The sequence below is a fragment of the Bacillus sp. WMMC1349 genome (assembly GCF_013155385.1).
GTDB lineage: Bacteria > Bacillota > Bacilli > Bacillales > Bacillaceae > Bacillus.
In genome coordinates, this window is the sequence record NZ_JABJUQ010000007.1 from 3,945,001 (window position 1) to 4,002,671 (window position 57,671).

General features: G+C 38.3%; 65 protein-coding genes, 2 tRNA genes, 2 rRNA genes and 1 pseudogene (2 of these 70 only partly in view). 66 read left to right on the top strand and 4 right to left on the bottom strand.

Going from position 1 to position 57,671, the window contains the following annotated elements:
• The 16 genes from HOO54_RS22495 to rsmI form a co-directional block, all read left to right on the top strand.
• Positions 1-129 (top strand): 23S ribosomal RNA (locus HOO54_RS22495); it begins 2,803 nt to the left of the window's first position.
• A gap of 133 nt (positions 130-262) precedes the next feature.
• Positions 263-378 (top strand): 5S ribosomal RNA (gene rrf, locus HOO54_RS22500).
• Between the two features lie 211 nt (positions 379-589).
• Complete coding sequence (locus HOO54_RS22505; protein ID WP_172299183.1) at positions 590-883, top strand: hypothetical protein; 294 nt, start codon at positions 590-592, stop codon at positions 881-883.
• A 501-nt stretch (positions 884-1,384) separates the two neighbouring features.
• Entirely contained in the window at positions 1,385-1,576 is a 192-nt protein-coding gene (locus HOO54_RS22510; protein WP_172299185.1) for a sigma factor G inhibitor Gin, read from the top strand.
• A 175-nt stretch (positions 1,577-1,751) separates the two neighbouring features.
• Positions 1,752-2,384 (top strand): 5-bromo-4-chloroindolyl phosphate hydrolysis family protein, encoded by a 633-nt coding sequence (locus HOO54_RS22515; RefSeq protein WP_172299187.1) that lies wholly within the window; start codon positions 1,752-1,754, stop codon positions 2,382-2,384.
• Positions 2,381-3,313 (top strand): toxic anion resistance protein, encoded by a 933-nt coding sequence (locus HOO54_RS22520; RefSeq protein WP_172299189.1) that lies wholly within the window; start codon positions 2,381-2,383, stop codon positions 3,311-3,313. Before HOO54_RS22515 ends, HOO54_RS22520 begins: the two co-directional genes overlap by 4 nt.
• A 130-nt stretch (positions 3,314-3,443) precedes the next feature.
• Entirely contained in the window at positions 3,444-4,886 is a 1,443-nt protein-coding gene (locus tag HOO54_RS22525; protein ID WP_172299191.1) for an aminotransferase class I/II-fold pyridoxal phosphate-dependent enzyme, read from the top strand.
• Positions 4,883-5,518 carry a dTMP kinase gene (tmk, locus tag HOO54_RS22530; protein ID WP_172299193.1) on the top strand — a complete coding sequence of 212 codons (636 nt, stop codon included), beginning with the start codon at positions 4,883-4,885 and terminating at the stop codon, positions 5,516-5,518. Before HOO54_RS22525 ends, tmk begins: the two co-directional genes overlap by 4 nt.
• Positions 5,519-5,700: 182 nt before the next feature.
• The gene (locus HOO54_RS22535) at positions 5,701-6,030 is read left to right on the top strand and encodes a cyclic-di-AMP receptor (protein WP_172299195.1); all 330 of its coding nucleotides are present in this window, start codon (positions 5,701-5,703) and stop codon (positions 6,028-6,030) included.
• An 11-nt stretch (positions 6,031-6,041) separates the two neighbouring features.
• The gene (locus HOO54_RS22540) at positions 6,042-6,479 is read left to right on the top strand and encodes a YaaR family protein (RefSeq protein ID WP_172299197.1); all 438 of its coding nucleotides are present in this window, start codon (positions 6,042-6,044) and stop codon (positions 6,477-6,479) included.
• Between the two features lie 11 nt (positions 6,480-6,490).
• Complete coding sequence (gene holB, locus HOO54_RS22545; protein ID WP_172299199.1) at positions 6,491-7,480, top strand: DNA polymerase III subunit delta'; 990 nt, start codon at positions 6,491-6,493, stop codon at positions 7,478-7,480.
• 2 nt (positions 7,481-7,482) lie between these two features.
• Positions 7,483-8,310, top strand: coding sequence for a competence/sporulation regulator complex protein RicT (gene ricT / locus HOO54_RS22550; protein WP_172299201.1), 828 nt, complete (start codon positions 7,483-7,485; stop codon positions 8,308-8,310).
• Between the two features lie 14 nt (positions 8,311-8,324).
• Positions 8,325-8,687: a DNA replication initiation control protein YabA gene (yabA, locus tag HOO54_RS22555; protein WP_172299203.1), complete on the top strand. Its 363-nt coding sequence runs from the start codon at positions 8,325-8,327 to the stop codon at positions 8,685-8,687.
• A 244-nt stretch (positions 8,688-8,931) separates the two neighbouring features.
• Positions 8,932-9,675: a tRNA1(Val) (adenine(37)-N6)-methyltransferase gene (locus tag HOO54_RS22560; protein ID WP_172299776.1), complete on the top strand. Its 744-nt coding sequence runs from the start codon at positions 8,932-8,934 to the stop codon at positions 9,673-9,675.
• Positions 9,662-9,940 carry a GIY-YIG nuclease family protein gene (locus HOO54_RS22565; protein ID WP_172299205.1) on the top strand — a complete coding sequence of 93 codons (279 nt, stop codon included), beginning with the start codon at positions 9,662-9,664 and terminating at the stop codon, positions 9,938-9,940. Before HOO54_RS22560 ends, HOO54_RS22565 begins: the two co-directional genes overlap by 14 nt.
• The gene (gene rsmI / locus HOO54_RS22570) at positions 9,940-10,824 is read left to right on the top strand and encodes a 16S rRNA (cytidine(1402)-2'-O)-methyltransferase (RefSeq protein WP_172299778.1); all 885 of its coding nucleotides are present in this window, start codon (positions 9,940-9,942) and stop codon (positions 10,822-10,824) included. The genes HOO54_RS22565 and rsmI overlap by 1 nt, the downstream gene beginning before the upstream one ends.
• A gap of 148 nt (positions 10,825-10,972) precedes the next feature.
• On the opposite strand, the gene HOO54_RS22575 is transcribed toward rsmI, so the two are convergent.
• Positions 10,973-11,257, bottom strand: coding sequence for a transition state genes transcriptional regulator AbrB (locus HOO54_RS22575; protein ID WP_172299207.1), 285 nt, complete (start codon positions 11,255-11,257; stop codon positions 10,973-10,975).
• A gap of 492 nt (positions 11,258-11,749) precedes the next feature.
• Here HOO54_RS22575 and metG point away from each other — a divergent pair, with 492 nt between their 5' ends.
• From metG to cysK, 37 genes and pseudogenes are all read left to right on the top strand, one after another.
• A complete protein-coding gene (gene metG, locus HOO54_RS22580) occupies positions 11,750-13,723 on the top strand; it encodes a methionine--tRNA ligase (protein ID WP_172299209.1) in 1,974 nt (657 codons plus the stop codon).
• An 86-nt stretch (positions 13,724-13,809) separates the two neighbouring features.
• Entirely contained in the window at positions 13,810-14,577 is a 768-nt protein-coding gene (locus HOO54_RS22585; RefSeq protein ID WP_172299211.1) for a TatD family hydrolase, read from the top strand.
• A gap of 242 nt (positions 14,578-14,819) precedes the next feature.
• Positions 14,820-16,019, top strand: coding sequence for a G5 and 3D domain-containing protein (locus HOO54_RS22590; RefSeq protein WP_172299213.1), 1,200 nt, complete (start codon positions 14,820-14,822; stop codon positions 16,017-16,019).
• A 162-nt stretch (positions 16,020-16,181) separates the two neighbouring features.
• Positions 16,182-16,742, top strand: coding sequence for a ribonuclease M5 (gene rnmV, locus HOO54_RS22595; protein ID WP_172299215.1), 561 nt, complete (start codon positions 16,182-16,184; stop codon positions 16,740-16,742).
• Positions 16,735-17,613 carry a 16S rRNA (adenine(1518)-N(6)/adenine(1519)-N(6))-dimethyltransferase RsmA gene (gene rsmA, locus HOO54_RS22600; protein ID WP_172299217.1) on the top strand — a complete coding sequence of 293 codons (879 nt, stop codon included), beginning with the start codon at positions 16,735-16,737 and terminating at the stop codon, positions 17,611-17,613. Before rnmV ends, rsmA begins: the two co-directional genes overlap by 8 nt.
• Before the next feature lie 562 nt (positions 17,614-18,175).
• Positions 18,176-19,051 carry a sporulation peptidase YabG gene (gene yabG, locus HOO54_RS22605; RefSeq protein ID WP_172299219.1) on the top strand — a complete coding sequence of 292 codons (876 nt, stop codon included), beginning with the start codon at positions 18,176-18,178 and terminating at the stop codon, positions 19,049-19,051.
• A gap of 209 nt (positions 19,052-19,260) precedes the next feature.
• Positions 19,261-19,521, top strand: a complete 261-nt coding sequence (gene veg, locus HOO54_RS22610; protein WP_172299221.1) for a biofilm formation stimulator Veg — start codon at positions 19,261-19,263, stop codon at positions 19,519-19,521.
• 117 nt (positions 19,522-19,638) lie between these two features.
• Positions 19,639-19,824, top strand: coding sequence for a small, acid-soluble spore protein, alpha/beta type (locus HOO54_RS22615; protein WP_172299223.1), 186 nt, complete (start codon positions 19,639-19,641; stop codon positions 19,822-19,824).
• A 192-nt stretch (positions 19,825-20,016) separates the two neighbouring features.
• Positions 20,017-20,886 carry a 4-(cytidine 5'-diphospho)-2-C-methyl-D-erythritol kinase gene (gene ispE, locus HOO54_RS22620; RefSeq protein ID WP_172299780.1) on the top strand — a complete coding sequence of 290 codons (870 nt, stop codon included), beginning with the start codon at positions 20,017-20,019 and terminating at the stop codon, positions 20,884-20,886.
• A gap of 56 nt (positions 20,887-20,942) precedes the next feature.
• Positions 20,943-21,776 (top strand): pur operon repressor, encoded by an 834-nt coding sequence (gene purR / locus HOO54_RS22625; protein ID WP_172299225.1) that lies wholly within the window; start codon positions 20,943-20,945, stop codon positions 21,774-21,776.
• Between the two features lie 114 nt (positions 21,777-21,890).
• A complete protein-coding gene (gene ridA / locus HOO54_RS22630) occupies positions 21,891-22,268 on the top strand; it encodes a 2-iminobutanoate/2-iminopropanoate deaminase (RefSeq protein ID WP_172299227.1) in 378 nt (125 codons plus the stop codon).
• 181 nt (positions 22,269-22,449) lie between these two features.
• Positions 22,450-22,743, top strand: coding sequence for a septation regulator SpoVG (gene spoVG, locus HOO54_RS22635; protein ID WP_003178198.1), 294 nt, complete (start codon positions 22,450-22,452; stop codon positions 22,741-22,743).
• Positions 22,744-23,001: 258 nt separating this feature from the next.
• Positions 23,002-24,372, top strand: a complete 1,371-nt coding sequence (glmU, locus tag HOO54_RS22640) for a bifunctional UDP-N-acetylglucosamine diphosphorylase/glucosamine-1-phosphate N-acetyltransferase GlmU (protein ID WP_172299229.1) — start codon at positions 23,002-23,004, stop codon at positions 24,370-24,372.
• Between the two features lie 20 nt (positions 24,373-24,392).
• Positions 24,393-25,346 (top strand): ribose-phosphate diphosphokinase, encoded by a 954-nt coding sequence (locus HOO54_RS22645; RefSeq protein WP_172299231.1) that lies wholly within the window; start codon positions 24,393-24,395, stop codon positions 25,344-25,346.
• A gap of 81 nt (positions 25,347-25,427) precedes the next feature.
• Positions 25,428-26,054: a 50S ribosomal protein L25/general stress protein Ctc gene (locus HOO54_RS22650; RefSeq protein WP_172299233.1), complete on the top strand. Its 627-nt coding sequence runs from the start codon at positions 25,428-25,430 to the stop codon at positions 26,052-26,054.
• A gap of 110 nt (positions 26,055-26,164) precedes the next feature.
• Positions 26,165-26,731, top strand: coding sequence for an aminoacyl-tRNA hydrolase (gene pth, locus HOO54_RS22655; RefSeq protein WP_172299235.1), 567 nt, complete (start codon positions 26,165-26,167; stop codon positions 26,729-26,731).
• A 57-nt stretch (positions 26,732-26,788) separates the two neighbouring features.
• The gene (fin, locus tag HOO54_RS22660; RefSeq protein WP_172299237.1) at positions 26,789-27,019 is read left to right on the top strand and encodes an anti-sigma-F factor Fin; all 231 of its coding nucleotides are present in this window, start codon (positions 26,789-26,791) and stop codon (positions 27,017-27,019) included.
• Between the two features lie 63 nt (positions 27,020-27,082).
• The gene (gene mfd / locus HOO54_RS22665) at positions 27,083-30,616 is read left to right on the top strand and encodes a transcription-repair coupling factor (RefSeq protein WP_172299239.1); all 3,534 of its coding nucleotides are present in this window, start codon (positions 27,083-27,085) and stop codon (positions 30,614-30,616) included.
• A gap of 147 nt (positions 30,617-30,763) precedes the next feature.
• Complete coding sequence (spoVT, locus tag HOO54_RS22670; protein ID WP_172299782.1) at positions 30,764-31,297, top strand: stage V sporulation protein T; 534 nt, start codon at positions 30,764-30,766, stop codon at positions 31,295-31,297.
• A 161-nt stretch (positions 31,298-31,458) separates the two neighbouring features.
• Entirely contained in the window at positions 31,459-33,039 is a 1,581-nt protein-coding gene (locus HOO54_RS22675; RefSeq protein ID WP_172299241.1) for a putative polysaccharide biosynthesis protein, read from the top strand.
• Position 33,040: 1 nt separating this feature from the next.
• Positions 33,041-34,510, top strand: coding sequence for a bifunctional methyltransferase/pyrophosphohydrolase YabN (gene yabN / locus HOO54_RS22680; RefSeq protein ID WP_172299243.1), 1,470 nt, complete (start codon positions 33,041-33,043; stop codon positions 34,508-34,510).
• A gap of 6 nt (positions 34,511-34,516) precedes the next feature.
• Entirely contained in the window at positions 34,517-34,780 is a 264-nt protein-coding gene (locus HOO54_RS22685; protein WP_172299245.1) for an RNA-binding S4 domain-containing protein, read from the top strand.
• Between the two features lie 71 nt (positions 34,781-34,851).
• Positions 34,852-35,160: a sporulation protein YabP gene (yabP, locus tag HOO54_RS22690; protein ID WP_172299247.1), complete on the top strand. Its 309-nt coding sequence runs from the start codon at positions 34,852-34,854 to the stop codon at positions 35,158-35,160.
• On the top strand, positions 35,157-35,783 hold the full coding sequence (gene yabQ, locus HOO54_RS22695) for a spore cortex biosynthesis protein YabQ (RefSeq protein WP_172299249.1): 627 nt from the start codon (positions 35,157-35,159) through the stop codon (positions 35,781-35,783). The genes yabP and yabQ overlap by 4 nt, the downstream gene beginning before the upstream one ends.
• A gap of 17 nt (positions 35,784-35,800) precedes the next feature.
• A complete protein-coding gene (locus HOO54_RS22700; protein WP_172299784.1) occupies positions 35,801-36,178 on the top strand; it encodes an FtsB family cell division protein in 378 nt (125 codons plus the stop codon).
• 78 nt (positions 36,179-36,256) lie between these two features.
• The gene (locus tag HOO54_RS22705; protein WP_172299251.1) at positions 36,257-36,643 is read left to right on the top strand and encodes a S1 domain-containing RNA-binding protein; all 387 of its coding nucleotides are present in this window, start codon (positions 36,257-36,259) and stop codon (positions 36,641-36,643) included.
• A gap of 146 nt (positions 36,644-36,789) precedes the next feature.
• Positions 36,790-36,863: transfer RNA gene (locus HOO54_RS22710), tRNA-Met, on the top strand.
• A 13-nt stretch (positions 36,864-36,876) separates the two neighbouring features.
• Positions 36,877-36,948 (top strand) — tRNA-Glu (locus HOO54_RS22715).
• 203 nt (positions 36,949-37,151) lie between these two features.
• A complete protein-coding gene (gene spoIIE / locus HOO54_RS22720; protein WP_172299253.1) occupies positions 37,152-39,641 on the top strand; it encodes a stage II sporulation protein E in 2,490 nt (829 codons plus the stop codon).
• A 37-nt stretch (positions 39,642-39,678) separates the two neighbouring features.
• A complete protein-coding gene (locus tag HOO54_RS22725; RefSeq protein ID WP_375335847.1) occupies positions 39,679-40,452 on the top strand; it encodes a VWA domain-containing protein in 774 nt (257 codons plus the stop codon).
• Positions 40,418-41,416 (top strand): protein kinase domain-containing protein, encoded by a 999-nt coding sequence (locus HOO54_RS22730; protein WP_172299257.1) that lies wholly within the window; start codon positions 40,418-40,420, stop codon positions 41,414-41,416. The genes HOO54_RS22725 and HOO54_RS22730 overlap by 35 nt, the downstream gene beginning before the upstream one ends.
• Before the next feature lie 103 nt (positions 41,417-41,519).
• Positions 41,520-42,945: pseudogene (gene tilS / locus HOO54_RS22735) on the top strand (tRNA lysidine(34) synthetase TilS).
• The gene (gene hpt / locus HOO54_RS22740; RefSeq protein ID WP_172299261.1) at positions 42,935-43,474 is read left to right on the top strand and encodes a hypoxanthine phosphoribosyltransferase; all 540 of its coding nucleotides are present in this window, start codon (positions 42,935-42,937) and stop codon (positions 43,472-43,474) included. The pseudogene tilS and the gene hpt overlap by 11 nt, the downstream one beginning before the upstream one ends.
• Positions 43,475-43,571: 97 nt before the next feature.
• A complete protein-coding gene (gene ftsH / locus HOO54_RS22745; protein ID WP_172299263.1) occupies positions 43,572-45,488 on the top strand; it encodes an ATP-dependent zinc metalloprotease FtsH in 1,917 nt (638 codons plus the stop codon).
• Between the two features lie 449 nt (positions 45,489-45,937).
• Positions 45,938-46,714, top strand: a complete 777-nt coding sequence (locus HOO54_RS22750; protein ID WP_172299265.1) for a type III pantothenate kinase — start codon at positions 45,938-45,940, stop codon at positions 46,712-46,714.
• A gap of 11 nt (positions 46,715-46,725) precedes the next feature.
• On the top strand, positions 46,726-47,592 hold the full coding sequence (gene hslO / locus HOO54_RS22755) for an Hsp33 family molecular chaperone HslO (RefSeq protein WP_172299267.1): 867 nt from the start codon (positions 46,726-46,728) through the stop codon (positions 47,590-47,592).
• A gap of 101 nt (positions 47,593-47,693) precedes the next feature.
• On the top strand, positions 47,694-48,620 hold the full coding sequence (cysK, locus tag HOO54_RS22760) for a cysteine synthase A (protein ID WP_172299269.1): 927 nt from the start codon (positions 47,694-47,696) through the stop codon (positions 48,618-48,620).
• On the opposite strand, the gene HOO54_RS22765 is transcribed toward cysK, so the two are convergent.
• The gene (locus HOO54_RS22765; RefSeq protein WP_172292226.1) at positions 48,617-50,029 is read right to left on the bottom strand and encodes a recombinase family protein; all 1,413 of its coding nucleotides are present in this window, start codon (positions 50,027-50,029) and stop codon (positions 48,617-48,619) included. The genes cysK and HOO54_RS22765 overlap by 4 nt on opposite strands.
• Before the next feature lie 81 nt (positions 50,030-50,110).
• Positions 50,111-50,773 carry a LexA family protein gene (locus tag HOO54_RS22770; protein ID WP_172292228.1) on the bottom strand — a complete coding sequence of 221 codons (663 nt, stop codon included), beginning with the start codon at positions 50,771-50,773 and terminating at the stop codon, positions 50,111-50,113.
• 162 nt (positions 50,774-50,935) lie between these two features.
• Here HOO54_RS22770 and HOO54_RS22775 point away from each other — a divergent pair, with 162 nt between their 5' ends.
• The 5 genes from HOO54_RS22775 to HOO54_RS22790 all read left to right on the top strand — a co-directional run bounded on the left by HOO54_RS22775 (position 50,936) and on the right by HOO54_RS22790 (position 53,181).
• Positions 50,936-51,181, top strand: a complete 246-nt coding sequence (locus tag HOO54_RS22775) for a helix-turn-helix transcriptional regulator (RefSeq protein WP_172292230.1) — start codon at positions 50,936-50,938, stop codon at positions 51,179-51,181.
• Complete coding sequence (locus HOO54_RS24830) at positions 51,181-51,315, top strand: hypothetical protein (protein ID WP_301539265.1); 135 nt, start codon at positions 51,181-51,183, stop codon at positions 51,313-51,315. Before HOO54_RS22775 ends, HOO54_RS24830 begins: the two co-directional genes overlap by 1 nt.
• Positions 51,316-52,131 (top strand): phage antirepressor KilAC domain-containing protein, encoded by an 816-nt coding sequence (locus tag HOO54_RS22780; RefSeq protein ID WP_172292232.1) that lies wholly within the window; start codon positions 51,316-51,318, stop codon positions 52,129-52,131.
• Positions 52,131-52,787 (top strand): hypothetical protein, encoded by a 657-nt coding sequence (locus tag HOO54_RS22785; RefSeq protein ID WP_216664702.1) that lies wholly within the window; start codon positions 52,131-52,133, stop codon positions 52,785-52,787. The genes HOO54_RS22780 and HOO54_RS22785 overlap by 1 nt, the downstream gene beginning before the upstream one ends.
• Before the next feature lie 145 nt (positions 52,788-52,932).
• Complete coding sequence (locus HOO54_RS22790) at positions 52,933-53,181, top strand: hypothetical protein (protein ID WP_172292234.1); 249 nt, start codon at positions 52,933-52,935, stop codon at positions 53,179-53,181.
• Here the strand turns inward: HOO54_RS22790 and HOO54_RS22795 are convergent.
• Positions 53,178-53,558 carry a DUF2513 domain-containing protein gene (locus tag HOO54_RS22795; RefSeq protein ID WP_172292236.1) on the bottom strand — a complete coding sequence of 127 codons (381 nt, stop codon included), beginning with the start codon at positions 53,556-53,558 and terminating at the stop codon, positions 53,178-53,180. The two genes, HOO54_RS22790 and HOO54_RS22795, sit on opposite strands and share 4 nt — an antisense overlap.
• A 50-nt stretch (positions 53,559-53,608) precedes the next feature.
• Between HOO54_RS22795 and HOO54_RS22800 the strand changes: the two genes are divergently transcribed.
• The 8 genes from HOO54_RS22800 to HOO54_RS22835 form a co-directional block, all read left to right on the top strand.
• Entirely contained in the window at positions 53,609-53,878 is a 270-nt protein-coding gene (locus HOO54_RS22800) for a YqaH family protein (protein ID WP_172292238.1), read from the top strand.
• Positions 53,879-54,083: 205 nt separating this feature from the next.
• On the top strand, positions 54,084-54,665 hold the full coding sequence (locus tag HOO54_RS22805) for a host-nuclease inhibitor Gam family protein (RefSeq protein WP_172292240.1): 582 nt from the start codon (positions 54,084-54,086) through the stop codon (positions 54,663-54,665).
• A complete protein-coding gene (locus HOO54_RS22810) occupies positions 54,665-55,324 on the top strand; it encodes an ERF family protein (RefSeq protein ID WP_172292242.1) in 660 nt (219 codons plus the stop codon). Before HOO54_RS22805 ends, HOO54_RS22810 begins: the two co-directional genes overlap by 1 nt.
• Positions 55,325-55,339: 15 nt before the next feature.
• A complete protein-coding gene (locus tag HOO54_RS22815; protein ID WP_172292244.1) occupies positions 55,340-56,203 on the top strand; it encodes a hypothetical protein in 864 nt (287 codons plus the stop codon).
• The gene (locus tag HOO54_RS22820; RefSeq protein WP_172292278.1) at positions 56,121-56,909 is read left to right on the top strand and encodes an ATP-binding protein; all 789 of its coding nucleotides are present in this window, start codon (positions 56,121-56,123) and stop codon (positions 56,907-56,909) included. Before HOO54_RS22815 ends, HOO54_RS22820 begins: the two co-directional genes overlap by 83 nt.
• Complete coding sequence (locus HOO54_RS22825) at positions 56,906-57,055, top strand: hypothetical protein (RefSeq protein WP_172292246.1); 150 nt, start codon at positions 56,906-56,908, stop codon at positions 57,053-57,055. The genes HOO54_RS22820 and HOO54_RS22825 overlap by 4 nt, the downstream gene beginning before the upstream one ends.
• Positions 57,055-57,264, top strand: coding sequence for a hypothetical protein (locus tag HOO54_RS22830; RefSeq protein WP_172292248.1), 210 nt, complete (start codon positions 57,055-57,057; stop codon positions 57,262-57,264). Before HOO54_RS22825 ends, HOO54_RS22830 begins: the two co-directional genes overlap by 1 nt.
• A gap of 93 nt (positions 57,265-57,357) precedes the next feature.
• On the top strand, positions 57,358-57,671 hold the 5' portion of the coding sequence (locus tag HOO54_RS22835; RefSeq protein ID WP_172292250.1) for a YopX family protein. It continues 64 nt past the right edge of the window; only the first 314 of its 378 coding nucleotides appear in the window; it begins with the start codon at positions 57,358-57,360; its stop codon lies off the right edge, out of view.

Consider the following 57,671-nt stretch of genomic DNA (forward strand, 5'->3'; position numbering starts at 1 on the left):
CCTCAAGATGAGATTTCCCATTCCGCAAGGAAGTAAGATCCCTGAAAGATGATCAGGTTGATAGGTCTGAGGTGGAAGTGTGGTGACACATGGAGCTGACAGATACTAATCGATCGAGGACTTAACCTAAAATGATTTGTGAATGGTTTATAACGCGTTATCTAGTTTTGAGAGAATACTCTCAACAAGCCAAAGGCAAGGAAACTCGGCTAATGACTCACCTCTGTGAGGAACGCCCAGTACCTGTGTCCTGAAGGCATAGTTTGGTGGCGATAGCGAAGAGGTCACACCCGTTCCCATGCCGAACACGGAAGTTAAGCTCTTCAGCGCCGATGGTAGTTGGGGGTTTCCCCCTGTGAGAGTAGGACGCCGCCAAGCAACTCGTGATATCAAGCCCAGCTTAGATAAGCTGGGCTTTTTATATTGTTATAAAAATTGAAAGGCTGGCGGACTGTTCTGAGTCTGATTCCGCCAACTTTTTAGATTCATAAGGCGAAAACAAACATGGTTCTATTGATCACCATTAGTTTATCCAGTGCTGGTGTTAACATTTTCTTTACTAAAAAAACACAGGGATTGAGGGGATATAATGAAACTTAAAAATATCATGATATTATGTCTTGCCGCTTTATCATTAATATTTATATTGATACTTAGCTTTCATCAAAAAAGTACACAAGACATCATTTCAGAGCAGTTTTCTGAATATGTGGGAGACAACCATTTGACTGTATTAAGAGAAACTATTCCACAACAGCATGAAAAAGTGCTTTTATCAGTTTATAAAACACCTGAAAATCAATTCGGTATTATTGAATTTGGAGAAGAGCAGAAAGCTCAAGCAGAGAAGAACATAGATAATCGATTTACAGTCATCTGTTAGAAGGGAAATGTGCTGTTATACTAGTAAACAAGAAGTATCGTAAACTTGTTTACTCTGTTATTCACTATGATAAGCATTATAAAAAACTAGAGGAGATTCGCTTTTTGGAGGATGAGTTCGTGGTGATGGATATCTTTAAAGAGAATGTATCGACTGTTCATACTATTGAGTTTGTCAATCAAGCTGGTAAAGTCGTATCCATTGTAAAAGGCCCATTTTGAATCTCTTGATTGATTTGTTCAGAAAATCGATATTTAATTAACCTAATATAGAGAAAAAGTGTTTTTTGTTGTGCTCAATCACTTCGAATTCACCCCTTCCCCCATTGTTTTCTATATGTGTAAATCGATAATTCACCTTTGTATTGATTTAACAACCATCACCTGAAACAAACACGTTATGATGTTCGCCTACATATACTAATCTAACCTTCAAAAACATTCTTAATTTTGTATACAAGTATCAATAGTTGGAAATAATGAAATTTATGGAGGTGGAATGATGAAGAAGCGTGATTCAGGGGAAGCATGTATGATTTGTGAAGAAAAAAAAATGAAAGGTATTCACCTTTATACGAAATTTATATGTGAAGAATGTGAAAAAAAGATAATATCAACATCAACAACTGATCCTCAATACTCTGAATATGTTAAAAAATTAAAAGGTATTCGTACACCGCCTTTATATTCTTAGACCGATTTTCAGGTCTTTTTTTGTATTTAAAGGAGACAGGTCTTTAAGTTCTTGAAGAGGCAAGGTATAATAAAAATAGCACACTATAATTTACAAAGCAGTCAGGACATCCAGAGATAGATGTCTTTTTCTTATATCAATATGTGTTGTATTTTTTAAAAGGAGTAGATGATGTATGAAACGTTTTTTCTTAATTTTGCTTCTTCTATTAGCCGCTAATTCCATATCTGTGCTCCTTTGGTTGACCTGTTTTATTGTCTTTGATCAAACGTTTCTGTTGTCGTCTGTTTATGCAGCGGCAACTTGGATGTTAGTTTATTTTGGAGGAAAATGGTGTAGAACTTTTTTATTAAGAAAAGAAAATAAACTGACAAGACGGGATTATCGTTATATTAAGCAAAATTTAAAAGAAGCAAAAGGGAAAATAGCCCGTCTAAGAAAATTAATTTTTTCAGTTAAAAGCCTTCAAACGTTAAAGCAAAACTTTGAAATCTATCGAATGGTCAGAAAAATTTATTGGCTAACAAAAGAAGAACCTAACCGGTTTTATCAAGTAGAACGTTTTTATTATCAAAATTTAGATTTGGCTGTGGAACTAACCGAAAAATATGCTCTATTAGCATCACAACCGAAGCGAAATGTGAAGCTGGAAATGGTTTTGAGTGAAACACGGTTAACAATTGCTGAATTAACCAAACAACTAGAAAATGATCTGTACGATTTACTAAAAACAGACATTGCCCACTTACAATACGAACTTGATGTTGCAAAACATTCGTTCAATAACGCAGGAGAAAAGATAAAATGAATGGCTTTGCTGATTGGCTTTCTAACAATGTAAGTTCTTCAGATAGAATGGGAAAACAGGTTCATACATTGTCGGAGGAAAAGCAATTGCAAGTATTTCAGCTGGCTGAACAGATTGATCTAACACAACAGCTAACAATTGATTGCTACGGAAGTAACGTACAAAAAAACTTAGCTCATTTCACAGATATTATGTTTGAGTATGTTCGAAAAAACGATGGTGCCGGTATAGGGCTAATCGTAAATGATTTTGTTAAGATGCTCGAGGCAATTGACCCTGATATGTTATACCCGAAAAAAAGCCAGTTGTTTTTCCGATTGATCAGAAAATCATCTTGCTCTGTCCAAGAAACAATCTCCAGATACGAAAAAACACGCGCTCAAATGAACAGAGTCAGTGTTAGGCTAGAGCATTCAAAAAAAGCGTTGATCAAAGATCTTGAGATGCTTGAACAGCTTTTAGAAGAAAATAAAAAATACAATGAAAAGCTAAATCTATATATTGTAGCTGGACAATTGAAACTGGAGGAATTGTCTTCAAATACTGATCGTTTAAGAAGACGGCTGCATGATTTAATCATCAGCAGAGAAATCACCAAACAAAGTGCAGTGCAAATTCAAATGATTCAAAATACGAACCAAGTGCTGATCGAAAAAATCCACTCAGCGCTTATGACAGCAATTCCTCTTTGGAAGAACCAAGTAGTGATTGCTTTAACTTTTCTGAGGCAACAACATGCTACAATAGCTCAACAGCAAGTTTCTGAAGTATTGGTAAAAAATTCAGAAATTCTGAAAAACAATACAGTCCAAACAGCTAAAGGAAAAGATGTTGAGATTGAAACGTTGAAAAATTTGCAGAATCATTTAATTCGTGTACTTAAAGAGACATTAAATATTGAAGAAGCTGGCCGGACAAAACGCCTTTAGACAGAAGGAAAGGACACTTAAGGATAAAGATTTGCCAAAACATCTTCCCTGTCCCCCATCTTGAAGGTTATAATAAAAAAAGAAAATGCCGAAAGCCATACTCTAGGCATATTAAAGGGAATCGATCAAGATGAAAACACCTCTATATACAGCATTGGTCAACCATGCTGATGAACATATACAATCATTTCACGTCCCGGGACATCACAATGGAGATGTCTTTTTTGATGAAGCGAGAGCCTTTTTCCAAGCCATCCTAAAAATAGATGTGACTGAATTAACAGGACTTGATGATTTGCATGATCCTTCAGGTGTTATAAAAAAAGCCCAAGATTTAACCTCAACACTCTATGGAGCTAAAGAAACATTTTTTCTTGTTAATGGATCAACAGTTGGAAACCTTGCGATGATTCTGTCAGTTTGCCAGCCGGGAGATGTTATACTTGTTCAGCGTAACTGTCACAAATCGGTTTTTCATGCAATAGAGCTAAGTGGGGTACATCCGGTGTTTTTGACACCAGAAATCGATGAGAAAATGGCAGTAGCTACACACCTTTTACATCAGACTGTCAAAAATGCGATATTAAGATATCCTTCGGCCAAAGCATTAATGATCACATCCCCTAATTACTATGGACATGCAGTTGATTTAACGCCAATGATTGCAGAAGCACACCAACATCATATACCTGTTCTCGTAGATGAGGCTCATGGTGCACATTTTGTCTTAGGGGGTTCTTTTCCTCACTCATCTCTACAAGCTGGAGCTGATGTCGTTGTCCAATCTGCTCACAAGACACTTCCAGCAATGACAATGGGATCATACTTGCACTTAAACAGTGGAAGAATCGACAGGGACAAATTGGCGCACTATTTGACTGTCCTACAAAGCAGCAGCCCATCTTATCCAATCATGGCTTCATTGGACTTAGCAAGGGCCTATCTTGAAGACATCATCAAAGCGAACAAAGCTGAGCAGATTGAACAAGAGATACAAGACATGAAGCTATCGTTATTGCAGATGAAAGGGATAGAGCCCATTGTTCCAACAGACTCTCTTATTCAGCAAGATCCATTAAAATTATCGATCAGATCAAAATATGGCCACTCCGGTTATCAATTGAAAAATATTTTCGAGAAAAATGGTTGGCATCCTGAATTGGCTGATGAAAAGCAAGTATTGTTTGTTTTACCGCTAGGAGGTAAAAATAAGTTAACAAAAGAGCAGATTAGCAAGATTGAAAAGGAAATGAAACAAACATCAGCTGAACCTTCAAATGAAACGTGCAGCATGCAGCCGCTTGAAAAAGTGACCACATTGCCTTATTCAAGCAAGAAACAATCCGCTTTTAAAAAAGAATCAGTCTCATTCAGAGAAGCAGTCGGCAGGGTAAGTGCGGAACAAGTTATCCCATATCCACCTGGGATTCCCCTCATCATGGCAGGAGAAAGGGTGACCAAAGACGTCATTCACCAGTTAACAAAGCTGATTGATTTAAATGCCTATATTCAGGGAAGCAGCCTGCTGAAAAATAAACAATTAACGGTATATATAGAAGAGGAGAAATCATGAGCGGTTTATTTATTACATTGGAAGGTCCTGAAGGAGCTGGGAAAACAACGATCCTTCAGGCAGTGACACAACAATTGACGAAAAACGGATATCCTGTACTTGCAACCAGAGAGCCGGGCGGAATTGAAATAGCTGAACAAATTCGTGAGGTTATTTTAAATCCTAATAACACAGACATGGATCCTAAAACAGAAGCACTTCTATATGCAGCAGCAAGAAGCCAGCATTTAGTTGAAAAGGTGCAGCCAGCACTTAAAAAAGGAAAAATCGTCTTGTGTGACCGATTTATTGATAGTTCGCTCGCTTATCAGGGATATGCAAGAGGACTTGGGATTGATGAAGTCTTGTCCATTAATCAATTTGCAATTGGAGAGATGATGCCTCATATTACAATATATTTTGCTATTGATCCAGAAGAAGGAATGAAACGGATTCATGTCAATGATTCACGCGAGAAAAACCGTCTTGACCTTGAACAAATTGATTTTCATCATCGTGTTTTGCAAGGTTATCAAGAGGTAATGGACCGGTTCCCGAAGCGTTTTCGGACCGTGGATGCCAGCCAGCCTATTGATCATGTAGTAAAAGACGTTTATGAAATGATTGAACAGGAACTTCATTCATTTCTGTAATCTTCTCGGTTCTTGAGAAGGATCTTCATTAGAATACGTTATGATACACAGCATATACTAGCTGAAAAACCCCCCAATGATTTTAAGCTTTTTACAATTGTTGCTTACAAATCAATATTAATCACTGTTATAATGATAATAAGAACATCCTAAGTTGTTTTAAACAAATAGGGGGGTTTCAAATGAAATTAATTATAGCTGTTGTTCAAGATCAAGATAGTAATCGGCTGTTAAAGGCGTTAACTGATCATCATTTTCGCGTGACAAAGCTTGCAACAACTGGCGGTTTCCTTAGGTCTGGAAACACTACCTTTATGTTGGGTGTTGATGATATTCGAGTTGATAAAGCACTCAATCTGATTAAAGAAAACGGAAGTAAACGTGATCAATTGATTGCACCTGTTTCGCCAATGGGAGGAAATGCCGATTCTTATGTCCCTTACCCTGTTGAAGTGGAGGTAGGCGGAGCAACTGTTTTTGTATTGCCAATTGAACAATTCCATCAATTTTAAGGGTTGAAAATATGAAGATAAGTCAAGAATTACGTACAATTATAGAAAAACAGCAGACTCAGCCTGTTAGAGGAACTACGACCTCTTCATTTAAAGAAAAAATTAGTATTCAGGGAGAAAAGCTTAGGTTTGAACAGCTAACAATGCTTTTGACCGATATTGAAACGTTTGGGAAACGGCTGACTAAGTCGAGAAATTTTAAAGATTTGGCTAGATTTAAAGGGATGATCAAACGTTTTGTAAAAGAAGCTGTTGAAAATGGTTTAACCGTAGAAAATTCGAGAAGTTTTGATTTATATGGAAACAGCAGAACACTAAACATTGTAAAAGAACTTGATGAAAAGCTCGTCCAATTGACAGAGGAATTAATGGATCGAGAAAAACCTTCTATTGATTTATTGGAACGGATCGGGCAAATAAAGGGTTTGTTAATTAACCTTTACACATAGAGAGTGATGTTATGGCTATAACTTGGAAAGAAATGCAGGCACTTCAACCAAAAGTGATGCGGCTTTTGCAAAATAGTATAGAAAGAAATCGGCTGGCACATGCTTATTTGTTTGAAGGGCGTAAAGGGACAGGTAAATTAGATGCAGCTTTTTTGTTGGCGAAAAGTTTTTTTTGTCTTCATCAAAAGAGCGAGCCTTGTGAATCTTGTCGAAATTGTCAGCGAATTACTTCCGGCAATCATCCTGATGTCCATGCCGTCTTTCCTGATGGATTGTCGATTAAAAAAGGGCAAATTCAGTCACTGCAGGAAGAATTCGCAAAAACAGGTTTGGAATCGCAAAAGAAGCTATATATCATTTCCCATGCAGATAAAATGACAACAAATGCCGCCAATAGTTTGTTAAAATTTTTAGAAGAGCCAAGCAATGAAACAATTGCCATTCTGTTAACAGAACAGCCCCATAAATTGTTGGACACCATTAGATCAAGATGTCAGGTTCTATCATTCCAATCATTATTACCAGAATCAATTGAAAAAGAATTAATTAAACAAGAGATCTCTCCGAGCCTAGCATCCATTTTGTCGAATATGACTAGCAGTTTATCAGAAGCGCTCGAATTAAGTCGAAATGAACAGTTTGCAGAGACTAGAGCGAAAGTGATAAAATTGTATGAAGTCTTACACCAGAGAAAAGGACATGCTTTTTTTTATATTCAAGATCAATGGATGCCCTTTTTTAAGGAGAAAGACCATCAACAAATGGGTCTTGATATGCTTTTATTCATATATCGTGATGTGTTGTCCATTCAGATAGGACATGAAGATAAAATTATTTTTCAGGACTTATTCCAAATATTAAAACAGCATGCATTACAATCCACACAACAACGAGTGACAAACCAGATACTTGCTGTTTTAGAAGCAAAAAAACGGCTTTATTCCAATGTTAATGCTCATAGTTTAATGGAGCACTTGGTTTTAATGCTGCAGGAGGGATAAGCTTGTATCATGTAATTGGTGTTCGCTTTAAAAAAGCGGGCAAAATATATTATTTTGATCCAAACGGATATCAGATAGATAAAGACAGCTGTGTAATCGTTGAAACAGTAAGAGGGGTTGAGTATGGCCAGGTTGTTGTTGCCAATAAGCAAGTAGACGAGCACGATGTCGTCTTGCCCTTAAGAAAAGTGATCAGGGTGGCTGATGAACGTGATCGTCTAATTGTTGAAGAAAACAAAGATGTTGCTCTGTCAGCTTTTGAAATATGTCAGAAAAAAGTATATGAACATGGTCTTGAAATGAAACTGGTTGATGTCGAATTCACATTTGATCGAAACAAAGTGATTTTTTATTTTACGGCTGATGGAAGAGTCGATTTTAGAGAGCTTGTCAAAGATTTGGCAGCTATCTTTAAAACTAGAATTGAACTTAGACAGATCGGTGTAAGGGATGAAGCCAAAATGCTTGGCGGTATCGGACCGTGTGGAAGAATGCTTTGCTGCTCAACGTTTCTCGGCGATTTTGAACCTGTTTCTATCAAAATGGCCAAAGATCAAAATCTCTCACTCAACCCGACGAAGATCTCTGGTCTATGCGGACGGCTTATGTGCTGTTTAAAGTATGAAAATGATGAATATGAAACGGCTAAAGAACAGCTCCCTGATATTGGAGAAGTCATTGCAACATCCAACGGCCCAGCGAAAGTTGTTGGGTTGAATATTCTTGAACGCATCCTTCAAGTCGAATTGACAAATAACGAAAGAGTTGTGGAATACACTTGGGATGAACTGTTACAAGAAGGTGTCGTATCTGCCCAAACCACAGATTAACGAGGTGTGAAACCTTGGATAAAAAAGAATTGTTTGATACAGTTATAAATTTAGAAGAACAAATCGGTTCATTGTACCGTCAGCTTGGAGATCTTAAACAGCATATTGGGGAAATGATCGAAGAAAATAACCATTTGCACTTGGAAAATGAGCATTTGCGCAAGCGGTTAGAAGAGACAGATCAAAGGCTGAAAGTCACAAAATCGGGTACAAAAGAGTCAAAAACCGAGAAAACAGGGCTTATTGATATTGGAGAAGGCCACGATAATTTGGCGCGCCTTTATCAGGAAGGTTTCCACATTTGTAACATCCATTATGGAAGTGTCCGTAAAGAGGGAGATTGTTTGTTTTGTCTGTCATTTTTAAATAAAAAATAAAAGGAGGGCTTCCGGTCAAACGGAAGCCCTTTTAACGGGGTTGTCCTGAAAGAAGTGTGGATGGGAATTTGCTCGCTTTCCGCGAGCCTCCTCGGAGCTTGTTCCTTGCTCCTGCGGTCTCGTCTGGCTCGCTGCTCCCGCAGGAGTCTCGCAACCCCCTGATTTATATTGAAAAAGGACTTTTTAGACAGCTCTTTTAACGGGTAGTCACCAAGAATAGATTATAGTGGGAAAGGACAAAATGATGATTCAATTACGAGATGATGAACGACTTGATGATGTACTTGCAGAGGATTTGAAAATTGTACAGAGCCCGACAGTCTTTGCATTTTCATTAGATGCGGTATTGCTGTCAAAATTTACATATGTTCCTATTCAAAAAGGTAATATTATTGATCTGTGTACAGGAAATGGCATTGTTCCACTGCTTCTCAGTACCCGTTCTAAAGCAACGATCACTGGGGTTGAAATTCAAGAGAGGTTGTATGATATGGCACAGCGGAGTGTAGCATACAATTGTCTTGAGCAACAGATTCAGTTTATTAAAGATGATCTAAAGCATATGCCAAAAGTGCTGGGATATCATAAAGCCGATGTTGTAACATGTAATCCTCCTTATTTTAAAACACCCCAAAAAACGGAGCAAAATCTTAATGAACATCTTGCGATAGCCCGACATGAAATTTATTGCACATTGGAAGATGTAGTTCAGGTCAGCAGCCAACTTTTAAAGCAGGGTGGAAAAATGGCGCTTGTCCATAGACCGGGAAGGCTTCTTGAAATTTTTGAGTTGATGAGGGAATATCAGATTGAGCCGAAACGTGTACAATTTGTTTATCCAAAACATGATAAAGAGGCAAATACCATTTTAGTTGAAGGAATAAAAAATGGCCGACCTGATCTGAAAATCTTACCACCGCTGTTTGTATATGATAAAAACAGCCAATATACAAAAGAGATAAGGAAGATATTGTATGGAGACAGGTGATAACCATTATTTTTATGTACTGTTATGCCGGGACGGCAGTTTATATGCAGGGTATACGAATAACCTTGAAAAACGGTTAAAAACCCACAATGATGGCAAAGGAGCCAAATATACAAGAGCAAGGCTGCCAGTCACACTCCATTATTCCGAACGGTTTTCAACGAAAAGGGAGGCTATGCAGGCAGAGTATTATTTCAAAAAGTTATCGAGAAAAAATAAAGAACATTATCTAAAAACAAAAACGGCAGAGAAAAGAGGGTGTTGATCATCAATCGTCAGAAAAGCTTTGATCAAAAATCGGATATGGGAATCTTATATCTTGTTCCGACCCCAATCGGTAATTTAGAGGATATGACATTCAGGTCTATTCATGTATTAAAAGAGGCTGATGTAATCGCTGCAGAGGATACGAGACAGACAAAAAAACTATGCCATGTTTACCAAATTGAGACACAGCTTGTTAGCTATCATGAACATAATAAGGAAAGTAGCGGACATAAAATATTAGAATGGTTAAAGGAAGGAAAAACGATCGCGTTAGTCAGTGATGCCGGCATGCCGACAATCTCTGATCCAGGAGCGGAAATTGTTCGAGATTTCACGAATATTGGCGGTTATGTTGTACCTTTACCTGGTGCGAATGCAGCTTTAACAGCATTAATTGCCTCAGGTCTTGTTCCGCAACCGTTTTTCTTTTTCGGCTTTTTAGAACGAAACAAGCGCGAAAGAAAAAAACAACTGAACACGTTAAAAAACAGACAAGAAACAATCATTTTTTATGAAGCGCCACACCGTTTGAAAGAGACACTAACAGCAATGTATGACATATTTGGAAATCGAAAAATTGCAGTAACAAGAGAATTAACAAAAAAATTTGAAGAATTTATAAGAGGAACGATTGAAGAAGTGTTAGCCTTATTTGAGAAAGAACAAGTGAGGGGCGAGTTTTGTCTCGTTGTTGAAGGATGTGAAGAAGAAAATAATCTTGAAGAAGCGAGTTGGTGGGAACATCTTTCGGAAAAAGACCATGTTGAATATTATATTAATCAAGGAATTCATACAAAGGAAGCCATAAAAAAAACAGCCATTGATCGCAACGTCCCAAAACGTAAAATTTATGAAGCATATCATATTAAACATGAAAAATAAAAAACGAAAAAAGCGGTTTGGATAAGGGCAAACGCTACCCACGGGCGCTTGGTTTTTAGAAAAATCCGATCATCCAGATTAATAAATAAAGGCTGTCAAGAAAGACTTGACAGCCATTGATAAAGCAATTTTTATATATTTAAAAAACTTATTTTTGAGATTGAAGCTGTGCTTGAATTTCTTTAATGATTTGTTCAGCACCTTCAGGGCTAAGTACTAATTTACCGTTAGCAAGTTTAAGGTTGTCATCAGAAACCTCACCTGTTACTTGGCAAGTCATGTTTGGTTTATATTTCTTCAAAATGATTTTTTCATCATCAACATAGATTTCAAGAGCGTCTTTTTCAGCAATTCCTAGCGTACGGCGAAGTTCAATCGGAATCACCACGCGTCCTAGTTCGTCAACTTTACGTACAATACCTGTAGATTTCATATTTGTTCTCCTCCCTAAAAATAGTTATTTAATTTGTGTTATTATCTTCGTCATTATTCGACAAAATCCTTACAGTCCTAGCATATCAAGGTTTCCAATATACGTCAATCTTTTTCTTTCTATTGTTTGTAAAAATTAGCGCATATAGTTAAATAATCTTGAATTGAACTGATGGAAAAGGAATTGAAGATGATAAAACCATGGTATATGTCTTTAAATCAAGACTTTTGAACTAAGGTTTTTCCTCATATCGATTATATACGACATTATTCGACAATGGAAGCTTTTTTTGTCGAAGTATTATATTACCTCGTTATGAACAAAATGACAATAACAATAATCATTTGCTATTGATATGTATATTTTCTTGAACTTAAAGGTTAAGATGGTATCATATAAAGAGGATCATAAATAAGGCAATGACTGATTGAAGACACCGCTCTCGTCCTTTTTGGCGGGAGTTTTTTGACATTTTAATTGGGAGGTTCCATCATGTCGGAAAAAAAGAATACGTTTTATATTACAACACCGATTTATTACCCGAGTGGAAAACTACATATTGGACATGCTTATACAACCGTTGCAGGTGATGCCATGGCTCGGTATAAAAGACTAAGAGGCTATGATGTAAGATATTTAACGGGTACAGACGAACATGGCCAAAAAATTCAGCAAAAAGCAGACCAAGCCAATATAACACCACAAGAATTGGTGGATCAAGCTGCAAAAGACATTCAACAACTCTGGAGAAAACTTGATATCTCTAATGATGACTTTATTCGAACAACAGAAGTTCGTCACAAAACCGTCATTGAAAAGGTTTTTCAAAAGCTTCTTGATCAAGGCGATATTTATCTTGATGAATATGAAGGTTGGTACAGTATTCCTGATGAAACGTTCTATACAGAAACACAACTCGTTGATGTGGAGCGTAATGAAAAAGGGGAAGTTATTGGCGGAAAAAGTCCGGATAGCGGTCACCCTGTTGAACTGATTAAAGAAGAGTCTTACTTCTTCCGGATGGGAAAATATGCAGACCGTCTTCTTGCATTTTATGAGGATAACCCTGAATTTATTCAGCCTGAATCTCGTAAAAACGAAATGATTAATAATTTTATAAAACCAGGGCTAGAGGATTTAGCGGTCTCTCGGACAACATTCGACTGGGGGATAAAAGTTCCGGGTAATCCTAAGCATGTCGTATATGTATGGATAGACGCACTATTTAACTATGTAACGGCACTTGGATTTGATACTGAGCATGATGAAAATTATAAAAAATATTGGCCTGCCGCTGTTCACCTCGTTGGAAAAGAAATTGTCCGCTTCCATACCATTTATTGGCCTATTATGTTAATGGCATTAGATATGCCATTACCAAAAAAGGTATTTGCTCACGGCTGGTTATTGATGAAAGACGGAAAAATGTCTAAATCAAAAGGGAATGTGGTAAATCCGGTAACATTAATCGATAGATATGGTCTTGATGCTTTACGATACTATTTGCTTCGTGAAGTGCCATTCGGTTCTGATGGTGTATTCACACCAGAAGGATTTGTAGAGCGGATCAATTATGATTTGGCAAATGACTTAGGAAACCTTTTAAACAGAACAATTGCCATGATCAACAAATATTTTGATGGACACATTCAATCTTATCAAGGCCCGCTAACACCTTTTGATGAACCTTTATCAACGTTCGCTAAAGAAACCATTCAAGCTTATGAACAGGCAATTGAAAATATGGAATTCTCTGTTGCGCTAACATCTCTTTGGCAATTTGTTAGCCGGACAAATAAGTATATTGATGAAACAGCACCTTGGGTACTGGCGAAAGATCAGGAAAAAGAACAGGAGCTTCAGTCTGTGATGTATCATCTGGCAGAATCACTGCGAATGACTGCAGTCTTGCTCCAGCCATTTTTAACACAAACACCTGAAAAAATCTTCTCCCAGCTCGGTATAACAGATCCATCCTGCAAAACGTGGGAAAGTATTGCCTCCTTTGGACAGCTGAAATCGGTTCAGGTTCAAAAAGGAGAGCCGTTATTCCCAAGGCTTGAAGTAGAAGAAGAGGTCGCATATATTAAAGAAAAAATGCAAGGCACGGTATTAAAAGAGGAGCCGGCAAAAGAAGAAGTCTCGGAAATTACATTTGATGAGTTTATGAACACAGATCTTCGAGTTGCTGAAATCATTCAGGCAGATCCGATAAAAAAAGCAGACCGGCTGTTAAAATTACAGCTCGATTTAGGCTTTGAAAAAAGACAAGTTGTTTCAGGAATTGCTGAGCATTATAAACCTGAAGAATTAATCGGGCGTAAAGTCATTTGTGTCACTAATTTGAAACCAGTTAAGTTAAGAGGAGAATGGTCACAAGGAATGATTTTAGCAGGTGGAGATCAAGGGAACTTTTCACTGGCTTCAGTAGACAGTTCCTTGGCTAATGGAACACGAATAAAATAAATAAACAAAAGGTGTTTCACGTGTAACATTTCGTCGAACACCTTTTGTTTTTATTGACAATATATGATAAAAAGGGTGAACATTTGATGTTATTTGATACACATGCACATTTAAATGCGGAGCAGTATCATGAAGATTTAAAAGAAGTGATTGCCAGGGCGAGGGAAGAAAAAGTTGAACATATTGTGGTAGTCGGATTTGACCGTCCAACGATAAACCGTGCGATGGAACTCATTGAGGAATATGAGTTTATCTATGCTGCAATCGGTTGGCATCCGGTTGATGCCATTGATATGACAGATGAAGATTTATCATGGATAAAAGAACTTTCTTCTCATGAGAAAGTTGTGGCACTTGGAGAAATGGGTCTGGACTATCACTGGGATAAATCACCGAAAGATGTTCAAAAAGAAGTATTTAGAAAACAAATTGCTTTGGCAAAAGAAGTCAACCTTCCAATTGTCATTCATAACCGTGATGCAACAGAGGATGTGATCACCATTTTACGTGAAGAAGGGGCTGAACAAGTTGGAGGTATTATGCATTGTTTTACTGGAAGTGCAGAGATTGCCAGGGAATGCATAGATATGAACTTTTATATATCCTTCGGTGGACCCATCACCTTTAAAAATGCAAAAAAACCAAAAGAAGTTGCCAAGCAAATTCCTATAGACAGGGTTTTAATTGAGACAGACTGTCCTTATTTAACGCCTCATCCTTTTCGGGGAAAACGAAATGAACCGAGCTATGTAAAATTTGTCGCTGAACAGATAGCAGAGCTTAAGGGGTTAACTTATGAGGAAGTAGCGGCCAAAACGACCGAAAATGCAAAAAAACTTTTTAACATGAAGTGACAATATGTGATATCGAGTATTGGGAAAGCTTGTCTTTTCGGGAGATTGTTCTGAAAAGTTCTACAAGTCTGTTTACACTCATAGGATAGATGTCGACAAGTCTTTCTTCCTTTTGGGCAGTCAACTTTTCATAATAAAAGAGAAGGCGGGCTTGTGATGGAAACGAAAGGAGGGTTGACAGGCTTGAAGATACTCTATATAATCTCTCCGAGGAGAAGGAGGCGTTTTTCATCATACAAAAAATGAGAAGGCTATTTTCCGTGAAGCTTAGTAAAAGCAGATGGATGCTGCTTGCTGGCGGTTTGCTAGTAGCAGGAAGCGGAACTGCTTATGGAGCGCATGAGCTTACTAAAAAACCAATCTCGATATCTATTAACGGAAAAAAACAAAGTGTTCGCACACATGCAAAAACAGTGAGTGAGCTTTTGAAAAGTCTAGATATAGAGACGAGAAAAGAAGATCACATCTCTCCAGCGGAAGATACAAAAATTACTAGCGATATGAATGTCAAGTATGTCGCTTCAAAACGTGTTCAATTCACAATAGATGGGCAAGAAAAAACGATTTGGACAACAACGGGGACAGTCGGTCAGCTTCTTAAAAAACTAGATATAAAGTTTGGGAAACATGATCAAATCGAACCTGCAGTTGATCAAGAGATAAAGAAAGATATGAGGCTGACTTTACAAAGAGCTTTTAAGGTCACTGTAAAAGATGCCGGTAAAAATAAAGACCTTTGGACAACTTCGACTACGGTCGCTGACTTTTTAAAACACCATAAAATCAGCGTAAATGGCGATGATGAAGTCAAACCTGCGCTTGATAAAAAACTGACAAAAGATCAGGCAGACATTTACATTACTCGCATCAAAAAAGTCACCGATGTAGTGGAAGAGAAGATACCGTATGACGTTAAGAAAAAAGCGGATGCATCTCTTGACAAAGGTAAAGAAAAAGTAATTCAAGCTGGTAAACACGGTAAGCTTAAAAAGCATTATGCTGTTGTCATGCAAAACGGCAAAGAGCTTTCCAGGAAATTAATTAAAAAGGAAACGGCGAGCGAAAGTAAGACAAAAGTAATAGCTATTGGCACAAAAAACAAAACGGTTGCTAAAACACGCGCCAATGTATCGCGCAGCAATGAACCCTCAAAAAAAGAATTTTATGTTTCTTCCACAGCTTACACGGCAAGTTGTAATGGATGTTCAGGCAGCACAGCTACCGGTTTTAATTTAAAAGCCAACCCTGGTTCTAAAGTGATCGCAGTGGATCCAAGTGTTATTCCATTGGGTTCTAGAGTGCATGTAGAAGGTTATGGCTATGCAATTGCAGCTGATACCGGCTCAGCGATTAAAGGTCGTAAAATTGATGTGTTTTTCCCTAATAAACCATCGGCATATCGATGGGGAAATAAACGAGTTAAAATTAAGGTTTTGAACTAAATATACCATTTTATTTTTATAGAAGCAGAGGGATTTTGCCCCCTCTGTTTTTTTCGTTATAATAGATTCATCTTGTCATCAATATAATAGACGGTTTTATTACAAAAAGGTTTCAGTTATTTCGAAAACGTAATAAAACTTTTTTATCATTCGGAGGAAAACATGAAAATTAAAGAAATCATCGTTGTTGAAGGACGTGACGATACAGCAAAAATTAAGTCAGCTGTTGATGCTGATACAATCGAAACAAACGGGTCTGCGATCGGAGAAGATGTGATAAAGCAAATCCAACTCGCACAAAAAACACGGGGAGTCATTATTTTCACCGACCCTGATTATCCAGGGGAGAAGATTCGTAAAACAATTGCTGAAAAAGTACCAGGCTGCAAACATGCATTTTTACCTAAACATTTGGCCAAACCTAAAAACAACCGAGGAATCGGTGTCGAACATGCATCACTTGAAAGTATCCGTACATGTTTAAAAACTGTTCAAGAAGAAATGGAAGCAGTAGAACCCGAAATTGGAACCCGTGATTTGATCGAGGCCGGCTTGATCGGTGGCCCCTTAGCAAAAAAAAGACGAGAACGGCTGGGCGACATCTTAAATATTGGTTATACAAACGGTAAACAGTTGGAAAAACGGTTGCAAATGTTTCAAATTAAAAAGAGTGATTATTTAAGTGCACTAGAGACTGTGCTGCGGGAGGAAGAGAATGAATAAAGATATCGCCACCCCTATAAGAACAAGAGAAATCCTTGAAAAATACGGATTTTCATTTAAAAAAAGCTTAGGGCAAAATTTTTTAATTGATACAAATATATTGGATAGAATCGTTGATCATGCTGAAGTAACGAAGAAAACAGGTGTTATTGAAGTTGGGCCGGGAATCGGCGCTTTGACTGAACAGCTTGCTAAACGTGCTAAAAAAGTAGTCGCTTTTGAAATTGATCAAAGGCTTTTGCCAATCTTAAAAGATACACTGTCTCCTTATGATAATGTAACTGTTCTTCATCAGGATATATTGAAAGCAGACATTCAAACAGTGATGACTGAGCAGTTTCAAGACTGTGATGAGGTGATGGTGGTTGCCAACCTGCCTTACTATGTTACCACTCCAATTATTATGAAACTTTTAGAGGAAAACCTTCCGTTGAAAGGAATTGTGGTGATGTTACAAAAAGAAGTGGCGGACCGTATGGCTGCAAAACCTTCTTCAAAGGAATATGGTTCATTATCGATAGCAGTCCAATTTTATACAAATCCGAAAACGGTGATGACTGTTCCCAAGACTGTGTTTATTCCACAGCCAAATGTTGATTCTGCAGTAATACGTCTGCTGTTAAGAGATACCCCGGCTGTGACAGTGCGCAATGAGCCGTTTTTCTTTCAAGTTGTCAAAGCAAGCTTTGCTCAGCGTCGAAAAACGCTTTTAAATAACCTTGTCAACAATTTACCAAACGGAAAAGAAAAGAAATCATTGATTGAAACAGCGCTCCAAAACTCAGAAATCGATGGAAAGAGGCGAGGGGAGTCACTTAGTATTGAAGAATTCGCCGTGCTTTCTGATCACTTATCAAAGGCTTTTCTTTGAGACTCCCACCCGTAAACAGGCAAGCTGGCTAACGCCAGTGGGATTTCTTGAATGACTAAGCAATCGCAGTCCATTTCTGTTTTGAACAGCCTTCAAGATAAGGGTATCTCATTACCCTTCCCCTATCCAGTGCATATAGCAGATAAGGGCTACGCAACTATGACCATAGCGTACAGATGTTGTACGTACATGTTTTAGCGTCTTGTACTTGACGACACATATCGTTTTACGGACAACATGAATTGGGTCGTCGAACCGTATATGATATTCAATTTTCAACGATCGAGAATGTTTTAAAGAATTTTACTTGTCTATATGCCAAGAATATCATATTTTCAGGTAGTTAAGATGGTAGAAGCTCCCCCCTTGTCTGGACTTACTCTCATCCCGCATCTAAAGAAGTGGGCTTTCACGTTCGGAAAAGCTGTAGAAGAAGGGCTTTTTTTGCTCAATGTCACCACATGAGCATGAGGTACATAGGCTAAAGAAGCACCTTTAATTTTTTCGACGCTGCTTGATTTTAAAATGATGAGGGTCTTAGTTTATGTGTGGAGTGAAAAACATGCAATTTCAAATAGGCGACATGGTAGTCAGAAAATCGTATCAAAGAGATATTTTATTTCGAATTATTTCTATTGAACAATCAGCAAAAGGCGAGCCGATTGCTGTTTTGCACGGAGATGAAGTCAGGTTAATTGCTGATGCGTATTTAGGGGATCTAGAGATTGTTCGCGAAGCTGAACGGCTGGAAAGAAAACAGGAAGAAGAATCGAAAATGAAGGAATCTTTGGAGATGCTCCGGCATGATTATAAACTTCTTCGCGAAAAACACGAGTACCGAGCTACAAACCAGTATAATAATGAACAACAATATTTTCACATGCCTGGAAGGGTTCTTCACTTAGATGGGGATTCGACATATTTAAAAAAGTGTTTGACATTGTATGAAAAGATCGGTGTTCCAGTGTATGGTATTCATTGCCACGAAAAGAAAATGGCTTCTGTTATTGAGGAACTGCTAGACGAATATCGACCAGATCTTCTCGTGATTACTGGCCATGACGCTTATTCTAAGCACAAAGGCAATATTAACAACATAAATGCTTACAGACATTCAAAAGATTTTATTGAAACTGTTCAAAAAGCAAGAAAAAAAATTCCTCATCTTGATCAACTTGTGATTTTTGCGGGTGCTTGCCAATCTCATTTTGAATCATTAATTAAAGCTGGCGCCAATTTTGCTAGTTCACCTTCAAGAGTAAACATCCATGCGCTAGATCCAGTCTATATCGTCGCAAAAATCAGCTTTACTCCATTTATGGACAGAATTAACGTCTGGGAAGTGCTCAGGAATACTTTAACAAGGGAAAAAGGATTGGGGGGTATTGAAACACGAGGACTGTTGAGAATAGGAATGCCATATAAGACAACAAATTAATCCCGCTTCCGGCGGGATTTTTGTTGAAAATACAATTTTATTTAAAAATTATACATAAAAACACGTAAAACGAGGAAAATAAGGGAAAGATGAAGTAAAATTTGTCACAAATATTTTATTGACAATAGCTCACTAACGTTGATATAATTTAAATTTTATTTGACAAAAATGGGCTGTTGTTGTATAATGATTTTAGTGAGGTGGATGCAATGGCCAAAACGTTGTCCGATATAAAAAGATCGCTTGACGGGCATTTGGGAAAGAGACTTACGTTAAAAGCAAACGGAGGTCGCCGAAAAACGATTGAGCGTTCGGGCATTTTAGCTGAGACGTACCCTTCTGTTTTTGTGATACAATTAGATCAAGACGAGAATTCGTTCGAAAGAGTTTCATACAGTTATGCAGATATTCTTACTGAGACGGTTGAATTAAGATTTTCTGATGATACGACAAGCTCAGTAGCTCTTTAATTAGCAGTGGACAACATGTTTGCTGCTTTTTATTTTATCCAATATTTCTCGGGAAAGATTTGATTGACTTGAGAAAAACTATAAATGTCACTTGTTTTATGAAAGGGGCTGTTTCGTTTGAGCAGACGCAGGAGCATCATGTCAGAAGAATTGAAATATGAACTGGCAAAAGATCTTGGGTTTTACGATACAGTTAAAAATGAAGGCTGGGGAGCAATTCGTGCCAGAGATGCCGGGAATATGGTGAAAAGAGCAATCGAATTAGCAGAACAGCACATGGCTCAGGAGTCAAAAAAACAATAAAACAGTGACAAACGGAGGGCCTTAGATGTCCTCCGTTTTTTGATAACTACATTATATCTACTCTGCTAACCGGGATCAGCCTGCATGCTAAACGCGGTGTCCAGCCTCAGGCGCATGCATTTGTACGTCCTGTACTTCAAAATATGTTACAATGTGGATACTTATGTTTAGATGGAGAAGTAGGTGAATGGATTGCGTATTTTAGAGAAGGCGCCGGCTAAGATTAATTTATCGCTGGATGTTCACCATAAGCGTTTGGACGGATATCATGAAGTTGAGATGGTGATGACAACAATCGATCTGGCTGATCGGATTGAGTTGTCAGAGCTGGCAGAGGATAAAGTCGTTGTTTCTTCACATAACCGTTTTGTTCCTGATGACCAGAGAAATCTTGCTTATCAGGCAGCAGCGCTTATGAAAAAGCGATTTGGTATAAAAAAAGGTGTTTCTATATCGATTACGAAATTGATTCCTGTAGCAGCAGGATTGGCGGGAGGAAGCAGTGACGCTGCAGCCGTTTTTAGAGGACTGAATCGCCTTTGGAAAATGAATCTTTCCTTAAAAGAACTAGCCGAGCTTGGTGAAGAGATCGGATCTGATGTTTCATTTTGTGTATATGGCGGAACAGCTCTTGCAACTGGCAGAGGAGAAAAAATTTCTCTAATTGAAGCCCCGCCCCACTGCTGGGTTGTGCTTGCAAAACCGACTCTTGGTATTTCAACAGCAGAAGTATATAAGCAGTTGAAACTTGACCAAGTCGAACACCCTGATGTTAAAGGGATGGTTTCTGCTATTAAAGAGAAAAATTTTAATAAAATGTGCAATAAACTTGGTAATGTTCTTGAATCAGTTACACTGAAACATCACCCTGAAGTTGCAATGATTAAAAATCAGATGAAACGTTTTGGTGCAGATGCGGTTTTAATGAGTGGAAGCGGTCCGACAGTGTTTGGGCTTGTACAATATGAGTCAAAAGTACAAAGAATCTACAATGGGTTAAGAGGTTTTTGTGATCAGGTTTATGCTGTTCGAATGGTCGGTGAACAAAACAAACTTGTATAAAACCGTATGATTAGTTATAGTAAATTTAAAAATATTCGGATTTTGGAGGTAAGTGCATGAAGTTTCGTCGAAGCGGCAGATTGGTGGATTTAACAAACTATTTGTTGACCCATCCGCATGTCTTAGTGCCATTAACCTTCTTTTCAGAACGGTATCAATCTGCTAAATCATCAATCAGCGAGGATTTAACTATTATTAAGCAAACCTTTGAGCAGCAGGGAATAGGTACACTACAGACAGTTCCAGGAGCAGCAGGCGGTGTAAAATACATACCAAAGGTAAAACTTGATGAAGCAGAGGACTTTGTTCGTACACTTAGGCAGTCATTAAATGATTCCGAACGGATTTTGCCAGGCGGCTATTTATATTTAACAGATATTTTGGGGAAGCCATCAATTTTGTCAAAAGCAGGTAAACTGTTTGCGTCCGTTTTTGCTGAAAGAGAGATTGATGTTGTTATGACAGTGGCGACAAAAGGTATTCCCCTTGCTTACGCTGTAGCCAGCTATATGGACGTACCGACAGTGGTCGTTAGAAAAGACAATAAGGTTACGGAAGGGTCAACAGTTAGTATCAACTACGTTTCTGGATCGTCCAACCGTATTCAAACGATGTCACTTGCAAAACGTAATTTAGAAGCGGGTTCAAATGTTTTAATCATTGATGATTTTATGAAGGCAGGCGGAACCATCAACGGGATGATCAATTTATTGGATGAGTTTAATGCTCGTGTAGCAGGTATCGGAGTTCTTGTCGAGGCACAAGGAGTGAAAGAACGGCTTGTAGATGAGTATATGTCACTTCTTACTCTTTCAGAAATTGATATGAAGGAAAAAACTGTTGAAATAGAAAATGGAAATTTTCAGCGTTTCTTTCAAAAAACAGATTGAAGTTGGTCATACCTATTACGGAATGCAGATCACACTTGCACGTCAGCCTAAAAACTCATCATAGAGGGAAACAGACTTGGTGTTTTCAAATTTATAATAAGAGGAGAGTTTGAAATGACAAAGGTTGTACGGACAAAGAATGCGCCTCAAGCAATTGGTCCTTATTCACAAGGGATTATCGTCAATAACATGTTTTATAGTTCAGGACAAATCCCGTTAACACCATCAGGTGAAATGATACAAGGTGATATAAAGGAACAGACACATCAGGTTTTCCGTAACTTAAAGGCCGTTCTAAAGGAGGCTGGAGCTTCGCTTGAAACTGTTGTGAAAACGACTGTGTTTTTAGCTGACATGAGCCAATTTTCAGATGTGAATGAAGTGTATGGACAATATTTTGATCAATATCAACCAGCAAGGTCATGTGTTGAGGTTGCAAGACTGCCAAAAGATGCTATGGTTGAAATTGAAGTGATTGCGCTTGTAAAATAACTGACTAGTTATAAAAAAGGTGATTTTCATGATGAAATCACTTTTTTTATTGGAATTTTTGACAATTGAGTGTTTTTTAATCCCAATATTACAAAAATATTTTTAATTATGCAGGAAAATAAAAAAACCCGTTGAATTAGTAATTTAATGTTTTTATATTGGGAAAAGGTGGTGAACTACTGTGGAAGTTACCGACGTAAGATTACGCCGCGTGAATACCGATGGTCGCATGAGAGCGATTGCATCCATCACGCTGGATCACGAATTTGTCGTTCATGACATTCGTGTAATTGATGGAAACAATGGTCTTTTCGTTGCGATGCCAAGTAAGCGTACACCTGATGGAGAGTTTCGTGATATTGCTCATCCGATTAACTCAAGTACCCGAGGGAAAATTCAGGATGCAGTGCTAAATGAATACCATCGTTTGGGTGATGTTGAGGAAATAGAATATGAAGAAGCTGGTGCTTCTTAAAAAGGGCTTAATCAAATAGCCCTTTTTTTGTGTGATAAAATAACAATTTATGGTTTTAGCTGGTGGGTAATGATGACAATTGAATACAAGGAAATCCTTAATAGGATGATAATTTAAAAAAGTTTTAAAAAACGAGGACACCACAATAACCTTAAAATAATTAGATGATATGAGAATTTCTATTTTGAGCTTGCTTGAAATCAACTCATATTTAGGATATATTTTTTTATGGATAATAGGGATAATGGAGGCCAATAAATGGATAAGCGGTTTGCAGTTGTATTAGCAGCTGGTCAAGGAACAAGAATGAAATCAAAGCTATATAAAGTTCTTCATCCTGTCTGCGGAAAGCCGATGGTTGAGCATGTTGTTGATGAAGTTCTTAAACTATCATTGGCTAAACTTGTCACAATTGTCGGACACGGTGCAGATGATGTTCAAAACCAGCTGGGAAGCAAAAGTGAGTATGCTCTTCAAGCAGAACAATTAGGTACTGCCCATGCTGTTAAGCAGGCAAAATCAATTCTTGCAAATGAAGCTGGTACGACAATTGTCGTTTGCGGTGATACACCATTGTTAACTGCTGAGACAATGGAAGCCATGCTTAAAGAGCATCGAGAACAAAAGGCAAAGGTTACAATTTTAACCGCAATGGCAAAGAATCCAACAGGTTACGGACGAATCATTCGCAATGAGACCGGCATTGTAGAGAAGATTGTCGAACATAAGGATGCAACAGAAGCAGAGCGGCTTGTAAAAGAAATTAATACAGGAACATATTGTTTTGATAATGAAATGCTTTTTGAGGCGATAGAGCAAGTGTCTAATGATAATGTTCAAGGAGAATATTATCTGCCTGATGTAATTGAGATTTTGAAACAACAAGGTGAAACTGTTGCCGCTTATCAAACGGATAACTTTCAAGAAACACTCGGCGTCAATGACAGAGTTGCTCTTTCTCAAGCAGAAACCTACATGAAACAGCGCATTAATAACCGTCACATGTTAAACGGGGTCAGCTTAATTGATCCAAACAACACGTATATTTCAGCGGAAGCTGTTATTGGCAGAGACACTGTTATTTATCCTGGAACTATGATCAAAGGTCGGGTTGAAATCGGTGAGCATTCGGTTATCGGTCAAAACAGTGAGCTGGAAAGTAGTAAAATTGGTAGCAGAACCGTGATTAAACAGTCTGTGATTATGAATAGTGAGATCGGTGATGATGTTATGATTGGTCCGTTTGCTCATATCAGACCTGACTCAAAGATCGGCAATGAAGTAAGGATCGGCAATTTCGTAGAAGTGAAGAAAACGGAATTTGGAAATCGTAGCAAAGCTTCTCATCTCAGTTACATTGGTGATGCGGAAATTGGTGAAGATGTGAATCTCGGATGTGGCTCAATCACCGTGAATTATGATGGCAAACATAAATATTTAACAAAAGTTGAAGACGGTGCTTTTGTCGGCTGCAATTCAAATTTAATTGCACCTATAACAATTGGAAAAGGTGCTTATGTTGCCGCGGGATCTACAGTAACGGACGATGTGCCTGGTGCGGCTTTGTCAATTGCGAGAGCAAAACAAATCAACAAAGAAGACTACGCGAAAAAGCTACACAAAAAATAATCCTAAATCGGAGGTTTAACATGTGTAATCATTATGAAGACGACAATTTAAAGATTTTTTCTTTAAACTCGAACCCGGATCTTGCAAAGGAAATTGCAGAAGTGGTTGGAGTTGAGCTGGGTCAGTGTTCCGTTAAGCGCTTTAGTGATGGTGAGGTTCAGATCAATATCGAAGAAAGTATCCGTGGCTGTGACTGCTATGTCATTCAATCGACTAGTGCTCCGGTTAACGAACACATTATGGAACTTTTAATTATGGTTGATGCATTAAAGCGAGCTTCAGCTAGAACGATCAATATTGTTATGCCTTACTATGGCTATGCTCGACAAGACAGAAAAGCTCGAGCTCGTGAACCGATCACGGCCAAACTGGTGGCTAACTTGCTTGAAACAGCTGGAGCTACCCGCGTGATTGCACTTGATTTGCATGCACCACAAATTCAAGGATTCTTTGATATACCGATTGATCACTTAATGGGTGTTCCGATTTTAGCGAATTATTTTGAAGAGAAGGGTTTTGACGATATTGTGATTGTATCACCTGATCATGGTGGGGTCACACGCGCTCGCAAGATGGCGGATCGATTAAAAGCACCAATTGCCATTATTGATAAACGCCGTCCGAAACCAAATGTAGCTGAAGTAATGAACATCATTGGTCATATAGAAGGCAAAACAGCGATTTTAATCGATGATATTATTGATACAGCAGGAACGATCACACTGGCAGCAAATGCGCTTGTCGAAAGTGGCGCATCTGAAGTTTATGCATGTTGTACACACCCTGTTCTTTCAGGACCGGCAATTGAAAGAATCGAGCATTCTAAAATTAAAGAACTTGTTGTAACAAACAGCATTGAGCTTCCAGAAGAAAAAAAAGTGGATAAATTTAAACAGCTTTCCGTTGCACCGCTAATGGCAGAAGCGATCATTCGCGTTCATGAAAGACAATCTGTCAGCTTATTGTTCGATTAATTTTTCCATTCAGGTTTAAAGATTTGTCGTTATGGGTATGGTTTTAAGAAAACCAATCTAACGATAGGATGGTGCTTTAACATGGCAATTTTAAAAGCGGAAGAAAGAATGGACCATAAACATTCCTCCTTGAGAAAAATCCGGTCATTAGGACATGTACCGGGTATCATATACGGAAAGAACATGGAGAACAAGTCCGTTTCACTCGATAGTATTGAGCTTTTTAAAATATTGCGTGCTGAAGGGAAAAACACGATTATTCATTTAGATGTAAATGGTAATCAACATGCTGTTATGGTTACGGAGTTACAAACAGATCCATTAAAAGATACAATTGTTCATGCTGATTTCAAAGTGGTTGATATGGAAACGGAGATGGAAGCAGCAGTCCCTGTTAATTTGACAGGAGAAGCTGAGGGAGTGAAGCAAGGCGGTGTTATTCAGCAACCGCTTTATGAGTTATCTATCACATCGAAGCCGAATAACATCCCGCAAACGATTGACGTAGACATTTCTCAGCTTCAGGTCAATGATGTTTTAACGGTTGGAGATATTCAACCAGAGGGTGAGTTTACATTCAATCATGAAAGAGATGAAGTCATTGCTTCCATTTTACCTCCACAAAAACAAGTGGAAACTGAAGCTGAGTCAGCTGCTCAAAACGTAAAAGAACCAGAAGAGAGCAATGGAGAGGAAAAAGGTGAATAAAGACTTAAGACGTAACCCTCCCGAGGTTACGTCTTTTGTGCTAGAATGAGGAGAATTACGATTCTTCCCCTCATCTAGAGGCACGGGGTCATTAAGGGAGGAGAAAAATCATGCTTGTGTTTGCAGGTTTAGGAAACCCAGGGAAAACATACGAAAAAACAAGACATAATGTAGGGTTTATGCTTATTGATGAACTTTCGAAGGAATGGAATATAACGCTTAATAAAGCAAAGTTCAATGGACAATATGGGGTTGGAGTTGTTTGCGGGGAAAAGGTTCTACTTGTTAAACCACTTACATATATGAATTTATCGGGTGAATGTTTAAGACCGCTTCTAGATTATTATGAAGTCCCAACTGACAATTTGAAAGTGATCTATGATGATCTGGATCTCCCTGCTGGAAAAATTCGTTTAAGAACAAAGGGTAGCGCAGGGGGGCACAATGGAATTAAATCCATTATTCAGCATATTGGAACATCAGAATTTAACCGCTTCAGAATCGGAATTGGTCGTCCGATAAATGGTATGAAAATAACGGACTATGTTCTAGGTGCTTTTTCTGCTGAAGAAGTGCCCGCCATTGAGAAAGCTATTCAAAAAACGATTGAAGCCTGTTCGTCCTCATTGGAAAAATCTTTTTTAGAAGTGATGAACGAATTTAATGTAAAGGTATAAGATGATTAAGACCGGTTCATACTAGTCATAAAAAGACTGGCTATTGGAGGTTTCCTTATGGCTTTACATTATTACTGCCGTCACTGTGGTGTTAAAGTGGGCAGTCTAGACCATATTTATGCAAATAGTGAACAATTAGGTTTTCACCATTTAACAGCTGAAGAAAGAAATGATATGATTTCTTATAAGGATAATGGGGATTTACATGTGATGACGATATGTGAAGATTGTCAGGAAGCGCTGGAACGAAACCCGGATTTTCATCAATATCAGTCATTTATTCAATAAAAGCTTTGGTGTAGGGACTAGACCAAAGCATTTTTCTATTTGAGGAAGAGAGGAGGGGCACATTTGAAAAATATTCAATTCTATGTTGCGGAAAGCGATGACTTTAAATCCATTGTTAGTGGTCTGAATGAAGGGCTGAAAGAACAATTATTGGCGGGACTTTCTGGATCTGCCCGATCAGTATTCACTTCGGCTTTATCAATGGAAACGAAGCGACCATTATTAATTATTACGCATAACCTTTATCAAGCTCAAAAGATTACAGATGATTTAACAGGACTGATAAAAGATAAGTCTGTTCTTTTATATCCGGTTAACGAATTGATTTCGTCCGAAATCGCGGTTGCAAGCCCTGAACTGCGTTCACAAAGGCTGGACGTTTTAAATCGGCTTGCAAGCGGTGAAACTCCGGTTGTAGTTGCTCCGGCAGCCGCTGTCAGAAGAATGTTACCTCCTAAGGAGTTATGGGAAAACAGTCAGATACCTATTGAAATTGGTCATGAAATTGATCAGCAAAAACTGATTGAAAGCCTCGTTCAATTAGGCTATGAACGAACCGATATGGTTGCCGCTCCAGGTGATTTTAGTATTCGCGGTGGGATTATTGATATTTATTCATTAACTGAAGAGAATCCGGTCAGAATTGAACTATTTGATACTGAAATTGATTCAATCCGCATATTTAATACGGATGATCAACGCTCCTTAGAAACCCGCCAACGAGTGGTAATCGGTCCTGCCAAGGAATTGATTGTCCGCGAAGAAAACCGGAAAAGAGTGCTTGAACAAATTGATCAAGGCCTTGCCAGCAGTCTTAAAAAACTGAAAGAAGATAAACGAAAAGAGATTCTTCAGCAACATATAGCTGAAGACAGAGAGCGGCTTACTGAAGGAAACGTTAGTCAAGAAATGGTGAAGTATCTTTCCTATTTTTACGAAAAACCTGCTAGTTTACTAGACTACTTTCCAAACGATACATTGCTAATTTTAGATGAAATTAGCCGGATACATGAAATGGAAGAACAGCTGCAAAAAGAAGAAGCGGAATGGATGGTAAGTCTTCTTGAAGAAGGTAAAATCCTTCAAGACATATCCATGTCATTTCCGTTTCACGAACTGATGTCAAAACAGTCGCGGCCGATTTTATACTATTCGTTGTTTTTAAGACATGTACAGCATACGAGTCCGCAAAATATCGTAAATGTTTCCAGTAAGCAAATGCAAAGTTTTCACGGTCAAATGAATGTCCTGAAAAGCGAGCTTGAGCGATTTAAAAAATCAAAATATACAACTGTATTTCTTGGAGATCGCAAGGAGCGTGTCGAAAAACTAGCATCTGTTTTGTCAGACTATGAAATAGAGGCAGCCCAGGCTAGCCCAGATGCAGTGCTTGCCCAAGGTCAAACATACATTATGGAGGGTAATCTTCAAACAGGCTTTGAACTCCCATTATTAAAGTTGGCTGTGATTACAGAAGAAGAACTCTTTAAAAAACGGGTCAAAAAGCAACCTAGAAAGCAAAAATTGACAAATGCAGAAAGAATTAAAAGCTACTCCGAACTTCAGGTTGGTGATTATGTTGTACACGTCAACCATGGGATTGGAAAGTATTTAGGGATTGAAACTCTTGAAATAAATGGAATTCATAAAGATTACCTTAATATTCATTACCAAGGTAGTGATAAGCTTTATGTACCTGTTGATCAAATTGACCAAGTTCAAAAGTATGTAGGCTCTGAGGGAAAAGAACCGAAACTGTACAAACTAGGAGGAAGCGAATGGAAGAGGGTCAAGAAAAAGGTTGAATCCTCCGTCCAAGATATCGCTGATGATTTGATCAAGCTATATGCCGAAAGGGAAGCGAGCAAGGGATATGCGTTTTCGCCGGACCATGAAATGCAACGTGAATTTGAAGCGGCTTTTCCATACCAAGAAACAGAAGATCAACTGAGGTCTATACAGGAAATTAAAAAGGATATGGAGAAAGAGCGGCCGATGGACCGATTGCTTTGTGGTGATGTCGGCTACGGCAAGACAGAGGTGGCGATTCGTGCAGCCTTCAAAGCAATTGCAGACGGTAAACAAGTTGCGCTCCTTGTCCCCACAACAATATTGGCACAGCAGCATTATGAAACGATTTTGGAGCGTTTTCAGGACTACCCGGTTACTCTTGGGCTACTAAGTCGTTTTCGTACAAGAAAAGAAGCTACAGAGACGATTAAAGGTTTGAAAAATGGTACGGTTGATATTGTGATTGGAACACATCGGTTACTATCAAAAGATGTCGTCTATAAAGATCTCGGTTTATTAATTATTGATGAAGAACAAAGGTTCGGTGTTACGCACAAGGAAAAGATTAAAAGAATTAAGGCAAATGTAGATGTTCTGACTTTAACAGCAACACCAATTCCGCGAACTCTTCATATGTCCATGCTTGGCGTTCGAGATTTATCAGTTATTGAAACCCCGCCGGAAAACCGTTTTCCGGTTCAGACGTATGTTGTTGAATATAACGGTGCACTCGTGAGGGAGGCAATTGAACGGGAACTTGCCAGAGGCGGCCAGGTCTACTTCCTGTACAACAGAGTGGAAGATATTGAAAGAAAGACTGAAGAAATCTCAATGCTTGTACCTGATGCGAAAGTCGCTTATGCTCATGGCAAAATGACAGAAAATGAACTCGAATCTGTTATGCTCAACTTTTTAGAGGGTGAGTCAGATGTGCTTGTGAGTACGACTATCATTGAAACAGGTGTTGATATTCCGAACGTCAATACATTAATCGTCTATGACGGTGATAAAATGGGACTTTCTCAGCTTTATCAGTTAAGAGGTCGTGTCGGACGTTCAAATCGGGTTGCATATGCATATTTCACTTATCGGAAAGACAAGGTCTTAACAGAAGTGGCAGAAAAAAGACTCCAAGCCATTAAAGAATTTACTGAGCTAGGTTCCGGTTTTAAAATTGCGATGCGCGATTTGACAATTCGCGGAGCGGGAAATCTTCTCGGGGCACAACAGCATGGTTTTATAGATTCTGTCGGTTTTGACTTGTATTCACAGATGCTCAAGGAAGCCATTGAAGCCCGCAAAGGAGATACACAACAAATTGAACGGTTTGAATCAGAAATTGATTTAGAACTTGATGCATATATTCCGCAAACCTATGTAACAGATGGCAAACAAAAAATAGATATGTATAAACGATTTAGATCGATTGTCACACTAGAAGAAAAAAGTGAGCTTCAGGATGAGATGATTGATCGTTTTGGCGAATACCCGAAAGAAGTCGAATATTTATTTGCCATTGCCGAAATGAAAGTGTACGCCATTAAAGAGCGTGTCAAACTTATTAAACAGGACAAAGAAGCCGTTAGACTGACAATTGATGAAAAGGCCAGCTCTGAAATTGACGGGCAGAAATTGTTTGAATTAGGCAGTAAGTATGGCAGACAGATCGGTCTTGGGATGGACGGCAACAAATTAAAAATATCAATTCAAATCAAAAATCGTAAACCAGAAGAATGGCTTGAGACATTGCTGTATATCTTAAAAGGTTTACAAAATGTTAAAAAGCAAACAATTGCATCATCGTAAAATTTTCTTGTTTCTCATGTATATTACATCTGATGTGACGGATACTAAAATCAAATCAATGAGAGCGGAGGGAGAGTGTTAGTTGTAAGGACACTGCTCTATTATTATCCTCCAGATATATCTTCAAAAGAAAGAGAGGCAGCACAGATGAAAGCAACTGGTATCGTACGTCGGATTGATGATTTAGGACGGGTCGTAATCCCTAAAGAAATACGAAGAACATTACGTATTCGAGAGGGAGACCCTTTAGAAATATTTGTTGACCGGGATGGGGAGGTCATTTTAAAAAAGTACTCTCCAATCAGTGAACTTGGTGACTTTGCAAAGGAATATGCAGACGCTCTTTATGATAGCATGGGACATTCTGTTTTGATTTGTGACCGGGATGTGTTTATCGCAGTATCTGGAAGCTCAAAAAAAGATTATATGAACAAATCAATTGGTGATATCGTCGAAAAAGCGATGGAACAGCGTAACTCTGTATTAGAGGAAAACAAGACGATTCAGCTAATAGATGGGATTGAAGAGGAAGTGAATTCCTATACGATTGGCCCAATTGTTGCCAATGGAGATCCAATTGGAGCTGTTGTGATTTTCTCAAAAGATCAAACGATTGGTGAGGTTGAACATAAAGCAGTCGAAACAGCTGCTGGTTTTTTGGCACGACAAATGGAACAATAGGTCTTATACCTTTTTTTGGCAATCCCTTTGTAAAAGGAGATTGCCAAATCTTTTTTATGGACAGCAGAATCAGGCTGTTCTTTTTTTATTGTCGCAGGACCCGTATGGTATAATAAGCACGGTTCATGTGTTGTTTTTGCGCATAGGAAGGAGCTTACGATATGCGTGCTTTGAGTGAACAAAAACGCCAACTTTGGCAAGGTGCTTTTGTGTTATCACTAGCGGGAATTTTTTCAAAGGTATTAAGCGCAGGGTACAGAGTGCCTTTTCAAAATATAGTAGGAGATGTCGGTTTTTACATATATCAGCAAGTATATCCGTTGTTGGGAATATCAGTCGTGTTAGTGACAGTCGGGTTTCCTGTGACAATCTCAAAAATCATGAATGATTATGAAGCTGAAAACCAAGCAAAGATTCTTCGCATCTCGATGATGTTTTTGTCCGCTATTGGTTTAAGTTGTTTTTTGATTCTTTTCGCTGGAGCAAAAGGTATAGCTGGGCTAATGGGTGATCCAGATCTTGAGCAGGTGATTCGCGCTGTTTCGTTCTCTTATTTACCCCTTCCGTTTATATCCTTTTTCAGAGGTTATTTCCAAGGAAGGCAGTCCATGTTGCCAACGGCTTTTTCACAAATGGGAGAGCAGATTGTTCGTGTTACTGTTATTCTCTTGCTAACATGGTGGTTGGTTAAACAAGGTTTTTCTCTATACGATACTGGAGCGGGGGCAGCCTTTGCCTCGTTTGTCGGAGGTCTTGCAGCATTTATCATATTGGCTAAATTTTGGGTGACGAGAGACAGTAGACAACGATCAGGGGTGTCTACTCTGAATACGAAAACAGTCATTAAGCAGTTATCATTATATACGATGACAATTTGTGTCAGCAGTCTCATGCTCATTCTCATTCAGCTTGTAGATGCATTCAATTTATATTCACTACTGCTCGATCATGGTTTGGACAAACTAGAGGCAAAACATATAAAAGGTGTTTATGACAGGGGGCAGCCGCTACTTCAACTTGGAACTGTTTTTGCAGTAAGTGTGGCGACGGCCCTTGTCCCAACGCTCACAAAGGCAAGGAAGCAGCAAGAAACCAAACTTGTGCAAATAAAAGTGCAATATGCAATGAAAACGAGTTTAATGCTTGGAATCGGGGCAGCAGTCGGTCTTATTTGCATTTTGGACCCTGTAAATATGATGCTGTTTAAAAATAGTGAAGGAACGGCAGCGCTGCAAATTTTCAGTTTATCGATCTTTTTTGCGTCATTTGCCATGACAATAACTGCTGTTTTACAAGGATTTGGACATCCATTTTTCCCAGCTGTCTCCGTTTTATTAGGAACAGTCATGAAAACAGTTTTGAATGTGATGTTGATTCCATCGTTCGGAATAGAAGGAGCGGCATTAGCAACAGCATTATCATTTGCTTTCGTTGCTTTGCTAAACTTTTCAAAACTGAAAAGGCAAAGTTTGACTAAGCTTTCTGACTACAAAATAAGCGGGGTATTGATTTCAGCTTTCATGATGTTAATGGTTTTGTTAGCTTGGCTTTATATATTTGACATGGTGGTAGATGCTGAAAGCAGGTGGACAGCAGCATTTGAAAGTCTTACAGCCGTAGTGCTCGGTGGCGCTACTTATTTGTATAGTATCATCAAATTAAAAGTGTATTCAGATGAGGAACTCGAACTTTTGCCGTTTGCAATCCATCTGTTTACATTTAAACGAAAAGGTGGCGAATAGTATGGCTGGTAAAATTACTGTCATCGGTCTTGGTGCAGGTGATATCAATCAATTAACACTAGGTATATATAAACGTCTTACACAGGCTGATGCTGTTTATTGCAGAACACAAGATCATCCTCTAGTGAAGGAACTAACAAAAGAAATTCCTAATATGTATTTTTTCGATGATATTTATGAGAAACATGATCAATTTGAAGCGGTTTACGAAGAGATTGTTGAAAAGCTTTTTCAGAAAGCCATGCATCAAGATATTCTTTATGCAGTGCCCGGGCATCCGAGTGTTGCTGAAAAAACAGTTCAGCTATTGCTTGAACGACATAAAGACCATCAAGTGACCGTGAAAGTGGAAGGAGGTCAAAGCTTTCTAGATGCGACATTTAACGCTCTAAAAATCGATCCCATTGAAGGTTTCCAGTTAGTTGATGCTGTCCGGTTTTTAGAAGACGAAATTGAGCTTCGTCACCATGTGATCATTTGTCAAGTATATGACCAAATGACAGCTTCAGAAGTGAAATTGACATTAATGGAAAAGCTTCCAGATGATTATGAAATTGTCATTGTAACGGCAGCTGGAAGCAGTGAAGAGGAGATCAGGAAAGTACCTCTTTACGAATTGGACAGAAGTGTCGATATCAGCAATTTAACGAGTGTTTATGTACCTCCGGTTAAAGATGAAACCTTGCTTTACCATGAATTTTCGACGTTTCGTCGTGTTATTCAAAAATTGCGTGGACCTGAGGGGTGTCCTTGGGATCAAAAGCAAACCCATCAGTCATTAAAAAAGTACTTAATTGAAGAATGCTATGAAGTGCTAGAAGCGATTGATGAAGAAGAGCCGGACCATATTGTAGAAGAGCTAGGGGATGTCCTGTTGCAAGTCTTACTGCATGCACAAATCGGTGATGATGAAGGATTGTTTACGATTCATGATGTTATTCGCGAAATTACCGCGAAAATGATGAGAAGGCATCCGCATGTTTTTGGCGATGTCATCGTTCATGATGAGACTGACGTTATCGTAAACTGGGAAGAGATTAAAAACTTAGAAAAGCAAACGATTGAAAAATCTCTGCTTGATGATATCCCTAAACCGTTGCCGTCTCTCTCAAAAGCGAACCAATTGCAGAAAAAGGCAGCCAAAGTCGGTTTTGACTGGTCAGATGTAAATGACATTTGGAACAAAGTCAATGAAGAAATGAAAGAATTTTCCTTAGAAATTTCTAATTCTCAAGCCCAAAGCAAAAAAATAAAAGAAGAATTTGGTGATATTTTATTTGCTTTAGTTAATATTGGTCGTTTTTATAAAATTGACCCTGAAGAAGCGCTCACCATGACGAATGCTAAGTTTTACAGACGATTCAACTATATTGAGCAAGCAGCGAACCATTCAGGGAAGAACATAGCGAGCATGACATTAGAGGAAATGGATGAGCTATGGGATGAAGCTAAAAAAATGGAAAGGAGCTAACAGACGATGAGGTTAGATAAGTTTCTGAAAGTTTCAAGATTGATTAAAAGACGAACACTTGCTAAGGAGGTAGCTGATCAGGGGAGAATTTTAATTAATGGTCAAAAGGCGAAAGCGAGTTCTGATGTTAAGGCAGGAGACGAACTGGTCGTGCGTTTCGGACAAAAACTCGTTACTGTTACAGTCAATGAGTTAAAAGATACGACAAAAAAAGACGAAGCAACCAGTATGTATACGATTCTCAAGGAAGAGAAGCTCAACCAAGAATAGGCTTGTTCTAAAAAAATACCCTAACTCATACAATGCAGTATTAATAGTATGAGAATATGGGGGATGAGTCGATGAGTGCATATTTTGATCAACCCAACTCTTCTAGCGGTTCTTCTGCTCCTGAACATGATGTCATGATGAAGGGGCGCAAGTTGTTGGATATTTCCGGCGTCAAACAGGTAGAGAGTTTTGATAATGAGGAATTTTTACTGGAAACAGTGATGGGTATGCTGTCAGTCAGAGGCGAAAACTTACAAATGAAAAATCTGGATTTAGAGAAAGGTGTTGTCTCAATTAAGGGAAGAGTGCTCGATCTCATCTATTTGGATGAGCAGCAGGGGGAGAAAGCTAAAGGTTTTTTTAGCAAGTTGTTTAAATGACACTGACTACACAGTTCTATACCATGCTGACCATGACCGGAATGGGGGCGTGGCTAGGTGCGTCCCTTGATACCTATACACGCTTTGTGGTTCGTTCTAAGACAACGAGATGGATCCTATTTATTCATGACCTTTTGTTTTGGGCGGTACAAGGTCTTCTTTTTTTCTATGTGTTACTTAGTGTGAATGAAGGTGAATTCAGGCTTTATATTTTCTTGGCAGTGTTGTTGGGGGTTGCTGTCTACCAGAGTCTTTTTAAACAAATTTATATCAAGGCTTTAGATTTGATGATTTCTTTTTTTGTATTTATATATCGGATCTTGGCAAAAATGACGAAAATAATGGTATTTCAGCCGATTTTATGGACATTTCACATCATTTTGCTCGTGATCTCGTTTACAATAAAAAATATCTATGGTCTTTTTTGCTTTTTTGGGGTATGTTTATATAAAATTGTTAAAATAGCAACATACCCGCTCTATTCCATTGTATATAGTTGTTTCAAACTTCTCCCTGCAGTCATTCAGCTAAAGGTGAAACATTTTTTTCAAAAAGGAGCAGGATTTTTAACAAAAGTACAGAAACTATTCATCATCTTAATTAATAAATTTTTAAAAAGATGAAGGGAGGCCGTCTGGTGTTGAATAATTCTAGAAAATATAATATTTCTCAAATTGAAAATGAGTATAAAGATCAAATAGAGCGAAAACAGCAGCATTTGAAAAGAAAAAAACGCGGTCTATACAGACGGTTAATGGTATTTGGGGCAGTAGCATTGCTCTTTACCATTGTATTGGGCGGCACAATCTGGTCACAAGCTTCGACTATTGAAAGTCAGGAAGCAAAAAAAGCGGAACTTTTGAAAAAAATTCATAAAGTGGAAGCGAAAAAAACAGACTTGAAGGAAGAGATCACAAAACTTAAAGATAAAGACTATGTCGCAGAGCTTGCCAGAAAGGAGTATTACTTGTCAAAAAAAGGCGAAATTATTTTCAAGTTTAACGAGAAGAGTAAATAGCCTTATTGAACTTCATTTTTTCTTTATGTATAATTAAAGAAATGATTTTTTTTAAGTCTAAGGAGGAGCACTTTTTTTATGTCGATTGAAGTTGGCAGCAAGTTGCAAGGGAAAGTAACAGGTATTACAAATTTTGGAGCGTTTGTTGAGTTGCCCGGAGGATCCACAGGTCTTGTTCATATCAGTGAAGTCGCAGATAATTATGTGAAGGATATCAATGATCATCTAAAAGTTGGAGATCAAGTTGAAGTTAAAGTCATTAATGTTGAAAAAGATGGCAAGATCGGCTTGTCCATCAAAAAGGCTGTAGACCGTCCACAACCAAGACCAAGAAATGATTTCCGCTCTAAAGAAACGTTTGAACAAAAAATGAATAAGTTTTTGAAAGATAGTGAAGATCGCTTATCGTCTCTAAAACGCAACACGGAATCAAAACGTGGAGGGCGCGGAGCAAGAAGAGGTTAACTTGCTGCTTTCTATATAATAAAAAAGAAAGGCATTCGTCTTATCCCAGCGGATGCCTTTTTATTATAGAAAAAATTTTATAAATTTCTATTGACGGACCGGATAAAACTTTGTATTATAGAACTTGTGCGTTAAAAGAAATACATGGCGGTGTAGCTCAGCTGGCTAGAGCGTACGGTTCATACCCGTGAGGTCGGGGGTTCGATCCCCTCCGCCGCTACTTTATTTTATAAGGCCCGTTGGTCAAGCGGTTAAGACACCGCCCTTTCACGGCGGTAACACGGGTTCGAATCCCGTACGGGTCATTCGAAAAACCGATTTCTATTGAAATCGGTTTTTTTGTTGTCTCGCAAAATAACAAGAATGAACTCGACATATCAAGAGAGATTGGAACATACTGCATAAACCGTCGAGAATTTCTTTGAAATTGTTACCTTCTTTTGACAAAATCCTATTTCATCTTTCGTTATAATGGCAAGCAATGAATAAATGAGTGGGAGATGAAAGCATGGAAAAAGCGGAAAGAAGAGTTAATAACCCCTTTATAGGACCTGTCATTCAAAAAATGAATTTATGGTTCAATAAAATAACGATGTCTATTATACAACGGCTGTATTCGCTCTTTTTGTATAAAGGGCTCATCTACATGGTAATCGGTTTTTTATTGGGACGAGCTTTCATTCTGTCAGAAGTTATTCCGTTTGCTTTGCCATTTTTCGGAGTCATGCTTTTTATAAAGAAGGATAAAGCGTTTTTAGCGTGTTTGGCTCTGCTTGCAGGGGCTTTAAGTGTTTCTTTACAGCACTCTCTGTTCGTACTCTTAGCTCTTGTGTCGTTTGCAATATGCTCAAAAATGACCTCACTTATTATAAAAGACGGATTCAGAACATTACCGGTTGTGATCTTTTTATCTATGGCATTGGCAAGGTGTACATTTGTCTATGCACAATTTGGGAAAGTCACAAGTTATTATTATGTAATGGCATTTGTAGAAGCAGGCTTAGCTTTTATTTTAACACTAATATTTTTGCAAAGTTTACCGATTGTAACTTCAAAAAGAGCAAAACAATCATTAAGAATTGAGGAAATTATTTGTTTTATGATTTTAATTGCTTCTGTTCTGACTGGATTAACAGGAGTTTCCTTTCAAGGTTTACAGGCTGAACTCATATTAGCCCGATATACGGTTCTTGTGTTTGCATTTATCGGTGGTGCTAGTATCGGGTGTACAGTTGGAGTTGTCACTGGATTGATTTTAAGTCTTGCAAATATCGGTAATCTCTACCAGATGAGCCTGCTGGCTTTTTCAGGTCTGCTTGGCGGGCTGTTAAAAGAAGGAAAAAAAGTTGGAGCTGCCGTTGGTCTGCTGATTGGATCATTGCTCATTTCTTTATATGGAGAGGGTTCAGCAGAGCTGATACCGACACTTTATGAATCTTTGATCGCAATTGGTCTCTTTTTATTAACACCACAGTCGATCACAAAGAAGGTCGCCAAGTATATTCCTGGAACGATTGAACACTCCCAAGAACAGCAGCAATATGCAAGAAAAATTCGCGATGTTACAGCTCAGAAAGTAGATCAGTTTTCAAACATTTTTTATGCTTTATCCGAAAGTTTTGCCACCTTTTATCATTCTGTTTCCAACAAAGACAGCAAAGAAAAAGAAATCGACTTGTTATTAAGTTCTGTTACCGAATACTCATGTCAATCTTGTTATAAAAAAAACAAATGCTGGGTAGAGAACTTTGATAAAACATATGAGATGATGAAACAGGTTATGCAGGAAACAGAAGAAAAAAATTACTACAAAAACCGCAAGCTAAAGAAAGAGCTTCAACAACATTGTTCAAAATCGAAGCAGGTTGAAGCATTGATTGAAGACGAACTCTCACACTTTAGAGCCAATCAAACATTGAAACAAAAAATTCATGACAGCAGGCGGCTTGTTGCTGAACAACTTCTCGGTGTTTCTCAGGTCATGACCGATTTTTCTCGGGAAATCAAAAGGGAGCGAGAACAGCACTTTGTTCAAGAAGAACAGGTCACAGAGGCACTTCAGCATTTTGGTATTGAAATCCAACAGGTTGAAATCTATAGTCTTGATCAAGGTAATATTGACATAGAAATGAGTATCCCATATTGCAATGGTCATGGTGAATGCGAAAAACTAATTGCCCCAATGCTTTCCGATATTTTAGAAGAACAAATTATAGTAAAGGCTGAGCAGTGTGCTGGCCATCCGAACGGCTATTGTCATGTGGCGTTTGGTTCAGCAAAATCTTATCGGGTGAAAACAGGAGTGGCGCATGCGGCCAAAGGCGGAGGGCTTGTCTCAGGGGACAGCTATAATATGATGGAACTTGGTCTAGGAAAATATGCTGCTGCTATCAGTGATGGAATGGGAAATGGTGCGAGGGCACACCTTGAAAGTAATGAAACGATAAAGCTACTTGAGAAAATTCTTCAGTCAGGAATTGATGAAAAAGTGGCGATTAAAACGATTAATAGTATTCTTTCGTTAAGAACAACAGATGAGATTTACTCCACACTTGATTTAGCCATTCTCGATTTGCAAAATGCAAACTGCAAGTTTTTAAAAATTGGGTCAACACCGAGTTTTATTAAAAGAAGTGAGCAGATCATTAAAGTGCAGGCCAGCAACTTACCAATTGGTATTATAACCGAATTTGATGTTGATGTTGTCAGTGAACAATTAAAGGCAGGGGACATTTTAATCATGATGAGCGATGGGATCTTTGAAGGACCGCGTCATGTGGAAAATTATGATTTATGGATGAAAAGAAAATTAAAGTCACTTAAAACCGAAAACCCGCAAGAAATCGCCGATTTGATTATGGAAGAGGTGATTCGGACAAGATCCGGACGAATAGATGATGACATGACAGTACTTGTCATCAAAATAGATCATAATACACCGAAATGGGCATCGATTCCAACACCGGGTCTTTTTAAAAAGAATCAAGAGATTTCTTAGCATTCGTATAAATCAATTTTCTTCTGGCGAAGATGGAATTGAAAAAAGATATCTTTGTTCAGGAGGAATAAATATGAAAAAGGGCCATTTAAATCAAATTTTACTTATTACGGATGGCTGTTCAAATCGCGGTGAAGATCCTCAGGCTATAGCAGCCTTCGCAAAGGAACAGGGAATAACTGTTAATGTGATTGGGATTATGGAAGAAGGTTCTATGGATCAATCTGCAATGAGTGAAGTTGAAGGGATCGCTCTTGCTGGAGGCGGTATTCATCAGGTTGTTTACGCTTCACAGCTGTCACAAACTGTTCAGATGGTGACGAAAAAAGCGATGACACAAACCCTTCAGGGTGTAGTTAATCAAGAACTTAAACAAATTCTTGGTAAACAGACAGAAATGGATGAGCTACCTCCTGATCAACGTGGGGAAGTGATGGAAGTTGTTGATGAACTTGGAGAAACTGTTCATTTACATGTCTTAGTGCTTGTTGATACGAGCGCAAGCATGAATCCAAAGCTTCCAACTGTAAAAGAAGCATTAATTGATTTGTCCATTAGTCTTCATTCAAGAATAGGTGATAATGAATTTGCGATGTTTATATTTCCCGGGAAAAAACAAGAAGCGGAGATTGTGCAGGATTGGACACCAAAGTTTGAATCTCTTTCCTCTCTATTTTCTAGACTTGCTGCAGGAGGTATTACACCAACAGGACCAGCTATCCGAGCAGCGATTAACTATTTTAATAAAAATCGCTCAAGAAGGAGTATGTTAGAAGATGATGAAAAACGCTTCGACAAGTTTAGCAGCTAGCTTAAAGCCTGGTTCATCAGTTGTTGGAAAGTGGAACAATCACTCATATCAGATTATCAAACAGCTTGGGAAAGGGGCTAATGGTGTTGTTTACTTGGCAAACTCAAAACAAAGCCAGGTGGCATTAAAAGTAAGTGATGACAGTTTATCCATTACCTCAGAAGTGAATGTGCTTAAATCTTTTTCAAGGGCCCAAGCAAGTGCAATGGGTCCTTCTTTTTTTGATGTGGATGATATGCTACTTTCAGGAACTCATCAAAAACTATCATTTTATGTCATGGAATATATTGAAGGACCACTTCTTTTGCAATATATAGAAGAAAAAGGAGATGAATGGATACCGGTTTTAATTAGTCAACTACTGTCAAATTTATCAATTATTCATCAAAAAGGATGGATATTTGGAGATTTAAAGCCTGACAATTTGATTGTGACAGAGTCTCCTGCAAGAATTCGTTGTATTGATGTTGGAGGAACGACAAAAGAAGGTCGCTCGATTAAGGAATATACAGAGTTCTTTGATAGGGGGTACTGGGAATGTGGAACTAGACGAGCAGAACCATCATATGATCTATTTTCAGTTGCTATGATTATGGTGAACTGTGTAACAAAGAAGGAATTTAAGAAGACTGGGAATCCAAGGACCCAGCTTTTATCAGTCATTAACAATCATCCATTTTTAACAACATATCAAACAGTTTTAGCGACTGCTTTTAAGGGAAACTACAAAACGGCTGATGAAATGAAATTCGATTTACTTGAGACAGGTCGTTCAGCTATTAAACAAAGACATGTTCGTCATTCCCAACCCTCTCCATCACGGCTTGCAAAACATAAGCGAAAGACAGTGCCGCTGCAGCGGTCGAAAACACATCAAAAATCAGGCGGAGTATTTGAAACAGTCATCATTGTCGTCAGTGTTCTTGCCCTTTATTTTGCCTATATTGTTTTATTTTTTATTTAACAATTTGTCTTGAGTGGATAGCTCTTCTTTGCAGGGACTGAGTGAAAGTGTTAGGATATTTATATCTTTTGAAATATAGCCTGCGATTAGGTGGAGGACCATTGTGAAGAGTATAGAAGATTTTATGAAAAGAAATAATCTGTCATTTAATGGAACAACGGTCATTGTTGGTGTTTCCGGGGGGTCTGACTCCATGGCTCTGCTCCATATTCTCAAGAGCATGATGCCAAGCACTGCAACATTGATAGCTGTGCATGTGGATCATATGTTCAGAGGCAGGGAATCTGAGGAAGATATGCGCTTTGTTCAAACATATTGTGATCAAAAGGGAGTGCTTTGTGAAACACGGCAAATCAATGTTCAAAATTATGCTGATGAAAAAAAACTGAATAAACAGGCAGCTGCAAGAGAATGCCGCTTTCAGTTTTTTAAAGAGCAAATGGAAAAACATCAAGCGCAATATTTGGCATTGGCCCACCATGGCGATGATCAAATCGAGACGATGTTGATGAGGTTGATAAAAGGAACGATCGGTTTAGGGCTTGCCGGCATTCAACCAAAACGCCGATTTGGAGGAGGGTGGCTCATAAGGCCGTTTTTGGGGCTTGAAAAAAAAGACATTTTACACTATTGCAAAGTGAATCAAATCCCATTTAGGATAGATCCAAGTAACAACAAAGATGCCTATACACGAAACAGATTGAGACATCATGTACTCCCGCTATTAAAAAAAGAGTCAGAAGATGTACATAAACGTTTTCAGTCCGTCAGTGAAGCGTTGGCCGAAGATGAATTGTTCTTACAGGAATTAACGAAAGAGAAGATGAATACAGTCATCACAAAAAAGTCGAGTTCTACTGTTGAAATCAAGATAGAAAACCTTCTAAACCTTCCAATGCCTTTACAAAGGAGAGGAGTTCAACTAATATTAAACTATCTTTATGAAAACGTTCCATCCGTGTTTTCTGCCCATCATATTGAAGTGTTTCTGGAATGGGTTTCAAAAACAGAACCATCCGGTTCACTTGACTTTCCAGATGGGTTAAAGATAGCCAAATCTTATCATACATGTTTGTTTACATTTCTTCCAATGCAAAGCGAAAATATCTCCTATCATTATGAAATAAGTGGAACAGATAAAACAGAGCTGATGCTTCCTAATGGATCTTCAATTCATGTGAGCAGGCAAGCTTCAGAAGGTGCCTCAACAGGGAATGATATGTTTGCAACTAGTCCAAGGCAGGTTCAATTCCCCCTTTATGTACGAACAAGGAAAAAAGGGGACAGAATGAAACTTAAAGGGATGAATGGTTCAAAAAAGGTAAAAGATATATTTATTAATGAAAAAGTGCCTCTCGAAAAAAGAGATAGTTGGCCTATTGTGACAGACGCGGTTGGAATGATCGTTTGGATACCTGGTCTGAAAAAAACCATTTTTGAAGAACATGATGATACAAACAATGAGCGCATTGTATTACAATATAGACAGCATGAAAAAGTGTAGGGGGCAAACAGAGAATGAAACATGACATTGAGAAGATTTTGATTTCTGAAGAAGAAATCAAAAATAAAGTCAAAGAACTTGGTGCGACTTTGACAGAAGAATACAGCGATAAGTTTCCGTTGGCTATTGGTGTTTTAAAAGGAGCAATGCCGTTTATGGCAGATCTCCTAAAGCGTATTGATACATATTTGGAAATGGATTTCATGGATGTATCAAGCTATGGAAATTCTACAGTTTCCTCTGGCGAAGTAAAAATCCTTAAAGATTTGGATACATCTGTAGAGGGTCGGGATATTTTAATTATTGAAGACATTATTGACAGTGGGCTAACGTTAAGTTACCTTGTAGAGCTTTTCCGATACCGCAAAGCAAAGTCCATCAAGATTGTCACTCTTCTCGATAAACCGAGCGGACGGAAGGCAGACATTAAAGCAGATTATGTCGGTTTTGAAGTACCAAATGCATTTGTTGTTGGATATGGTCTTGATTTTGCGGAACGTTATCGCAATCTTCCGTATATCGGAGTACTCAAACCGTCGGTTTATGAGAGCTAATATGCGAGTGGTGTGTGAAAAGGATAACTGTTGTATTGGAATGATTTTCTATGATACTATTGAACATAGTTGTGCTTACTGTGGGAGGAGGTAAGGAATGAATCGAGTCTTCCGTAATACCATTTTTTATTTACTTATTTTATTAGTTGTGATCGGGGTTGTGAGCTTCTTCCAAAACGCAAATCCGAAAACCGAAAATATGTCGTATAGTGATTTTGTTTCAAACCTTGATAAAGGGAAGGTGGAAAGTGTATCCATTCAACCTGTTAGAGGTGTTTATGAGGTCAGGGGGCAGCTAACTAATTATAGCAAAGACGAGTATTTCTTAACCCATGTTCCTGAAGGAAGAGGATCAGATCAAATTCTGCAAAAGGTTAAGAAAACGAAGATTGAAGTTGAACCCGCACCGGAAACAAGCGGATGGATGACCTTCTTTACTACCATAATCCCTTTTGTTATTATCCTCATTCTTTTCTTCTTCCTGCTTAATCAAGCTCAAGGCGGCGGAAGTCGTGTCATGAACTTTGGTAAAAGCAAAGCGAAGCTTTATACAGAAGAGAAGAAACGCGTCAAGTTTAAAGATGTTGCTGGAGCAGATGAGGAAAAGCAAGAACTGGTCGAGGTCGTTGACTTCCTTAAAGATCCACGGAAGTTTGTTGAACTCGGGGCGAGAATTCCGAAAGGTGTACTTTTAGTTGGACCACCTGGTACAGGTAAAACTTTGCTAGCAAAGGCTTGTGCTGGTGAAGCGGGCGTACCTTTCTTCAGTATTAGTGGATCAGACTTCGTTGAAATGTTTGTCGGAGTCGGTGCATCACGTGTTCGTGATTTATTTGAAAATGCTAAGAAAAATGCGCCGTGTCTGATTTTTATTGATGAGATCGATGCTGTTGGACGTCAACGTGGTGCCGGTCTTGGCGGAGGCCATGATGAACGTGAACAAACATTGAACCAGTTGCTTGTTGAAATGGACGGATTTAGTGCTAATGAAGGGATCATCATTATTGCAGCAACAAACCGTGCTGACATATTAGACCCTGCGTTACTGCGTCCGGGACGTTTTGACCGTCAAATTACTGTTGATCGCCCTGATGTTAAAGGACGTGAAGAAGTACTAAAAGTACATGCTAGAAATAAACCGTTAGATGAAACCGTTAATTTAAACGCAATTGCAATGCGCACACCAGGATTTTCTGGAGCGGATCTTGAAAATCTTTTGAATGAGGCGGCACTTGTAGCAGCACGTCAGGATAAAAAGAAAATCGATATGCGTGATATCGATGAGGCAACAGATCGTGTCATTGCGGGACCAGCTAAGAAAAGCAGGGTCATTTCCAAAAAAGAACGCAATATTGTGGCGTATCATGAAGCCGGACATACAGTGATTGGACTTGTGTTGGATGAGGCGGATATGGTTCATAAAGTTACAATTGTTCCCCGTGGGCAAGCAGGTGGTTATGCGGTAATGCTTCCGAAGGAAGACCGTTATTTCCAAACGAAACCGGAACTTCTCGACAAAATTGTTGGGTTGTTAGGGGGGCGTGTGGCTGAAGAGATTATCTTCGGTGAAGTCAGCACAGGAGCCCATAATGACTTTCAGCGTGCAACAGGAATTGCGAGACGGATGGTCACGGAGTTTGGTATGTCTGAAAAACTCGGGCCGCTACAATTCGGACAGTCGCAAGGCGGGCAGGTCTTCTTGGGGCGCGACTTTAACAATGATCAAAATTACAGCGATGCGATTGCGTATGAGATTGATAAGGAAATGCAGCACTTCATTAAAGAATGTTATGAACGTGCTAAAACAATTCTTACTGAAAACCGCGATAAACTCGAACTGATCGCGCAAACATTGCTAAAAGTCGAAACGCTTGATGCTGAGCAAATTAAGCATCTAATGGAACATGGAAAACTTCCTGAACGTAAGTTTTCAGATGACGAAGAACAAACAGATGACATGAAAGTCAATATCAATAAAAGAGATACAGAAACACAAAACGATGAAAAAGAGTAATTTTTAAGGGAACTGCCAAACTTTTGGCAGTTTTTCTTATTGTGGAGAAGAAATGAGCGGTCTAAAAAGTTGAATCAAGGGGAATTGCGAGACCCCACGAAGAGGCTCGCGGATCGCCCATGGAAAGCAAATTCTCCAATTTTTATTCATCCCTACTACTATCAGGACACATAAGGTGTTAAAGTCTCGTGCTCTGCCCCTGCACAGTGTTATGAGTTGTGTTCATCCGTTTGAGGACTTGTTGGTGAACATTCCGCCGAAAATGACCGTATAGGGCTATTTAAAGGATTTTTGCTCCGTAAGATCCTTTTTATGAAAACGCTGAATACTATAATGACCGATTTCTTTAGCGGTTTGATTCGTTTACAAATCAAATCTTAATCGTGTATTGTATGAGGGTAGAATGTTTTATCTTAAAGTAAGAGAAACTAATCAAAGTGGTGATCAGATTGTTACTTGTGATAGACGTGGGAAATACGAATACCGTCATCGGTGTGTATCATAATGGAGAGCTTGAATATCATTGGCGAATTGAGACAAGCCGTCATAAAACTGAGGATGAGTTTGGTATGCTCCTTCGTTCCTTATTTGATTATGTAGGTTTGATGTTTGATCAGATTGAAGGGATCATTATTTCTTCAGTTGTACCGCCAATTATGTTTTCTTTAGAAAGAATGTGTACAAAGTATTTTCAAATTGAACCATTAATTGTTGGTCCCGGCATGAAAACAGGATTAAACATAAAATACGATAATCCTAAAGAAGTCGGAGCAGACCGGATTGTAAACGCGGTAGCGGCTATTCATCTTTATGGGAGTCCGCTGATTGTCGTTGATTTTGGAACTGCTACAACTTATTGCTGTATTAATGAGGATAAACAATATTTGGGTGGAGCGATAGCACCGGGAATTACAATCTCCACAGAAGCTCTTTATTCTAGAGCTGCAAAGCTTCCAAGAATTGAAATTGCCAGACCGGACAACATTATTGGTAAAAATACGATTAGTGCTATGCAATCGGGAATTCTATACGGCTATGTTGGACAGGTTGAAGGAATTGTAAAACGGATGAAACGACAGTTAAGAGAGACCCCAAAAGTAATTGCAACCGGTGGACTAGCATCATTAATTGCAGAAGAGTCTGATTGTATTAATATTGTTGATCCGTTTCTTACGTTAAAAGGGCTTGAATTAATTTATGAGCGGAACCGTGTGGGGAGTATTTAGGAGGATAACGAATGGATTATTTAGTGAAAGCGTTGGCATATGAAGGTAAAGTCCGTGCGTATGCTGCTAGAACAACTGAAACTATTTCGGAAGCGCAAAGACGTCATCAGACATGGGCAACCGCTTCAGCAGCTTTAGGTAGAACGATGACAGCAACCGTCATGATGGGAGCTATGCTGAAAGGCGATGATAAACTGACAGTTAAAATTGAAGGAGGTGGACCAGTCGGAGCCATTATTGCTGATGGAAATGCAAAAGGTGAAGTTAGAGGGTATGTATCAAACCCGCAAATTCACTTTGAATTAAATGAACAAGGAAAACTTGACGTTAGAAGAGCTGTTGGGACTTCTGGCACATTAAGTGTTGTAAAAGATCTCGGTTTACGCGATCTGTTTACGGGACAGGTCGAGATCGTTTCAGGTGAGATCGGGGAAGACTTTACATACTATCTTGTTGCTTCTGAGCAAGTCCCTTCTTCAGTAGGAGTGGGTGTGCTTGTCAATCCTGATCATACCATTTTGGCTGCTGGCGGGTTTATCTTTCAGTTAATGCCAGGGACTGATGAGAAAACGATCGAAAAGCTTGAAACGAATCTTTCTCAGGTGGAACCTATTTCTAAATTGATTCAAAAAGGACTTTCACCAGAAGAAGTGCTAAGTGTCGTCTTAGGGGAGGAACCAGAAGTACTTGAGACCATCCCTGTCAAATTCACATGCAATTGTTCAAAAGCACGATTCGCAAGTGGGATTATTGGATTAGGTAAACAAGAAATTCAAGCAATGATTGATGAAGATGGAAAAGCAGAAGCGCAATGCCACTTTTGCAATGAAACTTATATATTTACTAAGGAAGAGCTTGAAGCCCTTCGAGATGAATGATCAAGTCTGCTAATCACTTAGCGGACTTTTTTTCGATTGACAAAATTTTTTGATATTAGGTATAATACCAATAAAAATACTCGGAAATTGAGGTGCTCAGAATGGTTCGTGTTGCTAACTCTGTTTATGATTTAATCGGAAATACACCTGTTGTTAAATTGAATCGCCTTGTTGAGACAGATAGTGCTGATGTATATGTAAAGCTTGAGTATATGAATCCTGGAAGCAGCGTAAAAGATCGGATTGCGCTAGCAATGATTGAAGATGCAGAAGAAAAGGGTTTATTGAAAGAGGGCGATACTTTAATTGAACCGACAAGCGGAAATACTGGAATCGGGCTAGCGATGGTGGCTGCTGCAAAAGGGATTAAAGCCATTCTTGTTATGCCTGACACAATGAGCTCTGAACGTCGCAACCTTCTTCGTGCCTATGGAGCTGAACTTGTGTTGACTCCTGGAGTTGAAGGGATGAAAGGGGCAATAAAAAAAGCAGAAGAACTTGCGAAAGAGCATGGCTACTTTATGCCTCAACAATTCAGTAACCCTGCCAACGCGGAAGTGCATCGCCGTACAACAGGAAAAGAAATTGTTGAACAGTTTGATCAACTTGATGCATTTGTTGCAGGTATTGGAACTGGGGGAACAATTACGGGAGTCGGAGAAGTGTTGAAAGAGAATTATCCATCTATTCAAGTGATTGCCGTTGAACCGACAGATTCCCCCGTTCTATCGGGAGGAAAACCAGGTTCTCATAAAATTCAAGGAATTGGAGCAGGCTTCGTTCCTAAGGTTTTAAATACCGATATTTATGATGACATTATCACAGTAAAAAATGAAGAAGCATTTGATTTCGCTCGAAAAGCTGCAAGAGAGGAAGGAATTCTTGGTGGGATCTCATCAGGAGCGGCTATCTTTGCCGCACTCCAAGTTGCTAAAAAGCTTGGAAAAGGTAAAAAAGTGCTGGCTGTGACTCCGAGCAATGGTGAGAGATATTTAAGCACTCCGTTATGGTCAGAAAATCACGATTAATTTAACTTATATTCAGTAATGATAATCTCTGCTGGTTGAGAATATCGAGATGGTTTAGAGAAAGTTTTTACATCAACTTTTACGTAATCAAATACTGCGTTGATAGCTGATTTCTTTTCAATGTCATCTAAATTAACCCATTCACTTTGAATATTTTCAATGAAAAGGGCAAGCTCTTCAAGTGTTACAGATTCAGAATCAGTTTTGATTTTTTGTAAAAGTTTTGATTGCATATTTGAATAATTCTCTAACATTTCTCGATATTCTTTCTTTGTTAAGTCACCTTCAATATAAAGTTCTTTTGCACGCTTTTTCTTTGCATCTAATTCATTTACTTTTTTCTTTATATTACCCATATCATCTTTTGTCTCATCTGTTTCTAATTTGTCTTTAAAACCAGTTAGTTTTAACAAGTTTAAGAATGTTTTTTCCAGTGAATCTTGTCCAAATTGCGGGAGATCGCATATTCCTAATGAGTAATGTCCCTTGCATTTATAACCGTATCTAACGCTACCATCTTTTCGGTATTTAGGAGAACCCATAAGTGGATTACCACAACGAGCACATTTAAAAACACCACTAAATAAATATGTGTATTTCCGGTATGATTTAGTATTGTTCTTTTTTCTTATATCCATCGATTTATGGACTTGTTCCCATAATTCTAAAGAAATGATTTGTTCAAAGCTTTTTTGCGCGATATCAGTATAAACCTCTTCTCCCCAGCGTATTTTTCCAATATAGATCGGGTTGTTTATTATGCTTAATATTCCTGCACGTTGAAATAATGAACCACTTCTTGTTCTAAATCCATTTTTATTTAGGTATCGCGATAATGCACCGGCTCCTAGAGATATGGAGCGTTCAAATATTAACTTTACAAGTTTAGCTTCTTCTTTATGTGTAACTAATTCTCCATTTTTTAATCTATAACCATAAGGAACTTTCCCACCATTAAATTTTCCTTCTTCAGCACGCTTTTTCATAGCATCTTTGACACGTTCTGAAATTGTTTCTCTTTCCCATTGTGCTAAAGTGGCTACTAATGTTATAAACATTCGCCCAGTAGCGGTGGTTGTGTCAAATATCTCCATAGATGATTTGAATTTCACATTATACCTATCCATCTGTTTTAGTATTTCGTATAAATCTACAACTGAACGAGTGAAGCGGTCTAAGCGATAAACCAAAATTATGTCAAAAGTTTTCGATTTCATGTCATTAAGCATTTTTTGAAAAGCTGGTCGCTCTGTATTTTTAGCAGAAAATCCTTCATCAGTATATACTTCTTTTATTTCCCACCCTTGAGAAAGAGCATATTGCTCCAATCTTTCTTTTTGCAGATCTAATGATATTCCTTCTTCTGCTTGTAGATCAGTAGAGACCCTTGTATATATCACACATTTCATCCTTATTCTCCTTTATCAGAATGTATGTTCTTTTGGTTGTAAAAGAAGAGCGGGTAGTCTCCCGCGTTGGTAAATTATGAATTAATCAATCGGCGCACAACTCCATACGTATTTTCCCGTTATTGTAATTTCAGGACATTCAAAAGGATTGGTGCAATCAAAAATAAAAGGTTTTTGTTCAGGATTGTATGAGTCTGGCTCAAGAATAATGCTGTTGTTTGTTTGGTAAAATCTTTTCAGTGTTGTTTCATAACCATTGATACGGACAGCTACAATATCACCGTTTGCAACTTCTTTAGTTTTAGTATCTATAACAGCATAAAAACCATTAGGCACTATTTTGTTCATGCTATCTCCTTCGATTTTCAAAGATACGAGGTTTTCCAAACCATACATTTTAATTAATTTATCAGGGATTGGAAGGCTACCTATGATATTGTCATCTGCCCATTTAGGGCAACCTGCAGGAATAGATCCATATATAGGAACTGTCTCTGTCATCGGAACAATACTACTATGCGTATTTTGTTCGCCCACATTGTCAAAAATCAATTCGGCTGTGCTAACTCCTAGTTTTCTTGCTAGCGTTTCAATTGTACCTGTCTTGGGAGTTCGTTCCCCTCGCTCCCAATACCCTATTGTGACATCAGAAAAGCCAAGTCGCTTTCCGAATTCAGCTTTAGAAAGTCCTAACTCTGTTCTAATCCTTGCTATGTTTTTGGCGAAGTTTATTTTTTTCCCCATTTTTTCACCTCCTTGTTATTTATGTTGTTATTATAAAACAAAATGTTAGCTATAGCAAACATACAGTTAGAAAAAACAACGCAAATATATAAAAATGGTGTAAAAATCGTTGACATCTAACAAAATGTTAGATATTATTAACGTGTGAGGAGGTGAGGTAAATTGGAATATAAAATTGCAAGAACTCCAAAAGAATGGAGGGCGCGTTTAAATTTAACTCAAGACGATGTAGCTAAAGCCTTAGGTATTCATAGAACTACTTACTCTTCGTGGGAGAGAAATCCGCAAAAGATGGAGATAGAAGAAGGTGTGGCACTAGCTGATGTATTTGGGTGTGACTTTTCAGAAATCATTTTTTTTAAACTAAAACCTAACAAAATGTTAGATATAGAGAGGGATGTTTCTTAATGAAAAAAAACAAATCAGTTGAATCAATTGTTCTTAGCGGAAAGTATGCTATTACATTTGTTCAAGAGATAAGACCGAGCATGCATTCAATTATTAAAGAACGAAAGGCAAAACAAAAAAAGGAGATTTCATAAATGAATGAATTACAAACGTTTAATCATAAAATTTTTGGAGATTTACCTGTAATGATAGTGGATGGAGTTGAGTGGTTTGGAGCAAAGGAAATTGCTAAAGCATTAAGCTTTTCGAAACCACATAATGCAATTCAAAACCATGTTGAGGAAGATGACTCCGCGGTCCACGGAGTCATCGACAGAATAGGAAGAAAACAAAAGAAAAAGTTCGTAAATGAATCAGGTTTATACGATTTAATATTTGGAGCTGCAAAACAAGGGAACAATCGAGAAATTAAAGAGAAGGCAAAAAAATTTAAACGATGGGTAACCTCTGAAGTGCTACCTATAATTAGAAAAACGGGCGGATACGTTAATAAAGGTAACGAAGAACAATTCATTAAAAACTATTTTCCTAGTTTCAGTGATGAAGTAAAGCAAGCAATGGTGCTAGATTTGCGAAATCAGAACAATCAACTAAAAAAGCAAATTGAGCAAAACAAACCTAAAGTTCTGTTTGCGGATAGTGTGTCAGCATCCAGTACATCTATTTTGGTGGGGGAGCTTGCAAAACTATTAAAACAGAATGGAATTGAAACGGGACAGAAACGATTTTTCGCATGGTTAAGAGACAACGGATATTTAATAAAGCGAAAAGGGACAGATTACAACATGCCAACTCAAAAGAGCATGGAAAGTGGATTGTTCGAAATTAAGGAAACATCTATAACACATTCAGATGGTCATATCAGTATCAGTAAGACACCTAAAGTCACTGGCAAGGGTCAAGTATATTTCATCAATAAGTTTCTAACGAAAGAAGAGGCGGTTTCATAATGTCAAATCAATTGCAGGTTATAGATGGTATTCAAAAGGAAAAGGTGGATTATTATTCGATCTATCGAAAAATATTTTTAAATGAGCTATACGAAGGATTGGCACAATGCGAAAGCCAGGGATCTATTGAAAGAGAGACCCTCAAAAGAGTTGTCTTTAGTGGTTTAAAAATGATTAATAGTGAGGACATGCCTGAAACATATGAAGACGTACTAACGAGATTTCACATTATTGGCTCTATCAATACAATGATAGGTTGGTTAACGCCAAGGGAATTGATGCAGATGTTCCCGGTCGAAAAGCATTATGACGGTGATAAATATGAAATGAAAGACTATTTTTACACAATGCGAGTTATTGAAGAAAAGGGACTAGACAATTGCATTGGAACAGAACGAGAAGTATTTGACTTTATTTCAGATTATCAAAACTCGGATATTACATCATTTATGATCGAATCGCTATCAACAGTCAGTGCCTTACGAAGAGCAGAAGGACAAAAAGGTTTGTTAGAAGAGTTTGCTGAGGAAAAGGGGATTGATACTTACACAATGGGGACTGATCACAGAGGAAAGCAAGTATTGGTTAACAATACAACTGGTGAAGTGCAGAGAGTGATAAAGAAGCGTCCGAGATATATACAGCCAGTAGATTAGGTCATTACTGACCAACTAAAAGGAGGTGGGTAAAGTGAAGATCAAAACAAAAGAATGGCTTGCTCTAAGCGAGGCAGAACGTTTTATGAAGATTTATCAGGCTTTTGTGAAGAAGCATATCTAAAAGTTAAAGGAGAGAGAATAAATGGCTAATATGAAATATCAAATGCCAGTTACATTAGAAAAAGGTAAGGCCTGGGCAGCTGTCTGGATTAAAGGGTTTGAAATAAAAAATAGAAATGCTTTTTCCATGGGTGATGCTAAAGAAAGCCAGCTCAATCTTGAACTGACTTTTAACAGTAATGATTATTCTACAGAAAAATATACACAGTTTATAAATGATCTTATTAGATTTCTTAATGAGCATGGTTGGACTGAAGGAAAACAATATTAATTTAAACCGAGCCTTTGTTTTAAATAATCTTGTGCAATTCCAGCCATTAACGACACTGAAATACTTGCAAGACCTTTTGTTTTTTCTTTAGTAGCTTCCCATATTGATGTCTCTCTTATGTTATCAAGAAATACATGGCCATCCCAGGTCAAATGACCTAGGATTAAGCCACTTAGTGAATCATCAGATCGTATTGCTTTACCTTCGATAAAATTGGCATCAATTAGCTTTAAAATAGCGTAAAACGAGGTTTCTTCTCCAAACTTTTGAACGGTTTGAAGTTCTCTTACCTCGCTAGTATTTAGCTGGTCGTTCAATGTAAGTTTTTCTTCTAATTCAAGAAGGATTTCTCTTACACAATCGTGATCAAGTTTCATAGTTTCACCCCCTATCTTACAGGAACATTATACCAAAGAGGAGGATAAGCATGAATTTAAATCGATTTCTAAAGTCTGATCAGGAAAGAGCTGAAAGGCTAATCAAATCAATGGATTTTCTAATCACTGAACTGTTACCAGATGCTATTGAGGACGGAGATTATGAAGGGTGTATTGAAATAGCAGGGTCGATGATTGCCCATTGTAAGGATCTTAAACGGATGGAGCATCCAGAACAAGTTGTTCAGCTGCATGAAATAGCGTCCCAACTCTTAAGTAAAGGGATAGACGTTTCAACTGTAAGGAGGGCGTATCAATGAATATCGAGCATCCAATCATTACAGAAATCAACCGTTACGGTTATCCGTTGGAATATTTGAAGTATGAAAAAGAGAAAGACAACGAAGAGGAAGACAATTAAAAAAGTTCACTCTGCCAAGTGAACTTTAGGGAAGTGATTTTTTAAGAAAGAATATTTAAAGCATATCGAATATTTTTTGAAAAATCAAGGGAGGAAACAAATTAATGAGTAGTCTTCCAGAAACAGAACAAGTGTTAATCGATCAGGTCGAAGAAGAGGAAAAGGATTATGAAGTGTTTGAGGTGACTGACCTAGAATCAGCAGCCGAAGCACAACGGCGCATCACTTACTTTAAAGGGAAACAATCAGAAATAGATGCAGTGGCTGAAAAGCAGCTTGAACGCCTCAGAACTCAAATTGAACGGGTTGAGTTTTGGCGTGATGAGTCTAAAAAACCATATGTCGAGCGTGAAAACTTCTATATCCATAGACTAGAGCGATACATGCGGGAAGAAGTCAGAAGGCAGATTGAAAGTGGCAAAAAGCCATATAAGTCAATCAATCTACCGTATGGAAAAATTAAGCTTACCAAGCAGCAGCCGGAATATCAACGTAATGAAACCGACTTGTTGAAATACGCGGAAACAAAAGGGTTAGTCAAAATTAAAAAAGACGTTGATTGGGCATCCATTAAAAAGAAATCTTCAGTTTTCGGGGACAAGCTAATAGACGCAGATGGCGAGATTATTTCAGGTGTGACAGTGGTTGATAGGGAAGATAAATTCACAGTCGAGGTGAACGAATAATGAATATTTATCAAAAGCTGATCGAGGTCAGAAAGGCGATCCCGTATCTCCAAAAAGAAAACAAAGGAAACCAGTACGAATATGTCGGATCAAGTCAGGTTTTAGGCGCTATCAGAGATGAATTAGACAAACAAACGCTTTTACTGATTCCGAAAATTGTAGACAAACGCATCTTAACAGAAACAGTTGAAAGTAAAGATAAGTACGGCAATCAGAAAAAGAAAACGACATATTTCACAGAATTAGACCTTGAATTTATTTGGGTGAATGCAGAAAATCCCGAAGAAACGTTGACTGTCCCTTTTTATGCACAGGGTGTTGATATAGCAGGAGAAAAGGGAGTCGGTAAGGCTTTGACATACGCTGAAAAATATTTTCTTTTGAAACAATTCAACATTCCGACAGATAAAGACGATCCAGACGCATTTCAACAAAAAGTAGAAGCGACAAAACCACCTGAAATGATCACACAGGAGCAAAAGGATGAAATTCAATCCCTTGCTCAACATTATATTGAATTGCGTGGACAAGGCGATGTGAAGACCGTTATAACAGCTCTTGACATCAAAGATATTAACAAAATCAATAAAGGGCAAGCTGACCATTGTATCTATCTACTTAAAAGATGGGTGGCTAAAGCAGAGAAAGAATTAGCATAACAAGAGGGTGATTTTATGGGCGGAGCGTTCCAAACAAGTAGAGACATTTTTACAAGCGATATATGGCAAAACCCAGTCGAATTCCGTCTATTCTTCTTTATTTATGGAAATGCAGTTTTTTCGGAAGAGGGGCAACGAAAAGGCGATGTTTTGGTGAAGCGCGGTCAATTTTTAAGATCATATCGAAATTTACAAAAAGACTTGCAGTATATCGAAAATAGATCGGTCAAACAGTATTCACTTTCGAGGATCAAAAGGGCGGTTGATCGACTGATTAAAGAAAATCGTTTGAAAATCGAGGACACCGAACTTGGAACGCTCTTCACTGTCGTAAATTATGAGGTATATCAGGGGTTAGAGAACTACAAAAAAGGCAACTTGGAACGGAGAGAGAACGCAGATGGAACGGAGACGGAACGCAGATGGAACAATAATAAGAATGTAAAGAAGGTAAAGAAGGAAAATAATAATAATAATAAACGTTTGGTTTTTGATGAAAAACAAATGCAGCTGGCTGAATTGCTTTGGAAACATGTCCATATAAACGCCCCTGACATGAAACAACCAAACCTTGATAAATGGGCTAATACAATTCGACTGATGATGGAACGTGACGGACGCACAGGAAAAGATATTCAAGAAGTGATCTTGTGGTCTACTAAACACGAATTCTGGTACAAAAATATTTTAAGTGCTGATAAATTGCGAAAACAATATGCCAGATTAGTAGTTCAGAAGAATGAAGAAGAAAGAAGGGGAACGAGAAATGGCAACCAACAACCGTACGGACAAAGCTATGGAGAAAATACTGAAGAAGCTTCAGGAAAGGTCAGCTCAATCTTTGGTGGAAGAGTCGGACGCCTTAGAAAAAAAGGGTGAATATGACTGTCCCACTTGTAAGGATGAATTGGGTTATCTAGAAAACAGGGACGGCATTGAGGTGTGGGTACGCTGTAAATGTGTTGAGTGGCGTCGAATTAGGAAATTAATGAATTCTAGTGACATAACTGCAGAGTTTGAGAAATTACAATTCAAGAATTTTGTTACGGAAGGGAAACACGGTCTGATCGTTGATGCTTACGATTGCGCTGTTGATTACTATAAGAATTTCGACAGTATCAAGGATAAACGTAAAAACAGCATTGCCCTTTTGGGACAGCCAGGATCAGGAAAGACACATTTACTTACAGCCATATCAAATAAATTAATCAAATCGAAAAACGTGCCAGTTCAATACTTTCCATATGTCGAGGGCTTCAATGATCTGAAAGATGATTTTGAAAAATTGGAAGAGAAGCTACGGCGAATGAAAGAGGTTGATGTCCTTTTTATAGACGATCTATTTAAGCCTCTGAAGGGTAAACCTAGGGCAACTGATTGGCAGGTGGAACAGACATATTCAGTCATCAATTATCGTTATCTCAATCATAAGCCGATTCTCATTTCAAGTGAATTGGATATTGAGCAGCTTGTACAAATAGACGAAGCACTCGGCACACGGATTTATGAAATGTGTGAGAACTATATAGTCATCATCAAGGGTGACCGGATGAAATTAAATCATAGATTAGGAGCTTGGAAATGAAAAACTATCAAATCATTCCATTGATGCCGGGAGTTTACGAATTGTCGCCAAGGAAGACAGGGAAAGGCAAAGACCTGACACCAGTTATCAAAATGCTAGAAGAGAAAATGCGCGAAATGGAAAAAGCGATAAAGGAGAGCGCCTAATGGGTGTTTATATCATGCTTGATCATTGTAATTTTGATTGGAAGCCGGACGAAGTGGATGAAGTTGAATCTTACTGGCAGGGCGGTTTACCCATTGAAAGAATTGCAAAAATCGTTAAACGACCAGTGAAAGAAGTCTTTCTCTTACTCTATGACCGTGCGGAGTTGGGGCATATCAGGGAAAGAGAAGGCGGGATATTCGGTGCTTGAGCAAATAAAAGCTGCATTTGAGATCTTATTTCTGGCCGGATACAGAGAAAAACAGATTAAGCAATGGATACATGATGACGGGAGGTAAGGAGATTGAGAGAGATCAAGTTTCGAGGTAAACCGATTGAGGATTATGGCGATATTAAATGGTTTTATGGCGGTATCGACTTATACCATGATAAAAAATTAGCCTATATCAGTGCTCCTTATAACGGTCATATACAGGTAGAGTGGGCATCAATTGGACAATACACCGGATTGAAGGACAAAAACGGTCAGGAGATCTACGAGGGGGATGTCTACCATCAAGGCGACCTAAATATCTTGTACGTTGTTGTATATAAAGACACTAGTTTTATAGGTAAGCAAATAAGGGCCAGTAGTTATGCGGGTTTGGAATATTGGAA

Coding starts and splice junctions, on each gene's coding strand:
- HOO54_RS22505 (WP_172299183.1), top strand. CDS start 590: ATGAAACTTAAAAATATCATGATATTATGTCTTGCCGCTTTATCATTA.
- HOO54_RS22510 (WP_172299185.1), top strand. CDS start 1,385: ATGAAGAAGCGTGATTCAGGGGAAGCATGTATGATTTGTGAAGAAAAA.
- HOO54_RS22515 (WP_172299187.1), top strand. CDS start 1,752: ATGAAACGTTTTTTCTTAATTTTGCTTCTTCTATTAGCCGCTAATTCC.
- HOO54_RS22520 (WP_172299189.1), top strand. CDS start 2,381: ATGAATGGCTTTGCTGATTGGCTTTCTAACAATGTAAGTTCTTCAGAT.
- HOO54_RS22525 (WP_172299191.1), top strand. CDS start 3,444: ATGAAAACACCTCTATATACAGCATTGGTCAACCATGCTGATGAACAT.
- tmk (WP_172299193.1), top strand. CDS start 4,883: ATGAGCGGTTTATTTATTACATTGGAAGGTCCTGAAGGAGCTGGGAAA.
- HOO54_RS22535 (WP_172299195.1), top strand. CDS start 5,701: ATGAAATTAATTATAGCTGTTGTTCAAGATCAAGATAGTAATCGGCTG.
- HOO54_RS22540 (WP_172299197.1), top strand. CDS start 6,042: ATGAAGATAAGTCAAGAATTACGTACAATTATAGAAAAACAGCAGACT.
- holB (WP_172299199.1), top strand. CDS start 6,491: ATGGCTATAACTTGGAAAGAAATGCAGGCACTTCAACCAAAAGTGATG.
- HOO54_RS22560 (WP_172299776.1), top strand. CDS start 8,932: ATGATTCAATTACGAGATGATGAACGACTTGATGATGTACTTGCAGAG.
- HOO54_RS22565 (WP_172299205.1), top strand. CDS start 9,662: ATGGAGACAGGTGATAACCATTATTTTTATGTACTGTTATGCCGGGAC.
- HOO54_RS22575 (WP_172299207.1), bottom strand. CDS start 11,257: ATGAAATCTACAGGTATTGTACGTAAAGTTGACGAACTAGGACGCGTG.
- metG (WP_172299209.1), top strand. CDS start 11,750: ATGTCGGAAAAAAAGAATACGTTTTATATTACAACACCGATTTATTAC.
- HOO54_RS22585 (WP_172299211.1), top strand. CDS start 13,810: ATGTTATTTGATACACATGCACATTTAAATGCGGAGCAGTATCATGAA.
- HOO54_RS22590 (WP_172299213.1), top strand. CDS start 14,820: ATGAGAAGGCTATTTTCCGTGAAGCTTAGTAAAAGCAGATGGATGCTG.
- rnmV (WP_172299215.1), top strand. CDS start 16,182: ATGAAAATTAAAGAAATCATCGTTGTTGAAGGACGTGACGATACAGCA.
- rsmA (WP_172299217.1), top strand. CDS start 16,735: ATGAATAAAGATATCGCCACCCCTATAAGAACAAGAGAAATCCTTGAA.
- yabG (WP_172299219.1), top strand. CDS start 18,176: ATGCAATTTCAAATAGGCGACATGGTAGTCAGAAAATCGTATCAAAGA.
- veg (WP_172299221.1), top strand. CDS start 19,261: ATGGCCAAAACGTTGTCCGATATAAAAAGATCGCTTGACGGGCATTTG.
- purR (WP_172299225.1), top strand. CDS start 20,943: ATGAAGTTTCGTCGAAGCGGCAGATTGGTGGATTTAACAAACTATTTG.
- ridA (WP_172299227.1), top strand. CDS start 21,891: ATGACAAAGGTTGTACGGACAAAGAATGCGCCTCAAGCAATTGGTCCT.
- glmU (WP_172299229.1), top strand. CDS start 23,002: ATGGATAAGCGGTTTGCAGTTGTATTAGCAGCTGGTCAAGGAACAAGA.
- HOO54_RS22645 (WP_172299231.1), top strand. CDS start 24,393: ATGTGTAATCATTATGAAGACGACAATTTAAAGATTTTTTCTTTAAAC.
- HOO54_RS22650 (WP_172299233.1), top strand. CDS start 25,428: ATGGCAATTTTAAAAGCGGAAGAAAGAATGGACCATAAACATTCCTCC.
- pth (WP_172299235.1), top strand. CDS start 26,165: ATGCTTGTGTTTGCAGGTTTAGGAAACCCAGGGAAAACATACGAAAAA.
- fin (WP_172299237.1), top strand. CDS start 26,789: ATGGCTTTACATTATTACTGCCGTCACTGTGGTGTTAAAGTGGGCAGT.
- spoVT (WP_172299782.1), top strand. CDS start 30,764: ATGAAAGCAACTGGTATCGTACGTCGGATTGATGATTTAGGACGGGTC.
- HOO54_RS22675 (WP_172299241.1), top strand. CDS start 31,459: ATGCGTGCTTTGAGTGAACAAAAACGCCAACTTTGGCAAGGTGCTTTT.
- yabN (WP_172299243.1), top strand. CDS start 33,041: ATGGCTGGTAAAATTACTGTCATCGGTCTTGGTGCAGGTGATATCAAT.
- HOO54_RS22685 (WP_172299245.1), top strand. CDS start 34,517: ATGAGGTTAGATAAGTTTCTGAAAGTTTCAAGATTGATTAAAAGACGA.
- yabP (WP_172299247.1), top strand. CDS start 34,852: ATGAGTGCATATTTTGATCAACCCAACTCTTCTAGCGGTTCTTCTGCT.
- yabQ (WP_172299249.1), top strand. CDS start 35,157: ATGACACTGACTACACAGTTCTATACCATGCTGACCATGACCGGAATG.
- HOO54_RS22705 (WP_172299251.1), top strand. CDS start 36,257: ATGTCGATTGAAGTTGGCAGCAAGTTGCAAGGGAAAGTAACAGGTATT.
- spoIIE (WP_172299253.1), top strand. CDS start 37,152: ATGGAAAAAGCGGAAAGAAGAGTTAATAACCCCTTTATAGGACCTGTC.
- HOO54_RS22730 (WP_172299257.1), top strand. CDS start 40,418: ATGATGAAAAACGCTTCGACAAGTTTAGCAGCTAGCTTAAAGCCTGGT.
- hpt (WP_172299261.1), top strand. CDS start 42,935: ATGAAACATGACATTGAGAAGATTTTGATTTCTGAAGAAGAAATCAAA.
- ftsH (WP_172299263.1), top strand. CDS start 43,572: ATGAATCGAGTCTTCCGTAATACCATTTTTTATTTACTTATTTTATTA.
- hslO (WP_172299267.1), top strand. CDS start 46,726: ATGGATTATTTAGTGAAAGCGTTGGCATATGAAGGTAAAGTCCGTGCG.
- cysK (WP_172299269.1), top strand. CDS start 47,694: ATGGTTCGTGTTGCTAACTCTGTTTATGATTTAATCGGAAATACACCT.
- HOO54_RS22765 (WP_172292226.1), bottom strand. CDS start 50,029: ATGAAATGTGTGATATATACAAGGGTCTCTACTGATCTACAAGCAGAA.
- HOO54_RS22770 (WP_172292228.1), bottom strand. CDS start 50,773: ATGGGGAAAAAAATAAACTTCGCCAAAAACATAGCAAGGATTAGAACA.
- HOO54_RS24830 (WP_301539265.1), top strand. CDS start 51,181: ATGAAAAAAAACAAATCAGTTGAATCAATTGTTCTTAGCGGAAAGTAT.
- HOO54_RS22780 (WP_172292232.1), top strand. CDS start 51,316: ATGAATGAATTACAAACGTTTAATCATAAAATTTTTGGAGATTTACCT.
- HOO54_RS22785 (WP_216664702.1), top strand. CDS start 52,131: ATGTCAAATCAATTGCAGGTTATAGATGGTATTCAAAAGGAAAAGGTG.
- HOO54_RS22790 (WP_172292234.1), top strand. CDS start 52,933: ATGGCTAATATGAAATATCAAATGCCAGTTACATTAGAAAAAGGTAAG.
- HOO54_RS22795 (WP_172292236.1), bottom strand. CDS start 53,558: ATGAAACTTGATCACGATTGTGTAAGAGAAATCCTTCTTGAATTAGAA.
- HOO54_RS22800 (WP_172292238.1), top strand. CDS start 53,609: ATGAATTTAAATCGATTTCTAAAGTCTGATCAGGAAAGAGCTGAAAGG.
- HOO54_RS22805 (WP_172292240.1), top strand. CDS start 54,084: ATGAGTAGTCTTCCAGAAACAGAACAAGTGTTAATCGATCAGGTCGAA.
- HOO54_RS22810 (WP_172292242.1), top strand. CDS start 54,665: ATGAATATTTATCAAAAGCTGATCGAGGTCAGAAAGGCGATCCCGTAT.
- HOO54_RS22815 (WP_172292244.1), top strand. CDS start 55,340: ATGGGCGGAGCGTTCCAAACAAGTAGAGACATTTTTACAAGCGATATA.
- HOO54_RS22820 (WP_172292278.1), top strand. CDS start 56,121: ATGGAGAAAATACTGAAGAAGCTTCAGGAAAGGTCAGCTCAATCTTTG.
- HOO54_RS22825 (WP_172292246.1), top strand. CDS start 56,906: ATGAAAAACTATCAAATCATTCCATTGATGCCGGGAGTTTACGAATTG.
- HOO54_RS22830 (WP_172292248.1), top strand. CDS start 57,055: ATGGGTGTTTATATCATGCTTGATCATTGTAATTTTGATTGGAAGCCG.